Source organism: Pseudoalteromonas sp. NC201 (assembly GCF_002850255.1).
Classification (GTDB): domain Bacteria; phylum Pseudomonadota; class Gammaproteobacteria; order Enterobacterales; family Alteromonadaceae; genus Pseudoalteromonas.
Genome location: NZ_CP022523.1, coordinates 461,371 through 519,041 on the forward strand (window position 1 = coordinate 461,371; position 57,671 = coordinate 519,041).

Below are 57,671 nucleotides of genomic sequence, written 5' to 3' on the forward strand. Positions count from 1 at the left end.
TGGGCCAGCATAAATAAATAATAATCACAAAGCGTGAGATGTTCACCAACTAAGTAGGTGTTTGTTGCTAACTGCTTGTCGATAAGTGCAAACATGTCGCTGACTCGTTGCTCAGCGGCTTGAGACATGGTCTTGCTGCTCTCTGGTGACAGCTGATATTTTTCAGGATAGAAATACAACATGAGTTCTGGCTGAACCGTCGTGGTTAAATAAAAAAGCCACTGATAAAACGTGGCTCTCTGTGGGGTTGCTGGCGCTGGGATAAGTTTTCCTTCAGGGTGCTTTTCGCATAAATGCAAACAAATTGCTGCACTCTCGAAGATGATTTGGTCACCGTCGACCAATGTCGGGATCCGTCCTGTAGGATTGAGTTCTAAATAGGTCGCAGACTTTTGTTGTTGCGTTTTTCTATCGACCAAGAGCAGTTCTTTTTCTAGTTGTAGGTGCTCAAGTACGAGATGTGGTGCCCAACTGGCATTACGAGGGTAGTAAAACAACTGATACATCTTTTGCTATTCCTTGACGATACTTTTTGTTAGCGTGCAGTTGGTATTAGATGGTTGCAACTTTTATGGAGGCTGTAAACCGTTATTTTGCTTTTAGCTGGGAGAATCAAAAATGTATATTGGCAAGCTGTCGAAGCAAACTGGGCTGTCAGTCAAGGCCATTCGCTTTTATGAAGAGAAAGGGCTTATTCCTACCCCGGAGCGTGTTGGTAAATATCGCGTCTATTCGCAGGTGGATGTCGATCTGCTGTTATTAATAAAAGAAGCAAAATCGCTCGGTGTGTCGATTAAGCAATTACAGCAAGTGATTGAAATTAAAGGGCGGCAAGTCAACTGGGTCGAAATCAACACATTTTTAGTCGAACTCAAAGCATCCTGCATAGAGCAAGTTGCGCAGCTTCAGCAAAAAATACAACGTATTGAACATTGCATCGCATCACTTGATGAATGTCCACAGATAAAACTATCCTAACCTGAGGTTTGGATAAGGAATGTTCCAACTCATTGTTGCTAAAGCACAACTTAGTTTTTTCCTTGTCTAGCCAGCAAGATTTAGGGAAAACAAGGCGAATTTACGCACCAATAGCTGGCTATTGGAAGTGAATTCAACGCAGTTAGCGCTAAAACTGGCTGCTAGAAAGGCATTAATTATCCGCAGCTCAGGTTATCCTAGTCTTAGGTAGAGTAACTTGACTCTCCCGTTAAGGGGAGACAGTACACTCGTTTCTCAGTCATGTGATAAGGAAACGACGATGAAAAAAATACTGCTACTAAACGGTAACCCCAAAACCAAAGGCCTGTGCCACGCTATCACCACAAGTTATGAGCAAGCTGCAAGCACCCAACATCAAGTACGCAGAATGGATCTTAGTGAGATGCACTTTGAAATCAATTTGATGTATGGTTATGAAGCGAGCCAACCATTAGAGCCATGCCTTAAGCAATTCCAAGAGAACTTACTGTGGGCGCAGCACATTGTGATAGTAAGCCCAATTTGGTGGTTGGCGTTACCAGCCAAGCTCAAAGGGCTGATAGATAGAGCATTACTTCCAGGCTTTGCTTTTAAATACAGTGAGGCCGGCACTGAAATTGAAAAGCTTCTACCGCATAAAACCGCAAGAGTCATTCTCACCTCAGACACGCCGCAAACTTATTTGCAAGAAGTTGCCGCTGGGCTTATGGCTCAGCTAGAACATGGGACACTAGGATTTTGTGGTATAGAGCCAACTCAACATACGCTATTTGGCCCTGTGCACTTAGCAACGCCTGAGGTAATTGATAACTGGCTGAGTGAAGTGACAAGTCTAGCCGTGCGGGGTGAGTGAATAAAAACACATAACTTCTATTGCTAAGCTTATTTTAAATCAAAATTTGCAATGCCGAATGTTGCTATCTTTTACACCAAGATGGCAACTTGGGCGGAGTGTATGCGAATTTGGAGTTTATTACTTTTTGCGTTTCCATTATTGGGAGCTGCAAATGAGCCAATTCTGCCACTTGAGCCTGCAATAGGGCTTGATGCCGATAAAGTCAGCTTGGGCAGATCACTTTTTTTTGATAAGCGGCTTTCCCGAGGAAACCAAGTCAGCTGTGCGTCATGTCACCAATTACCCAGTCATGGCGCGGATGTAAAGCCCCTTTCCAGTGGCGTTAATGGCGCACTCGGTGAGCTAAAAACTCCAACTGTTTACAATGCGGCTTTAAATATTCGTCAAGCGTGGGATGGCCGTGCGCAATCGCTTTATGATCAAATCGACTCACCCATCTTAAACCCAAAAGAGCATGATATGACTTGGCCAGAAGTCGTTGCCAAGTTAAATCAAGATAAAACGCTGGTCGCGCAATTTACTAAAGTGTACTCGCAGGGCGTAACGAAACACACGGTAAAAGACGCAATAGCGACTTTTGAAGGGTCGTTAATCACGCTTAATGCACCGTTTGATTTATGGCTTAAGGATAACAGCATAGGATTACCTAAGTCGGCTATTGCCGGTTATGAGTTATTTAAACGGTATGGTTGCATTAGCTGTCATCAAGGGCGCAATGTTGGTGGCAATATGTTTGCCAAAATGGGCACCTTTGGTGATTATTTTGGCGATAGAAATACACCAATTCAAAAAGCGGATTATGGCCGTTTGAACGTCACTGGCAATGAGCAAGATCGCTTTGTGTTCAAAGTACCGAGCTTGCGACTTGCTAGCAAACAAGCATACTTTTTTCACGATGCTAGTCATAGCAGCCTAGAAGCCGCCGTTGCGACCATGGCCAAATACCAACTTGGTCGTAATATCTCAGACTCAGATATAAACAAGCTAGTTGCCTTTATTGACAGCCTAGCAGGACATCACCACGAAATGGATTTGGAAAACCACGAATGAAGAATAAGGCCTTCATTGGTGTGCAAGCGTTACTGCTGTGCGCGCCAATTGCGCTGTTTGCGTATTTTTACTCGCAACAAGAGCTCAGCAGTCAAACACACCAAGCACGAGTTACCCTGCTCTTTGAAGCCAAGAGTATTGATGCCAAACTGGATGCCGCGGTGTTACAAATGCTTAGTGCACAGCTCAATCAATATGATGAGTTAGCGCGATTAGCACATGCAATCGACGCTTTGAATACACCACAGCGAGATGCATTATTTGCAGAAGCCACGCCCGATATTCGACAGCAATTTGATGCCTATCGTCAGCTACTCAGCAATAAAGTATTGCAAGTCGAATCCATTAAAACAGCGGCAGCAAATATTAAAAACAGCCTGCTTTATCTCCCCGAGTTGCTAATCGAGCTGGAGCAGAGTGAGCCCGAACTGGCAACCCACGCCAATAGAATGCTTGCTAATTTAATGTTGGGTCAGCTCTATGAATTTGTCGCAGAGCCTTTAATGACCATCAACTCTGAAAGTGGCTTAGAGCAGCTTATCTATCAGCATTTTAACGTCGCGCTTGCTAACAGTGCAGAATTAAAAAAGGCAAAACAACGCTTTTTGTCTTTGCCGAGTGATCAAGCTTTTTCAGCCCTTTACGCGGCATATAGCCAGCATCACAGTGAAACCATAGAAAAAACCAAGCATCAAAGTGAATTGCTTTTACTGCTGACCATTGTGCTATTTTTGCTCTTGATTGTGTTTGCAAATCGGCTTTATGTGGCCAAAAATAAAATTCTGAGCACCAGCCAAACTTTGTCTGATGCTGTTGCGCGTTTAACCGAAGGCTTTGCTCTTTTTAGTCGCAGTGGCAATTTGCTGCTCTGTAACAGTGCTTGGCGTAATCATTTTGCAATTGCCGATAGCGAAAAAATGCCACGCAAGTTAGAAGAGTGGCAGCAGCAGTTTGGAGAAATTTTTAACTCCGACGCCAATTTGCATCAAACCGAATCTGGCGCTTGGTTACAGGTAAAACAAACGAATACACACAACAATGGCCAAGTGTTTGTGAGTGTTAATGTTTCCCTTTTTAAACAAGCGGAAGAAGAGCTTCGCAAGTGGGGCCATGCCATTGAGCAAAGCCCCTCTTCTATTGTGATCACCGATCCTCGTGCTCGCATTGAATACGTTAACCCTAAGTTTGAACAAGTTACTGGGTATTCACTTGAGGATGTGAAAGGACAAACACCCAAAGTACTAGGCTCCAAACAAGGATTTACCGACTACAAAACGCTGTGGCAAACCATCAAACAAGGCAAAGTCTGGCGTGGTGAGTTTTACAATCGCCGTAAGTCTGGAGATTACTATTGGGAGTACGCGTCTATTTCCCCGATTAAAAACCAGCAAGGGGAAATCATTAACTTTATTGCGATCAAAGAAGATATCACTGCACAAAAAAGCGCAAGTGCACAGCTTAAAACCGCAGCGGCGGTATTTAATGCAACGCAAGAAGGGATCATGACCACCAACGCAAAACTTGAGATCACCGCGGTCAATCCAGCTTTCACCAAAATTACTGGATACGAAGAACATGAAGTGCTTGGTCAACGACCTAATATTTTAAGTTCAGGTAAGCATGACAAACATTTTTATGAGCAGATGTGGAGCACCCTCAACTCGCACGGACAGTGGGCAAGTGAGATCTGGAACAAGCGTAAAGACGGTACTTTATATCCAGAGTGGCTAGCAATCAGTGTCGTGCATGATGACAAAGGGCTTGTGCAGCAATACGTTGCCATATTGTCTGATATGACCGAGCGCAAAGCGCAAGAAGAGCAGATTGAATATCAAGCCTATTACGATGTGTTGACCGGACTGCCGAATAGAACGTTATTACTTGAGCGCATTGAGCAAGATATTAAACGCATGAGCCGTACTCACCATCAAAGTGCAGTGTTATTTATTGATTTAGATAGGTTTAAGCGTGTCAATGACACCATGGGTCACGAGGCCGGAGATGCCTTACTTATCTCCGTAGCTAAGCGCTTAAACGGCCTGCTGCGTAAAAGCGATACCTTGAGCCGCTTTGGGGGAGATGAATTTGTATTGTTATTGAGCCAAATTGCGCATCCGGATCATGCTGCTCAAGTAGCCGATAAAATTGTCAAAGCACTGAGTGAACCATTTGTGATCAACGGCTTTGAGGTATTTACCGGGGCAAGCATCGGGATCGCGATTTTACCAAGTGATGCAAAAGATCAAAAAGAGTTATTACGACTTGCCGATTTAGCCATGTATAAAGCAAAAGAAGCGGGGCGCAATCAGTATCACTTTTTTGCGCAAGAAATGCAGCAACAGGTGAATCGGCGAGTTGAGCTGGAGCAGCTGCTCCGAGCTGCGCTTGAACATCAGCGCTTAACCGTACATTACCAACCTATTGTCGATACGGTGTCGGGTAAATTATATGGTGTCGAGGCGCTCATGCGTTGGCCAACTGATTTCGGCCAGTATATTTCCCCTGCTGAATTTATTCCAGTCGCTGAAGAAAGCGGCCTAATTGCTCCTCTAGGTGAGTGGTTACTTGCTAAGGCATGTAATGATATTCGCAGATTAAATAAAGCGCTTGGTATGAATTGTTATTTGACGGTAAATGTCTCGAGTCAGCAATATCGACTTGGCTTTAACGCCACTACCATTAAACAAATCATACAGCAATCAGGCTTTCTTCCAGAAAATCTAACGCTTGAAATCACAGAAAGCATCTTACTTGAAGATGATAAAGCCGTAACTGCTTGGCTGCAAAGCCTACGGGCAACGGGGGTCAACTTAGCAATTGACGATTTTGGTACTGGCTACTCTTCGCTTAGCTATCTTAAACGCTTCCCCATCAATATATTAAAGATCGACCGAGGTTTTATTCAAGATATAGATCAAAACCAAGATGCGGCCGTTTTGGTCAACGCGATTTTGTCGATGGCGGAGAGTTTATCGCTCAAAGTGATAGCCGAAGGCGTGGAGCAACAAGGACAACTAGATTGCTTAAAAGACCTTGGTTGTCAGTATGTACAAGGGTACTTTTATGCCAAACCAATGGCGATTGAGGGATTAATTGATTGGGTTGAGCAATTTGCCATTGTATCGGAGCGAGCATCTCCTAAGTTGTGGTTGGATTGAAGTGTGTGGCTTGGGTTGTATTTGGTGAGGGTTCGTGGTGTCTGATCTTAAATGCTAGCTTTTGCTCAGTTATTACAGACACATCATTCAGGACTTTTCTCCTTATATCGGAAGTCTAGCAATAAATAATCTACCTCTGTTTTATTTATCCACTTCTCGTCCATTCTTTTGAACCTACATAGAGAATGAAGCAAACAACGTCGCCTATGCCTATTTTTAACTCATAGCAATTATGCTCTTTGCTCGCACCATATAAGCTATCAGTACGATATCTCATACATCACTTTGGATTACTTAATACAGTTCGGTGTAATTTATCGTTTGCATATGCAGCTCATTTGAGCCAATATTATTAGGTCATATGAGCCGAAAAAATGAGAGAGGTAGGATGGCTACAGCCCAATTAAAAAGCTTCAAGCCCAAGCGTAGTAGCAAAACAAACTTTTGGATTAGTCTTGGAATTGAAGACGCAAATATAGCGCGGACAGAAGCGGTACATCAGGGGTTCAAGCCAAAGGTGTATCGCAATATTATAGAAATGACAAAGCTTTCTCAAAATGAATTTCACACCGTAACTCATATACCTGTTAGCACAATCAAGCGCCGACTTAAAAATGAAGAACGCTTTAGCACCCAAGAAAGCGACGCGATTTATAGGTTGGCTATGTTAATCAAGTTAGCTACCGAGTTATTCAATGATGAGAAAAGAGCATTAGAATGGATTCGTGAAAATGTCTATGGATTGAGTGGCAAGAGACCGCTCGATATGGTGTCAACTACGGTGGACTTTGAGATTGTAAAGGACCTTATAGGAAGAATTAAACACGGGGTTTTCTCATAATGAAGCTTTACCGTTTAACTCAAAAAAAGTTTGCGGACACGCCTTTTAGTCCCGAAGGTGCGAAGCTATATGGCGGTAGATGGAACTCTAAGGGAACAGAAGCTTTGTATTTCGCTGAATCAGAGTCGCTGTGCTCTCTAGAAGTATTTGTGCATGTAAATAATGATCCAAAGATAGTAGATCAATACGATCTTTACTGTATAGAGGTGCCTGATGAACTTATTGTAAAGCTTGACGAAGAGGATTTACCTAAAACTTGGAGAAGCATTCCTGCAGGTGAAGAAACACAGGAAATTGGTGATGAGTTTCTAAATGCAGTAAAGCCTCAATACGCTGCCCTACAGGTTCCATCAACCATTTCACCAAGAGATAAAAACTATGTTGTTAACCCGAATCACCCTGCAATGAAAGCAAGTTTTAAAAACCATGAGAAACTTGAGTTTGGGTTTGATCCTCGAATTTTTAAATAGTCACGTAAAACTTGCCAAAAGAATAGTTTAGTCAATACAAGTATTAATAAGCTAGCTTTGTGAGGTAATAAGGTAATCTAGCCCTCAGTCGCTGATATCAAAATGTATCCTATATTTCTTATTCACCATTTTTAAACATTTTATCGGTGATTTCTTGGGTAGGCACTCACCCCCCCCCTTTTTTATTGAAAGGCTCTCTCCTTTGCCAACTACTCAACGCAAAATTGCAGTTAGTAAAATTAAGATCTGTAAAAGTAGGCAAAGTACATTGGTAACAATGATTGCCATTCGCTGAAATCTCAGCCCATACATCAGCCAAAAACTAAACACCAACACATACCCGATTAAAAACGTAAAGGACAAGTTGGTTGGGCCTTGGCGCTCAAGTTCGCTGAGTAGCTGGCCGAATAATGCGATAAAACCGATACCGCCGAAGAATACACCGGCGAAATCCCAGTAGGTATCTTTCGTTTGATAAAAGCCTGTCAGCCATGTTTTCATTCGCTTACTTCCTCTGATAAGTAGATATCCTGATAGTGATTGATACGGGCAACAATATGGTCGTGGTGAATTGTGCAAAAACGGTTAACCACGACTACGTCACAGCCTGCGCTAAGTGCGGATCTTACCCCTTGATCTGAGTCTTCAAATGCAAGACATTTAGAGGCTGCCACTCCCAATCGTTTGGCCGCCAATAAAAATGGCTCAGGGTGAGGCTTACCTTGCCCAACATCATCTGCGGTAATTAATATTTTAGGAATAGGTAAACCTGCTGTGGTGAGTAGTGCAATTGCATTGTGGCGATTTGCAGAAGTTGCAATGGCCCATTTGCGTTGCTGTGCTTTTATTTCGCTTAAAAACGATTTAGCTCCAGGAATGGCTGCTACGGTATAGGCAAGGTTGGCTTCAGCTTGTTCCAACAGCTCGACTTCATGCTGGCTATCTAAATGCGGAGTAAATTGTTCTATAAAGTCTTTGAAACGTGTACCTCGGCCCGTTGTTAATACCATTTCCAAATTGACATGATGTTTCTCACACCAAGGCGCGACGGCCTGTCGTACTGCAACTTCAGAATCAACAAGTGTGCCATCCATATCGAATATCAATCCCTGATAATGGTTCAGGTTGAGTGAATTAAGTGCCATTTTTACTCCTTATGATAATGTTTCATGCATAAACAGGCGTTTGTTGATATTAAATCGGCTTTACCGTGCATATGTGTGCAAATAATACGCTTGTATCTCGATCTTTTTCAAGTAAAATTACGCAAAAACATGCAGGAACATGCAATGCTATTGGCAGAACGTCATCAATTCATTCTCGATCAGCTTAATTTACAAGGGCGGATCACCTCAGTGTCCTTGGCGCAAACGCTTGATGTGAGCGAAGACACAATCCGTCGGGATTTAAACAAACTGGCTGAGCTTAAGCTCCTGCGGCGTGTTCATGGTGGCGCTTTAGCGCTGCAGGATAATACTCCTGACTATATCGAGCGTTTAGATAAACCCGATACCAGTAAAATTCGTTATATTGAACCTGCCTTAGCGATGCTCGTGCCTGGACAAACGATAGTGATTGATTCTGGCGAGACGTGCCGTTATTTAGCACAACACTTACCTAAAAATATGCCGTTGACTGTGGTTACGGGTTGTCCACTGATCGCCAAAGAGTTGGCCTATCATTCGCTGGTGGATGTGATTGTATTAGGCGGTCCTATGTTTAAACCAGCAATGCGGGTGGTAGGCATGACGGCGATCGAAATGGTGAAACGGATCCGTTTTGATATTGTTTTTATGGGGATTTGCTCGTTCCATATTCACCACGGTTTTAGCGCGAGCTATATAGAAGAAGCGGAGATCCTTTCTGCTACTATTCGTCAGAGCGACCACACTGTGATTATGGGACCGAGTCATAAACTAGATAAAGTCGCTACTTATCAGATTGTTACAGCCAACGAAATTGACACAATTATTACCGATGAAGAAATCAATCCAAGCTTAAAAAAGCAGATTGAGTCGCTAGAGATAGCGCTTACTTTGGTCTAGGTTAGTTGCATTAGGTTAACAAGTTTATATCGGCTACTTAGCAGCTAGGGTAGCCGACTTACGGTCGAGCTAAACAGCTACATATCTAAGGTTTTAATAAGGTAAAAATATGATTGTTATAGAAACGTTCATTTTTGAATATGGCGCGTTTTAACACCGCTTCTTGCTCAAAACCTGACTTCTCTAGTAGCTTCATTGATGCATGATTGTCGTCAAATACAGCGGCAAAGATCCGTTCAATATTGGTCTCGTTAAATACCTCTGACGTAATGTGTAAAATGGCTTTATGAGTAATTCCTTTACGCCAATGGCTTTTTGCGAGCCAATAGCCTATTTCACCAGAACGCTCATATTCAAACCCGCCAGGGTTAACACCTATACAGCCGATAAGCTGCTGACCATCGCAAATCGCCCGAACATAGCCTTGTTTACTGCCTTCATTTACCCACCACATGGCATCTTGCTCGGTGTAAGGTTGCGGAATTTTTGTTGATAAATACCGAACGACATCGGGATCGTTCAAAATCACGACCATATTGTCAACATCATTGGCTTGGAACGGTCTTAGTTTGAACATTGAGCTCTCTTTCAATAAATTTAAACGTAAATTCATCAATAAGTTACCATTCCCTTTCGAGGTATACAATGCGTGCTTTGTGTAGAGAAAAGTAAGCTGAGGTTGATTGTCGTCATCGGACTTTATTTTGCGTATTTTGATTGCATTAAATAACGTTAATTATTTTATAGACGAGGAATGCACAATACTAACTTCAAGCCTTGCACCGCAAATTCTTCAACTGAGATTACCTAACCTGAACTCGGGATAAGAAGTTAGTTAACCTGAGCTGCGGATAATTAATGCCTTTCTAGCAGCCAGTTTTAGCGCTAACTGCGTTGAATTCACTTCCAATAGCCAGCTATTGGTGCGTAAATTCGCCTTGTTTTCCCTAAAACTCTCTGGCTAGATAAGGAGAAAACTAAGTTGTGCTTTAGCAACAATGAGTTGGAACATTCCTTATCCAAACCTCAGGTTAGTTAAGTTACTAAAATATCTAAGTTCAGCTTACCTATATTGTTTTTATTTTGTTTGCCCTAATAAAGAGAGTGAGATTACAAATTAATTGCAAAGGATTAGGAAGAAAAAACGATGGATAAAAATACCTTAATTGAATTGGTGACTGAGTACTTTAAAAAGATTGATGTTGGAGATTCAAGCTATTTAGACCTATTTCATGATGAAGTGACTTTCTTTTTTCCAAAGTTTGGTGACGCTGTTGGTAAGCAAGCATTACTTGAGTTTGGCGATAAAATTGGCAGCTCACTCAACAGCATTTGGCACGATATTGCGCATTTTAATTTCATTGTGTCTGGAAAAACAGTTGTTGTTGAAGGGCGCGAAGGCGGTGTGATGCGTGATGGTACGCACTGGCCTGATAATCAAATTTCATCTGGCCGTTTTTGTAGTGTGTTCGAATTCTCTGATAACTTGATCACAAGAATGCATATTTACGTTGATCCAGACTTCTCAAGCCAAGATAGTGATAGGATTTCAATATTATCGCGCTAATGTTGACTGTTTTGATAAAGAAAAGGATAGCTGATCTATGGTTTTCTCTGAAAGTGAAAAGAACACCTTACTGGCCCTCAAAGGAGTCGGCCCTACGGTAATAAAGCGTTTTGAAGAAATCGGTATTTGCAGTTTGAGTGAACTTGCGACTTATGAAGTTGAAGAAATAGCTGAGCGGGTCGCTTCTATGTTGCAAACAACTTGTTGGAAAAACAGCCCGCAGGCAAAAGCTGCCATTCAAGCTGCAATCACGAAAGCACGTAAGATGAACTAGCGTGTAAAGCCCCTTTACGGGGCTTATTCAAAGTAGTCTGGAAAACATATTATCTAGGCTTACTAAGCAACAGCTTCTACAAAGTTGAGGTCGAAACGTCCGTCCGGATCTTCTACTTTGATAAGCTCGTTAAGCGGTTTGTTTTTTAATGCCTTATTTTCAGCAAAGATGTCTAACAATAGTGGTTTTACTGCGTTTCCGCATAGCGCCTTGGCGAGTGCTTCATGAGAAAGCTTGAACAACAGGTCCATATTCTCGTCCTCGTCTTCAACGAGTTCTATATCTTCCCAGCTCTCGAAAATGTCTCTCAGTTTACTGACTTCTGCGCAGTCATCTTCAAAGTCAGATAAGATGATAAACTCGTCTGAGGCAACGTTTTTATGTTGTTCAAAACGGCTTTCTGGCAGGCTATAGATATTCCAATTTACATCGTAATGCCAAAACTCAACAGATAACGACATATGAGAATAAGCGCTTTGATTTACATAAAATTTTAGTTCGTTGATGCGCCTTTTAATAAGTGTAATTAAAACGTTTTCGTAAGCTTCAATAAGCGTATTTTTATCAAACATAATGTATCCTAACTGCGGTCTTAAATGCTAAGACCACGTGCTCCTATATTTGTTCTCAGTATTAATTCCACTCTACTATGTAAATGTGAACTTTTGTTACTGGCGTTTGCTAAAAGGTAATTTATCCAAAACAGGTTAATTTAACCACCAGTGTAGAAAAAATGCCAGTCTCTGCCGAGCCAATATGGCTTTAAATTGACAGTGTACGTTTAGTCAAAATAAGCTTGCTGTTTCGTTGTATAGCCATCGCACGATAGGCCCTTTGCTTTGATCTCTGCGTTGCACGATACCCATTTCGACGACCAGCGGGTTAGGAATATGTTCGGTTGATAGCTCGACCAGTTCGTTCATGTACCATGGCGTGTTGACAACATGTTCAGGTACTAATGCCCAACCAACCCCTCTAATGGCTAAACCCATGATGTAATAGTAACTGTCAATGTGCCAGTGGCTTGTAGATATGGCTTGTGACTGAGTATTACCAATGCGGTCACGTATAACGAGCTGCCGATGTTGGTTTAGCTCCTCAATGCTTGGAGCAGAATGTTGTGCAAGCGGGTGGTGAGGGGAGCAGATCAAGATTTGTTTAAAGCTGCTAATTGAGGTGAAATCCAGCGATTCTGGCAATGGTTTTTGGTGAAATAAAATGCCTATTTCTGCCCTTTTTGCGCTCACCCATTGTGCAATGTCGTCTTGGGAACCATTAATAATGGCTAATTTTAATAGCGGAAATTGCTGAGCTAATCGTTCAAACAATGATTCAAATGCGATGATGGGCACTGCTTCATCCATGGCAACAGTGAGAGACACCTCTTCGCCACTATTAAGAGAATTGGCTCTTGATTGCAGGCGCTGACACTGCATGAGCACCGCTTCAGCTTCTTTAAACAGATCGAGACCAGCTTGATTTAACACTGGCAGTCTGGCGGAGCGGTCAAAAAGTGCAAAACCTAGATCGGCTTCCAAATTGGCAATTGCGGTGCTGACTCGAGATTGTGCCTTCCCCAAGTGTCTTGCTGCAGCTGAAAATGACCCCAACCTGACGGCGGTAACAAAGGCTTCAAGTTGATCGAGTGTCCAATGCATAATGATTAACCTATCCGAATTTCGGATGGATACTAACTTTGACCAATCTCAATTACAAGGATAATAACGGTTTTTCATGCTTAAGGATTTCATCATGCTGTTAGATTCAGCGAGCAAAACCCCCACAAAAGACGCTAACGTTACCCGCACTTTTTGGCGTTATACTATCCCTGCCGTTGTCGCAATGGTGGTCAACGGATTGTACCAAATAGTTGATGGTATTTTTATTGGTCACTATCTTGGTGCTCAGGGGTTGGCCGCTGTAAACCTTGCTTGGCCCATTATAGGGATCATTATTGGTTTTGGCGTTTTAGTCGGGATGGGATCTGGCAGTTTGCTGTCGATATATCGTGGCGCTGGCGACAATACCGATGTGCAGCAGCTGATGGGCACTAGCTTTTGGCTCATCGCTATCTTGACTGTGGTTGCAATGACTGTCCTTGTATTATTCGGACCTACTTTGCTTGAGCTTCAAGGTGCATCGGGTGAGCTTTTACATTCCAGTTTGGCCTATTTGCAGGTATTGAATTGGGGAGCTGGGGTTACCATTGCGGCAGGTGCGTTGCCGTTACTACTAAGAAACAATGGTAAACCAGAAATGGCAACGGCTTTGCTGATTGTAGGGGCGCTCGGCAACATAGTGCTCGATTATTTTATGATTGTGGAAATGCAATGGCAACTTCCCGGTGCTGCACTTGCTACGCTGATTTCACAAGGGATAGTCGCACTTGCAGCGCTCTACTTTTTACTCACTTCTGGTGAAGAAAATAAACCCAAAGGTGCGTTTAATCAGCCCCTAGCCCTAGAAATACTAAAGCAAGGCGCAGCAGGATTGGTGATGTTTTTGTATTTTGGCTTTATCGTTGCGTTACATAACAAGCAGTTGCTGATATTTGCCAGTGAAGTTGAGGTGGCGGCCTTCGCTGTGGTTGGTTACCTTGGCGTTATTTACTATTTTATCGCAGAAGGCGTAGCGAATGGTGTCCAGCCGCCTATCAGTTATTATTATGGAGCAGGCCTTTACCAGCGCATTCACACTATGTTTAAGCTGGCGCTCAAAGTGAGCTTGGGTTTTGGTGTGATGATGGTAACTATGTTTTATCTGTTTCCGAAGGATGTACTTGGGCTCTTCAGTGAGGATTTGGCTTTGCTCAACGCGGCCGAGCGTGGTTTGCAGCTGCATCTATCCACGTTATTCTTGGATGGTTTTATATTTCTAACCTCGATGTACTTTGTTGCGGTAGGTAAAGGCGGTAAAGCGTTGGTTATTTCACTTGGAAACATGTTGGTGCAATTGCCGTTTTTATATTTATTGCCCTTCTGGTTTGGTGTCGATGGGGTGTGGCTTGCGGTGCCTATCTCAAACATCACGTTAACCGTTATTATCATCCCTCTGCTTTGGCGTGATTTATATCAGTTAAAGCATGCAGATATGGAAGCTACGTCAGGTGATAAGCTGTGCGCTTAGTTGCATACTGCAGGCGCTTATTTTAAGCGCCTTCTTAGGGTTATCTTTGGCGTACGTAGTAATTTTTTACCACGCAATCTAAATATCTCACAGCATTCACATGTCTAAATTTAAGCGGTTCGTTTAATTTTCCGAATAAAGGTATTCCGCCACCTAAAATAGTTGGAATGGTCGTGATAATTAGCTCATCAATGAGATCTTGTTGAAGAAAGCTTTGTATGGTTTTTCCGCCATCAATGTAAAGGTTTTTAAAGCCCTGCTGAGCCAGTTGTTCGGCGATATCTGTCAGTTCACCCCGTACAAGCGATACCTTATCTGAAAAAACTTTTGGCACTTCTTTAAGCGTATTACTTAATACAAAAACAGGTTTATTGTATGGCCAGTCGCAATCAAATCCTTGGATTGTCTCAAAGGTATTACGTCCCATGATGATGGCATCTACGCGGGCCATAAAATCGGCGAACCCCAAGTCTGAACCTTCAGGGTTGGGTAAATCATGTAGCCAATCTAAGTGGTTGTTTTTATCCGCGATAAAGCCGTCTAGGCTTGCCCCAATATAGACGATGTTTGCCATTTTATACTCCAATTGAACCCTAAACTATTTCAAGATAAAATAAATTCTACACTGTAGAATTTATTTTATCTTAGCGAGAGTAAACAATGAGTGTCAAGGATAAGAAGCGTGGCCGACCGTTAGCGGAAGGTAAAGCACTAAGTCAGGAGCTGATCATACAAGCAGCCAAATTGCAGATGAAGGAAAGTAGAAAAGTGCCTAGTATTCGAGCGTTGGCGAGCAGCCTAAATGTCGATGCGATGGCAATTTATCACTACTTTAAAAACAAACAGGCTTTGCTCGAAGCTTTGACCTGCTCTTTAGTCGATGAAATATATGAACCTAGCTGCGATGAACAGTGGCAAACAGAGCTACAAAAGCTCAGTGTAAGTTATTTACAGCTACTCGACGACTATCCAGGGCTGTTAACTGTGCTGCTATCAATGGACTCAGTAGGTCCAGCTGAAGTGTTTCAAACCCGATTTGAGGTGATCACTCAAACGCTTGAATTACAGGGGCAGGCACAACAAGATGCGATTTGCTTACTGGTTGATTATTTACATGGTTTTGCACTTGCAATGGAGTGTCACCCAGATAGAGAAGCGTTAAATGTCTCGATGACAAACGGTACAATTGCACTAATTTGTAAAGCGATTGAGGCTTAATGTCATTGCGTTGTGGCGTTGTAAAGGGGCATTACAACACATAGAGGCGAAGTACCTGTTAGGGACGCTTGAGATAACGATTGGGAGTGGTACCGATTATTTCTTTAAAATCTCTAATAAGATGTGACTGATCGGTATAGTTCAACTGAGCAACAATGTCTGCCATTGTAGTCGCTTTGGATTCAAGCAGTGCAAGTGCTTGGTGCAAGCGGTACTTTCGAATTAGCCATTTAGGACTAAAACCGATGTAGTGTTGGCAAAGCCTTTGTATTTGTCGTATTGGCATGTCGCATTGTTTGGCAAGTTGCTCAACCGTAAAAATATCGCTGTGATCTTGCAAGGTGTTGAGAATACCTTCGGCCATAGCAGCACCTGTGCTTTGAGGGAGTGTAAACGACATTAAAAATTGTGATAGCACTTTTACCCGCTCTGCATCATCACTTGCCATGGTTAATGAAGAAACAAGCGAACTCGATGGCATATCGCAAAGATGCTGCAAAGAAAAGGTTTTATCGACACATGCCAAAGGAGTGATATCAAATTGTTCTACTAGGGCACCGACCCTAAATTTAACCCCCAAGAGCTGCCCTTTTCCATGCATTGTGTAATCGTATACTTTGCTTACAGGGCCAATAATTTTTATCTCATCGGTACTTAGCAGTAAATGAAAGTTGGGATCTGGTAAGTTTCGTTGTGTATGGGTTTTATTATCCGGCAAACACCAGTCGACAAACCAAAATTGCTCGACAAGACCTTTTAACTCTGTGCATGGGAAATACCGTCTAAGCTGGTAGTTTGGAGCGCTTTGTTGTTGGTGGAGTACACCGGTGACTGGACTAAGGTTAGATTTCATCGCTGCCTTGTTATGGATAGAGCTCATTGTTTGTTGTCGCGTTTTTACAATACCAATTTTAAATTGCGTGCTAGATTTAAAACAAGCTGCATGAAACTGCAGAGCAAGATCAAACTCTTTTACTATAAAATTAAGGGAAATGCGATGCAACTAACAGGTGTGTACGAAATTATCAATTGGCAAGAAACCACAGAAAAACAATTTGATGATGGTGCCAAACTCTCCAAAGCCGTGGTGAGCCTCAGTTACGAAGGCGAAATTGAAGGCAGTAGCGAAGTTTATTATCAGCTTCACTATGCCGAAGAAGGAGATGTTGAGTTTAATGGCTTTGAAGCAGTAATCGGGTGCTTTTCTGGGCAACAAGGCAAGGTTGTATTGATGCACGATGGTCGTTTTAAGCACGGTAAAGCACATAGTAATTTTACAGTGGTACAAAGCGATGTTGATGCTATTGCCGTGGGTGATAAAGGGTCGTTTGAGTCGACTGAGGGAAAAAGGGCAAACTACCAAATAACACATAACTGATAGCTTCAATGTTATTGCGCTAGGCTAAGTAGCGGTGTCTTCTTATGTCTAGCGTGTACAGCGCATCCACTAACTCCGCAAAGTGACTAATGACAACATCTGCTTGCTCTGCGTAGTGAGGTTTGTCATTAGGGGCAAACAAGCATGACGGCATGTTGGCGTTATGTGCCGCCTCTATATCGTAGAGGTAATCGCCAACATAAACACATTGATAAGGTGGCACTTGCCAGGTCTGAGCAACTTGCAGCAGCGCGGCTGGGTCTGGCTTGGCTGGCGCATCGTCCCTCGTTAAAATCAATGGAATTGGCAATCCCGCTGTTTTAAGCTTCAATCGCGCCGCTTTTGCAAAGTTTCTGGTCACAACGGCAAGCGGGACCCCCATTCTCGAAAGGTGCGCAACAGACTCCTTAACCCCAGGAATAACTTCACAGTGCTGTGCGTCACATAATTCATGTTGGTGGACGATGTTCATAGCCTCTTCGCGCATGTAAGGTGAAGGCAATGTACTGATAAAACTGAGTAAGTCTTGCCCTACCGGACAGCCAATTTGCGCCCGAATAAGTGAGAAGTCGAGTTCAGATGTCACTAGTGTGCCATCTAGGTCAAAAATAATGCCTTTAACCGGTATCCTATCCATTTTTAATATCCTTTGGTTTCGCATGTGTACTGCGTAGCCCTACTTAAAGGTAGGTACGTAATTGAAGTTTGTAAAGATCAAGACGATGGAGTTTTGCTTTTGCGAGATGAGTGGCTCACTGATGGTAACGGTGAGCCACTTTTTAGTCTTTTCGAAGTTTTATGCGAGTTTGCGTAGTAGCCCTTGCGTGTTTTGTTTCATGGTGTTCGCCACCATAAAGTAACCAATCACAGCGACGAATGTTGCGCCAGTTGCAGGCCCTAATAGCCAAATATAGGGGTGCAAACGGCCATCCACATCGAATGTTTGAACTTGGATCACCAACAGTGCAATGTCACTGACCACGGCAGCTACCAGTCCTGCTAATCCGCCAAGTAATAAAAATTCATAAAGCGTGGCGAGTTTTATCAAACGACCTTTGGCACCGAGTGTGCGCAAGATAACGATTTCCTGCATACGTTCGGCAAGGCTTGCCTGAACCTGAGAAATGAGCACCAAAGAACCGCTGATAAGCACGATACTAAGTACAAAGCTAATCGCCAGTGAGACTTGAGAAATCATCGATTGTGCCTGTTTGAGCTGGCTCTGAATGTCGATCATACTAATTGTTGGATATGCTTTCAAAAACTGACTAATAACCTTAGTGTCTGCTATTTCAAGCTTGGCGGCAGTAAAGTAAGTCACAGGGAATTGGCCGGCGATTTTATCGTTGAATATCATCACAAAGTTAGGTTTCAGCGAGCCCCAATTGACACTACGTAAACTCGTCACTTTGGCTTCAATTGTTTGACTATTGATTAGGAAGCTAAGCGTGTCCCCCACTTTTATCCCTACCCGCTCGGCAAGCCCTTGAGCGACGGAAACTTGAAGCGCATCAGAGTCATCAAACCACTCGCCATCGACTACTTCATTACCCGCTGGCAATTCATCTAACCAAGTAAGATTGAGCTCGCGCCCTACCCCATCACGTGCATCTTCGTCTTTTTCTTCACCCTCTTGCAGTGAGACCCTGCGTGCAAACTCTTCGCCATTTAGCGCATTTACACGACCCAAAAAGACGGGATAAAAATGTTCATGCTTGATGCCACTTTCATCAAGTTTGCTTTGCATTGGCTGAATTTCTTGTTCCATTATATTGATAAAAAATGCATTGGGTGCGTCTTCAGGCACTTGCATCTGCCAATCTGAGATCATGTCATTTTTCAGCACCACTAAAAACAACATTAATTTGATAGCAAGAGCAAAGCTAATAAGCTGTACCGCATTTGCATTGGCACGTTTTTGCAGTGTGGCAATGGCAAGAGACCAACTTGAGCCCGGACTCAACCCTAGTTTTCTGCCCGCTGAAAATAATAGTCGTGAGATCACGTATAGCACGGCCATGAGTAGCAAGGTTGCGCCGAATAAAATCGCGGTGATCTTAATATCGCGACTAAATAGCCACATTAACCCGAAAATTGTTAATACTGAAAGCGCCATATGAATTCGACTAATCGCGATGGTGTCTCCAAGGTTGCGTCTTAGGACGCGCAGCGGCGGGATATCAAATAAATCTAATAGTGGTTTTAATGAAAACATCATTGCGCATACCACACCCACGGCAATGCTCAACAGCCAAGGCCTAAACCCTGCTTCAGGCAGGGCCGTATCCATAAAGTTAATCAGGTAAGCGGCCCCAACACTTTGCAGCCCGTAACCGATAGCAAGACCGACTACAACGGAAAAAAAGGTCACTAAAGAAAGGTGTAAAAGATAAATACGGCGGATGGTTTTGCGACTACCTCCGAGCGTTTTCATCATGGCGACGGGATCATATTGGCGCTCACAGTAGCGCTTTGCAGAAACCGCCATCGCTACGGCAGCGAGCATGATCCCAAATAGTCCAGCAAGGAGCAAAAAGCTCTCTGAGCGAGCTAAGTTTTCACCTAAAGGTGATTGCCTATCTTTTATTCCCTGCCAAGATTGGTTGCTTTTGAGTTGTGGCTTGAGCCAAGTGTAGTACTCTCCCAGCTGCTGCTCTGAGCCCGAAAATAATAGTCGGTAGAATACTCGGCTCCCGGGTTGAATGGCTTTAGTCACCGCAATATCATCATGATTAATAAGGACGCGTTTGTTCCCCGCCAGCGAGAAGAAAGGGGCATCAGGCTCGCTAATAAGCACCTTACTCACGGTAAACTGCCCTGCCCCTATTTCTACCACATCGCCAATTTTAAGGCCAAGGGAATAAAACAAGCCTTCGCTGAGCCATACATTGCCCTTTTTCGGAGCGGCTTGAACTTGGTAATTCTCGCCATTAAGGCTATCTCTTAAAGTAAGTTTACCTCTAAGTGGATATGTATCTGTCACCGCTTTTAGCGCGCCAAGTATTAACTCATCGTTGGCAAATAACATCGAGTCAAAATACACTTGCTTGGCGGTATTTAAGCCAAACTCTCGTGCTGTGGTCAGTACTCGGTCGTCGAAATCATGGTTGCTCGAAAGCCGCCTGTCAGCAGCGATAAAGTCTGCGGATTTTTGTTCTAGATTCAAACGGATCCGCTCGGTAATGGAAGACAAGCTAAACACAGTCAATACTGCAAGCGCAATTGCAGCTAGGATGATGGTGAGCTCGCCTCGTCTAAATTCCCTAGAGAATAAAGTAAGTGCTAACTTAAACCACATTGACGGCCGCTCCTTGTTTTATTACTTCTAGTTTTCCAGCTTCAATATGAATAATGCGATCACACTGTTGAGCGAGTTGCTCATCATGGGTAACAAGCACCAAAGTGGTGCCATTCTCTTTGTTTAGGTCAAACAGTAAACGCTCGATAAGATGGCCGTTTTTACTGTCTAAATTGGCCGATGGCTCGTCGGCGAATAAGATCTTGGGCTTGCCAACAAAGGCTCTGGCGATGGCTACTCGTTGCTGTTCGCCACCCGAAAGTTGTGAAGGATAGTGCGTTAGACGATGGGACAAGCCGACCTTTTCTAATAACTCTGTCGCTTGATTTTTTGCACCTTTGTCCCCAGCTAATTCAGCAGGAAGCATCACATTTTCAAGCGCCGTTAGGCTTTGCACTAGCATAAATGACTGAAATACGAAGCCGACTTTTTCTGCTCGCAGTTGAGCTCGAGCTTCTTCATCCATTTTTTGTAATGATTCGCCATCTAAATGAACTTCTCCTTTGGATGCGATATCTAAGCCGGCAAGCAAACTAAGTAAGGTTGACTTACCAGAGCCAGAAGCGCCAACGATTGCCACGGACTCACCTGACTTGACAGTGAAATCGATATCACTAAGGATAGTGAGATTACCTTCGACGGTAGAGACCTGTTTAGTAAGGCCTTTTACTTGGATCATATTTAACTGAGAAAGCACTGACATGAAGTACTATTTCCTAAAGTTGTTGTTCATACTTGTTATTGTAATGACGCCGTTAAGCGCAAATGCCAAGCAAAAACTCATGATAGTTGGTGATAGCTTAAGCGCCGCTTATGGCCTGAAACAAGATGATGGTTGGGTTAAATTGTTACAAAATAAATACGAAACAGAACAAAATCCGATCGAAATTATCAATGTTAGCGTTAGCGGTCAAACAACAGGTAATGCTGTGGCAAAAATAAATCAGCAATTGAAAACGATTTCGCCTACTCATGTATTAATCGAATTGGGTGGTAATGATGGCCTACGCGGATTTCCTGTAAAAAGGTTAAAGGCAAATCTCACACTGCTGGTGCAATCTAGCCAACAAGCAGGCGCCAACGTTGCCGTAATGGAAATCCAAATCCCCCCTAATTTAGGTCCTCGCTATACCAGTATGTTTACCGAGAGCTACCAACAAGTGACAGAGCAAACCGGTAGCTACCTAATGCCCTACTTTATGCTAGAAGTGGCGGCCAAACCGGAATTAATGCAAAGCGATAACTTACACCCCAACAAAGAAGCGCAACCTCTAATCCGCGACTTTATGTATCAAGAAATCAATCAATGGCTGGAAAAATAAGCATACAAAGCACAAAAAAACCCGCTAAGAGCGCGGGTTTGGGTGTGTTTTAGTTTGAAACTTTAACTTATTGCAGTAGTGCTTAATTAACTACATTGCGATTACTTGAAGTTTGCGATACTCGTTTTAGTCGCATCTACCGTTTTCCAAGCATATGATTGACCAACTACACCATAAGGCACGCCGCCAAGAGACCAGTTCGGGTTAGCAAAGTAGTCGTATTGTGTTGCATTACCAAATACATGTGGATAAGCCATGATACTAGCGAAGTTGTCTTGTACACCGTGGCCCATGCCATCAACGTATACACCACCGCTGGTGTCACCTTGTTTGCGTGAATGCGCTAGACCTTGGTTGTGACCAAGCTCATGTACAAAGGTTGTTGCACCACAATCGATACCTGTAATGCTGAACATACGGTTGCTCATGCTTGAATATAGGTTGCCATTGCTACCTTGACCTACCCAAGCTAGACCACATGTGATGTAGTTACCATTGCGCTCACCTGTACCAAGTACCGCAACCATATCTGCACGCCAAGTATTACGAAGGTTAGCTACATAGCTACTGTTAGTCACAGAATCTAACCAAGCACTCGTTGGTGTGATGTTGTAGTTACCTAAGTTTTGTGTACCTGCAAGACGTAGTTGCAGATCGATGCCATTTTGGCTGTAAACTTGGTTTGTAAACGCAATCAGCTGATTGATTTTAGTATTAATGTTTGACGTAGCAGCCGCAGATTGATCGGTATAAAGAATGCCGATATCGACGGTTACTGCTGATGCGCTTGCAGATAGAGCGAGTGCCGTTGCCAGCGATGCTGCCTTTACTGTTGTTTTCATTGTTTTTCCTTTCTTTTTAGTTAACGTTACTTTTGGGTTGAAAAATATCTTTCTTCACAGAAACTGAGTTATGGTCTGTTTCGTCATGGCTATCATGCGGATGTAGTTCTTCTTCTTTGTGGGAGCGGTATAAGTCTCGCTTGGCAGCAATCCAGCCAAATTGATCTTTTGATTCAAATACATAGTTGCCACTTGGGGCGGTAAGTTGACCATATACGGCGTCTTTGCCTACGGTTAAAACGGTGGTATGGAAACGACCATCAGCACCGGTTACCTTACCAAAAACACTTTTATCGCCGTTTTCCGCTAAAGATATGCCTGTCACTTCTGCTACAAATGACTCTTGTGTTTGCGGAATTAACAATTCAAAGTTATCACCGCCTTCTAATTCTCTTAGTGTAGGTAAGTCAAACTCAATATACGCTTCGTTGCTTAAATCTTGTGGTAAAACCTTTGCGGCTGAAAGCACTGCTTTTGCTTTATTTGATACCTTATTCACAGCGTAAAAGTCGTTGCCCTTTTGTATTGGCGTCGCTGTAGGGGTGACCTGCTCAGGGCTCGATTCAAGCGTCTCATGCTTTGGAGTTGCCTGGTTATCAGTTTCTAAGTTGTGTGAAGCTTGAATTAAATTTACCTGTGAAGGTTGAGCTTCTGGCATCATTTTCCAAAAGGCAATTCCAATAAAACCAATAAGTAATGCAACAATGAGCACTCGCATAATTCACCACGATGACGTTAATAAGTAGTGAAATACTATTCATGATGCGGTCTTCTTATCAACTTTTAATTTACTGAATGTTTTCATTGTTGATGGTTAAAATTAAATATCTTCATGATATATATGTATAAATGTCATTAACAAATCTTTACAATGTGAGCGTGTTAAGTGTGTTATGGCTTGTAATTGTCAAGCTAATGTAATCAAAGTGTGCTGTTTCAAAGTGTTTGATTGGATTAGCTTTATTTTTTGAAATAGCTGATAGTTTTATTATTTTTTGTCTGAAATAATGGTATTTCAATTTAATCTTTTTGATCTTCATCGATATTTTTATTCATAGTCCTGATGCGTGTGCAGGGTATTTTGCCATTTGTTTTGAAAATTGTAGTTTGACTTGATTAAGTAACTGATCTTGCGTGAGCTCTGTTGTATTGTCGATCGCAGGCATAATAACAAAAGTTTTACTGCGGTAGTCTATTGCCATAGGCACAATGGGGACTTCGGCGGATTGCGCAATGTAGATGAAGCCTTTTTTCCATTCTGGAGTGTATTTACGAGTTCCTTCTGGAGCTAAGCCCAAAATCAATTTGTCGCTGGCATTAAAAATATCGCGAACCTGCGTGACCATACCATGCGGTGTATCTCGCCTAACCGGAATTCCACCCCATTTGCGTAATAACCAGCCAAATGGTGGGGTAAAAATGGTGTGCTTGCCTAAAAAGCGAATTTCAACATCAAGTGCAAGCTTGACAGCAATGCCAATAAAAAAGTCCCAGTTTGACGTATGCGGCGCGACGGCTGCTACAAACTTTTCTTCACTTGGGAAGGTGCCAGCTATCTTCCATCCCATCATCTTAAGCATCAAGCTACCAAGCTTTCGACCAATCGGGCTGTTTGAGCGTGGGATATTGGGTGGAATATTGATCAAGGTAATGGCCTTCTTTATTTGTGTTATTTGTTGGTGGTGAATTCATTCTAGCTGAAAGTTCTAGGGCCTGTTGACCGTTGCTGCAAAAACAAACTTGAAAGATAAACAGGGCTTAGGCACTAAGCGCTGGTGTGCGATGTTATCGTATAAAACGAATTACTGATTAGGCTGATAAATCTACAAAAAACTAGTAGATCCCTTACTTACACATACCAATCCCAAATTAATTAACCAAAGCCGATAATTCAAGTGTCAGTAGCTTATCACGCTGGACTGGGCCTAGTTGGGCGATATGCACTGGTGGATAGGTTGCCAAGTATATTTGGCGTTAAACAGGGTATCCCTTGTGTGACCACTCAAGTTTGGGTTTTGAAGTTTTAAAGCTTTCCTATCCCCAAATTTGGCTTTTGCAATGGCTTCACGAGTAATTGGATGATTGAAAAATAGTCTATCAAACGAGCCGTCTTCTATTGCTTTGTTGAGGCCATAGCTAAGGCGTTCTTTGAGTCGACTATTATTTTTATTGACGAAAAAGTACATAGCAGTGGGATAACAAAACGCGAACCTAGACTCTACTACTGTGCTATCCATGCTTTGTAACTCTGTCCATGGTTCGTGAAGTGCGCGAGGGAAGAGCTCAAAGCGTTTTTCTTCTAACATCTTTGGTAGCAAAGAAGCCATGCTAGTGACTACAACAAAGCCATTTTTTTCGTAGATTGAAGTATCGGGCCAGTCGATACCACTACCAAGCGTGAAACTCATTAATTGGGCGGGAGAGTGAAGCAAAGAGAGTCTTTCTTCGGTATCTTTGTGGATGAGAAATAAACGCGCGCCCATCATTCCTTTTAGTAGCGGCACATATACCGTCGCTAAACTCTTTTCTCTTTTGATGGATGTCATACTCCAGTGAACATCTAAAAGCTTCCCTTGCTCCAAAATTTCTAAGGTGCGTCCTTGAGGGGTATGATCGAAAGAGTTTTCACTGAGTTGGTAAGCGCCATATTTATCGCGGCTCTTATTTAGAGCCAGCCTTAATAACGCGATGTAGTAGTCTTGTTTTGGATCTGCAAATTCTTTAGAGATGTTATAGCGCACTAAATCGTTTGCACAGACGCTAAATGACGTCAGTAATATGCAGGTCAACACCAGCTTTATTGAGGCTATCATTCCTTTTCCTCATCGTGCATTAAAAAGTATTCTTTAACTTTAGCGCAGAACTTGAGTTGATAAAGTAAAAAAGGCACCGGAGTGCCTTTTAACTTTAGCGAGTTAGATAACCTAAAACGTGACGCTTAGCCAATCATCATTACCATCAAAGTGCAACGACCTGACTTTTCCTTTGCCTTCAAAGTTTACTAAATTGACTTGTTCTGACCACACATCTCTGAGTGCATTATGGCGCATTTTAAGTTCATTTATTGGTGAGAACAGCGGTGTTTCTTGATATACCCAAAAAAATTGGCCATCAATTTCCGCACCAACCAAATTTAAGGGCAGCACTTTACCTGCGCCTGTTTTTAATTCAACGCGCTTACTGACATAATTCGCAAAGCTTACTCTATCAGCAACATTGTTAAATATATCGGCATTGTGACTAAATAGGCTCTCTACCGCATGCTCAGTATCATGGAGATAGAATCTGTGCATGATTTCGATATTACCACTGCGTTCGTTAAATAACACCGTGGTGACCGCTGCTTTTAATTGGTGCGCTTGACAAAGCGGTGAAATCAGCACAAATAAACAGGCTAAGCGCCAGGTTTTCATTAGTTATCCTTTTTCTCTTCAAGTGGTTTTAGCTCGGCTTTAACGTCTTGCATGATATCGCGATACACTTTACCTTCACGTTCTTTCTTTTTATAGAGCTCTAGGCGAGATTCTATAATGCGTCTTGGGTAATGGTTATTCTCAATATCAACGTCAGCAGTTTCCCACCGGGGGTCAACGGTCACGGACGCAAGCGGTTTATCTTTATCTGTAATAATTAGCTTGCTGACGTTACGGGCATTGCGACGCCAAATCTCGGCAGGGATAGTCCGCTCTTCTTTGCTACCATCTTGGTACGTGAGCTCAAGTAAGATTGGCATCACGAGTCCACCGACATTACTAAACTTAAGTACGTAATAGTTTTTGTCTTCTTTTACCGCGCGCTCAAGAGTACGTTTTTCCCAAGGTTTAAGCTCAGATAAAAACTCACGATACTCATTTCGTTCTTCATTGGTTACCGTAAACTGGTCATTACTATCGTAAAAGTCTGTTATGTCTTGGTTTTTATCAATCCAAAGTGCGCGCCCTTGTTCTTGATTGCGTTTGACGAATAACGACATTGGTTTGTTCTTTTCAAACTCTCGTAGGCGGCCAAAATCGATGTCTGGGTTTTTGGTGTCCAACCGCAATTGATAGATTTTATCTAATGAGATATCGACATGATCTGTGCTGTAAAACCAGCCACGCCAGAACCAATCTAAATCGACCCCAGAAGCTTCCTCCATCGTTCTAAAGAAATCTGCTGGCGTTGGGCGTTTATATTTCCAGCGTAGGGCATATTCTTTAAATGCAAAATCGAATAGCTCACGGCCTAAAATCACCTCGCGCAGAATATTAAGCGCTGCAGCAGGTTTCGTGTAGGCATTTGGGCCTAAGTGCAATACGCTGTCTGATTGCGTCATGATTGGAGACTGATCTTCAGATTTCATGTAGGCAGCAACATCTCTTGGCTCAACGCCCCAAGGAATGGTGGGATCCCATTCGCGGCCAGCAACGCCATCTAAAAAGCTATTGAGGCCCTCATCCATCCATGTCCATTGGCGCTCGTCTGAGTTGACTATCATAGGGAAGTAGATGTGCCCTACTTCGTGAATGACAACGCCGATTAAAAAACGTTTCTCGGCCAGTGAATAGGTGCGAGAGCCATCATCTTGCAATTTCGTACGCGGACCATTGAAAGTGATCATCGGATATTCCATCCCACCGACAGGACCATTTACTGATTGCGCGGTTGGATAGGGGTAATCAAACGAGAAGCGTGAATAGACTTCCATGGTATGAATAACGGCTTCGGTGGAGTACTTTTTCCACAAGTCACCCCCCTCTTTGGGGAAAAATGACATGGCCATCACGAGAGGCTGCTCGTCACCACCTTGCTGATAGCCTTTAGCATCCCACATAAATTTACGTGATGAAGCCCAAGCAAAATCTCGCACATTCTTGGCCTTAAAGCGCCACGTTTTGGTGTCGTCTGTACCCGCTTTTTCGTTCTCTAGCGCTTCTTCTTCAGTAACGACGAATACCGGGCGTTTTGCTGTTTTTGCTTGCGCTAGTCTGTCACGCTGGGTTTTGCTCAGAACTTGCTTTGGGTTATCTAACTCACCGGTTGCAGAAACGATATGATCGGCCGGCACCGTGATTTCAACGTCGTAGTCACCAAACTCGAGCGTGAATTCACCACTGCCAAGAAACGCCTTGTTGGTCCAAGCTTCATAATCTGTATACGCCGTTAGGCGAGGGAACCATTGCGCGAGCAAAAAGATGTCATTACCGTCTTTTTCAAAGTGCTCATAACCCGAACGTGCGCCAACGGCATCTTCTTCAACAATATTAAAGGCGAAGTCCATACTAAATTGTAGATCTTTACCTGATTTGAGTGGTTCGTTTAGGTCAACACGCATCATGGTATCAACAATCGTGACCTTGAGCGGTTTACCGCGACCGTCCTTGACATTATTGATGATAAAACCAAGCTCAGTGTCATCCATAAACTGCTGGCGTCTGAGTTGATTTAGTGAAATTTTTGCATGTTTTGTAACCGGATTACTCTGTAATTCGTTCCCAAAAGTTGCAGTGCGTTCAGCAATTGAATCATTTTTGAAGATATTTTGGTCTAATTGTAGCCATAAATATTTGAGGGTGTGAGGAGAGTTATTTTTGTAATGTATGGTCTGCGTAGCGGTTAACCTTTTGGCTTTCTCGTCCAAGTTTACATCAATATCATAATCCACCTTTTGTTGCCAATAACGCTCTCCGGGCTCACCGGCTGCGCTGCGGTAGATATTTGGGGTCGGTAAAGTCTCATCTAATTGGCGAAACTTATCTTCAAAATGCCCTTTGGTTTGCGAAATGGCGCTGGCGTGTGCGACACCGGATAGCGCTAGTGCAACCAATAAAGGCATGGCTGGTGTTGATTTTTTCATTGTTATTTCCCATTTTATCGTGCCAAAGCATTGACCAATAAACATTTTTATTTCAGTTTTTGCTCGGAGTGAGTAGAGGGGATTTGCATGGTGACAAAGGAAGACAAATAAAACCTTCTACGTGTCAATAAACTGACAAATAAAAACACATAAATCAAAGTTTTGAGATAAAGTAACAAGATTTAGGCACGACTGAAATTACGCTGTTTTGAGTGTTTTTTAATCTGTTGTTTTTGATAGAAAAAATACAATGCTCAAAAAAATTAATTTGTATGCCAAAAAGGTATTTTGCTGGGTTATTGTCTACATTTTATAAATAAATAAAGAAAACAAAATTAGTTGTTGATATTGACCCAAGTTTGTCTTTAAAATCGCGCACTTTACAATCTATGGGTAAAACTGGCGTTAGTTTTGCTCTGTACTAAATACCCGTTTAGCGAATCAAATGTGGTGGGCAGTATGGATTTCTACATACTAAAAAAACAAGAGAAGTTTGTTGCAATTCCTGCAGACGAACAAAACTGTAAAGATTATTTAGATGACGGCTATTTTTATGTTGATAAAGTAGCTGCCTGTAACGAGAAATCGGCGATTAAACGCGTGCAAGATAAGCATAGTCGTGTTTTCAAGTTACCTGCTAAATTCTTTTTACTGGCATTACCTATAATCATTTTTGCTTGGTGGCAGTTGACTCACTAAGCTGTTAAAGCGTCAATATTCACAAGACGAATATTGCTCGACGATGCTATATTAGCGTTTCTATAGGAAAAGGAACGCTAAATGAAGGTTTTACACACGTCTGACTGGCACTTAGGGCAATCGTTTTACGAGCATGATCGCAGTGAAGAGCATCAGCTGTTTTTAGACTGGCTATGCGATGCGCTGGTTGAACAGCAAATTGATGTACTGTTGATCAGCGGTGATATTTTTCATACCGCAACACCGCCCGCGAGTGCTGAAAAGCAACTGTATACCTTTATCCAAAAAGCATCTCAACTGTGTCCTCAGCTGCACATTATTCTGATTGCAGGCAACCACGATTCCGCTAATCGCATTGAAACCGCAAAACCACTCTTAACCTTATTCAACACCCATGTTATTGGACGCTTTAACAAGCAAGCGCCTGAACAAGTTGTTATCGATTTACCCATCGCCGCGCAGCATATGCATGTTGTGGCAATGCCATTTTTGCGCAGTGCTGATTTACCAAAACCGCTAGATGACGAGTTTGACTATCAAACCGGGGTACAATTAGCTTATCAGCAAGCGCTAAGCACGATAGAAGAAGTGAAAGGTCCTATTGTGCTAATGGGGCATCTGCACGCCAAGGGTGGAACGATTTCTGAAGATTCTGAGCGTAACCTCAACATTGGCGGCTTTGATGCGGTGTCTGCCGGCGTGTTTGGCGAGCAGTTTGACTATGTTGCGCTAGGCCATTTACATAAAGCGCAAACCGTCGCTAAGCAAAGTGCTATCAGATACTGCGGCACACCTTTGCCAATGTCATTTTCCGAACGCAATTATAAGCATCAAGTATTGCTCGCTGAATTTAATGAGCAAGGTCTGGTCGATGTAAACCCCCTTTACGTTCCCCGTTTTAAAGATGTGTTATATATCCCTGAAGATGGTGCAAAGCGCTTGGCTGAATTATGCGAAGCTATCGCGGCGCAGGATTTTAGCAAGTTCGATAGCGCTCCCTATGTTCGCTTAAAATTATCTGCAGCTGAAACCAATAGCCGCTTTCGAGCCGAGATTGATGAAGCGCTAAAAGGGAAGGATATTAAGTTTTGTGGTATTGAGCGGGTGTCTAAAGGCGCAGCCGCCAGTGAGTGGTTGTTTGAAGATTTGGGCAAAGTTGAATCGTTATCGCCCAATACCTTGTTGGATATTGCCTATCGCGAAATTGAACCTGAGCAGGAAAAAGCACCCGCGACATTACATGAAAAGTTAGCAGAAGTGATCGCGAGCATGGAGGAGTAGGACGATGAAACTTGAAAAAATATTAATCACCAACCTTGCCTCTATAGAAAGTGCAGAAGTCGACTTTACTGCGGCACCACTCAAAGACACCGGTCTTTATGCCATTACCGGTGATACAGGGGCGGGAAAAAGCACTTTACTGGATGCGGTTTGCCTTGCATTTTATGGCAAAACCGCACGGTTAAAATCGGACGACAAAGAGAAAGTTGCCTTTAATGGCGATAACATTAAGTTAAACGACCCGCGAAACCTATTGCGTCGGGGCTGTGTTGCGGCATCTGCTAGCGTGGTTTTTATTGCTCAAGATAGCAAACGTTATCAAGCTATTTGGTCGGTAGAGCGCGCTAGAAAAAGCCCTAAAGGTAATTTAAAAACTGCCACTATTGAGTTGTTTAGCCTACCAGATATGACCCTAGTCTGTGAGAAGAAAAAAGAAACAGAACAAAAAATCGAACAGCTAGTCGGGCTTAACTTTGAACAGTTTACTCGAGCTGTGTTGCTTGCTCAGCATGAATTCTCCGCGTTTTTGAAGGCAGGGGGAGATGAACGGGCTCAGTTACTAGAATGTCTTACGGGTACCGAAAAGTTCAGCAATATCGGTAAAGCGGTTTTTGAAGCGCACAAGCAAAAGAAAACTGAGCTGCAATCTCAGCAAGATAGGCTAGGTCAAATTGTGCTCTTGTCACCAGAGCAGCATGCCGAACTTGAAGCACAGAAGTTGGGATTGCTTGATACAAGAAATCGACAACAAGAAACAAGTACAAAGCTGCAAGCTCAGCTGCAATGGCTCGCGGATGTCGAGCTAAGAAAGCAAAAAATAGCTGAGGTGGAACACTCGCTACAAACGCTTGAGCAGCAAATAGAAGAGGGAAAGCCACAGCAGGAATATGCGCAGCAAGTCTTAAAAGCCAATGAGATGCGTGATAACCGTGAGCAGCATGAGCTGGCGGATAAACGCGTTGCGCAGCTATCTCAAGAGCGGCTAGCACTGCAGCAACAAGATTTTGCATCCGCCATTACAACGCTCAAAGCAAAACAGCAGCAACTGGAACAGCAGCTTATTACGCAGCAAGCCAATTTTGTAAAGTTAGAACCAAGCTTTAACAGCATTCGTATATTGGATGAAAAGCTGAGCCTACATAAAGCGCAAGAACTAGAAACTAAGCCCTATCTAGATAAACACGCCAATCTTATTGCGCAACATGAGGCTGCAATGCAGAAGTATCAAGTGCAACAAGGCGAAATCGATACTGAATTACAGCAGTTAGAGCATGAGCAAGCGAATTTGCACTCAGTTAGCAATATTGCCGGGCAATGGAACGTGGTTCAACCTCAATTCGATGATCTGCAAAAGTACCAACAACAACGTAATGATTATGAAGTCCAGTTGCAAAAATTACCGAACGAACAGCAAGCGCTAGGTACACAATTGAGCAAACATGAGGCTGAGGTACAGCACCTACAAAAGGTTTACGACACCGAAGCCAGCGCGCTTTCCGCATTAAAAGAAGCACTCGCACCTTTGACTCAACAAGACCTAAATCTGGCATTGCAGAATTGGTCTCTATGCGTGCAGGCTTATCGTAGTATCGAAGAAGGAGATGCCTTGCTGCATCAGCTACGATCGCAACAAACTCAACATCATATTGGCTTGGAAAGGCTTGAGATACTGATCCGAGATACCAAGCAGCAAGATGAGTTGTCTAAGCAGCGCCTAGCCCTAACTCGTGATAACTTGGAGCAAGTGCAGTTACGCGCAAGTGAGCGGATCAGCGATTTACGCGCTCAATTGCGAGCAGGGCAAGAATGCATGGTATGTGGCTCAAAAGAACATCCTTATGGTGTAGAGCACATCGATGCCCATTGGGAGCAGTTACTATCGGATTTTCGGTCTCAGTATCAAGCTGCTGAGCAAGCTCGTGAGCAAGTGTTGCAGCGTTATAATCAACAAGTCGGTGAAAAAGAGCGTGAAAATGCGCTATGGCAGTCAGTCACTCAGGAAATTGCTCACTGCACTAAGCAAATAAATGAGAATCGCGCTCGACTAGATGCGTTGAGTGATGAGTATAAAGTTGGCAGCGCTGAGCAAGCTGAATTGCAACTTGTGAGTATTCAGTCACGGCTAAATGAACTATCCAAGTTACGCAATAATATCGACCGCCAGTGGCAATTGGTTCAGCAGGCACAACAACACCTCGAGCAGGCTAAACATAAAGGGCAGGCACTTCAGCAGCAGCACCATGATTTAGGTAATCATATTGCCTTTTTGCGAACCGAATATGATCAGCTATCACAAACAGTGGCTGCCTTACGCAATCGGCTTGAAGCGTTAATTTCCGATAAGTCGTGGTGGCAAGACTTTGATTCATCTCCTCAAGCTGCCATTAGGCAACTTAAAACGGGGGTGCAAACTTGGTTAAAAACCACCGAGCGCACCGATGCGTTAACGGCGGAAAAAGTTCAGCTTGAGCATCAATTACATCTTGTCAGTCAACAAAAACAAGATGAAGCGCAGCGACTTGAAGAATTAGAACATACGCTTTTACAACATCAGCAGAATATTGAACGCCTCAATCGCGAACGTGCTGAATACTTACCACAGCAGCACACCAGATTGGATGATTGGATTGCAGAGCTTAAGCTGCAAGAACAGCAAAGCCGAGAGCAGATCACACAAACCCAGCTAGCGCTGAGCCAAACCGAAGCACAGCGTGAAAAGACCCAACACAGTCTGACGCAACTAGAAAAGCAAATTGCCGAGCAAACATCCCGGTTGCAGCAACTTGATGCGCGTTTTGAACAATGGTTGCTCGACCAGCAAGGGCAGCTAGACAAAGTAAAAGTATTAGCGTTACTTGAGGTTTCTTTGGATGAAGCTCGAGCGAATTTAGAAAAGTGTGCGCAAGTTCAGCAAGCCTTTCAAAACACTAAGCTGCAGCTTAGTCATCAGCGTGAAGAACTCAGCCAACTTGAAAGTAAGTACCCTGATGGGGTTGATAGTGAACAAGTTAAGCAAAGTCATGCCGAGACGACGCAAGCACTTGAACAAACTCAAAATCAGTTACTACAAGTGCAAAGTGCATTAGAGGTTGATGCTCAGAATAAACAACAATTCTCTTTGCAAGCCGCAAATCTCGCTCAGTTGCAACAAGACTACGAGCAGTGGCATTTGCTAGATAAGTTATTAGGCGACGCAACAGGCAAAAAGTTGCGTAATTGGGCGCAAACGCAAACGCTAAAAATCTTATTGCAGTATGCTAACCAGCAATTGCATACGCTTTCTAGACGTTATCTGCTTACCAACATTGAGCAATCTTTAGAAATTGCGGTCATAGATAAAGATATGGCTGACGAGCAACGTAGCGTCAACACCTTATCTGGAGGAGAGTCCTTCTTGGTATCTTTATCTTTAGCACTTGGACTTGCTGCACTTTCATCAAATAAAGTGCAAATACATTCATTATTCATTGATGAAGGGTTTGGTACGTTAGACCCCGAGACGCTAGGTGTCGCAATTGATGCACTAGACGCGTTGCAATCACAAGGCCGCAAGGTTGGAGTGATCTCGCATGTTGCTCAGATGAGCGAGCGGATCGCCACCCGTATCCATGTGAATAAACAGCCGGGAGGCTACTCATCTTTAAATTTAGTACCACAAACATAAGGAAATTTGGATGCCGACTTTTACGGGCGAAGAAGCCCAAAACTACGACTCTAGGATCACAAAACTGGTGCCAGGTTATGCGTTAATTCACCAACTTACCGGGGCGCAACTTTTAGCACTTTACCCAGATAGCGCAACCATTTTGGTTGTGGGTGCAGGGACAGGCAAAGAAATTGTAGAGCTTGCTCAGCTAAACCCGAGTTGGCGGTTTATAGCGCAAGATGTATCTGCTGATATGTTGGCAATTGCAGATCAGCATTTTACTAAGTTGGGCCTACAGGAGCGTGTGCAGATCCATCATGGCGCGATTTCACCACAGGCCTACCAAGCGGATGCAGTACTGTGCTTGCTGGTGATGCACTTTGTAAAAGATAACGGCGATAAAGCAAGCTTGTTTAAACAAATGAGTGAGCAGCTAAAGTCGAATGGGCGTCTTTTTATTGCCGACTTAGAAAAACCTGCGACAAGCTTTGAACGTGAAGCGCAATTAATTGTTTGCAAACAACTTGGGCTGACTGATGTTGGCGAGCAGCGTATGAGGGTGAATTTAGAACATGAGTTTTACCCCGTGGATAAAATGCGCCTTGCAGAGTTGCTAGACACCGCAGGTTTTGGCATTGCCAAACCTTTCTTTAAAGCCCTTGGCTTTGCGGGCTTTGTGGTAGATAAGCAGTAGTTTTTATCTAAATAACCTGAGCTTCGGATAAATAAGCCAGACCATATTCGGGTTTGGCTTTCCATTCTTACTCTTTCAAAGTAGCTTACATTAAGTTAGTAAAATAGTGATCTATACCAAGCCAATTGCTGCTCTGCCACTGGCGTCACCGCGCTTTATCTAAACCTCAGGTCATTTACTTCTAAAAAGTTAGTAAAACTCTGATCTCAATGACCATGATGCGGAAGGGAGATCAGTATTTTACTTAGTAAAAGTTTGATCTATGCACGAATTGGCATGCTGTTTAGTTGCCGCCTAATATCTAACTTTGTCTTATTATATCCACTAACTTATTGATTTTTATATTACTAAGTTGGCGGTAATCCAAAAATGGTGAAATGATAAGGCGCAAGTTATAGTCAACGGCGAACTCATCATCTAGCCAAATTAGATTGTTAGTAAAAATCTGATCTTCAAGCAATGATTTCGCGTAGGTGCGTCCTGCAATTATATGCCAATCGTATGTTTTTGCTGAAAAATCAGGCGTTGAGAAGAGCAGGGCTTCTTGACTTGAAGCTTGAAGTAACGCGCTATCTCGATATGACTGCCAAGTTGAATAGTTAGTAATATCGTGATCTGGCAGCTTTGCAGCAAATAAAAACTTGGCAAAAACATTGAAGATTTTCCGCCAACCATTGCCGCAATGCGCATTAATATGTTCGATCTCCCTATTGGCTAACGCACTGACTTGCATCAAATTATTATAAGGTTCTATGCGTGGCGGATGTTCAATATAAAACGCAACCTTACCCGTTGCTACACCCAAACCATGAGTTAGTATTTTTTTGCTCTGTGCTGTATTCATCATACTTTGCTGCGATCTATTCATTTACACGTAAGTTTAAAATAAATAAAGTGAAATTGGCATGGTAAGGGTTTGAATTAAATTTTGCTTTTACTAGGGCCTGTTGACCTTTGCTGTTTGATTTTTGTTTCCCTGAGTGGGTTTTGGTCGCGGCGCTCGACTTGCCGCCTAGTAATCTAAGCAAAAGTTGAGCAACAATGAACAAAGCGCACTCAGGGGAACCCAAAGGGCAGCGCCTGATTGGCATTTCTAATGCGTTATCGCCTGACTCACATAGAATAACTATGCTACACAGGCTCTTCCTTGTATAAATGGCAATCAAACTGCTGCAAAAACAAACTTGAAAGATCAACAGACCCTAGGTAAAAAATCGAACCTATCGTTAATCTTAGTGCTTGGTTACTACGTATGACATCAAGATGGAATATGGAGAACTTATATGAAAGTACGACAGTTATTTTTCACAGCGATTTTAGTGCTCGCAGTTTCAGCATGCACAGGGCTGCCTGAGGGCATCAAACCAGTTAAAGACTTTAATGTTGAGCGATATACAGGCACTTGGTATGAAATCGCGCGATTAGACCATTCATTTGAAAGAGGAATGCAGAACGTCACGGCAACTTATAGCCAAAATCCCGACGGTTCAATTAAAGTCGTAAATAAGGGATATGTAACAGAGGAAGGAGAGTGGAAAGAAGCGGTTGGCAAAGCTAAGTTTGTTGCAAATGATGAAATAGCGCATCTGAAAGTGTCATTTTTTGGTCCGTTTTATGGCAGTTATGTGGTATTCGAGTTAGATGAAGACTACCAGTATGCATTTGTTACCAGCTACAATCGTGATTACCTTTGGTTGCTTTCTAGAGCACCTAAAGTGTCGGATACCGTAATGAACAAGTTTAAAACCATGTCAGAACAATATGGTTTTAACACCAATGAACTTATCTATATGAGACACGAAACCGTTCGAAAAGAATAGTGTAAACCCCCTTTACACTAAAGTTCCTTTTATGGGTATTTTAACTTGCTAACAGAAGGGAGGCTGTATGTGAGTTGAGTATAAGTGTCTTATTCCTGTAGGAAATGGTTAATAAATCATTCAGTCAACTGTAACAGGAACACTTCACACTGTTGCACGCTTTACAAAAAATAATACTTAGGAACTGGAGTAACTCATGAAGCGTGTAGCATATTCTCTTATTGCAGCAGCGGTTGCAATGGCACTTACAGCCTGTGATGGTGACGATGGAGCACAAGGTCCTGCGGGTCCTCAAGGTGAGCAGGGCACTGCTGGCCAAGACGGTGCAAACGGCACTAATGGATCGAATGGTACTAATGGTTCAAACGGCACAAATGGACAAAATGGTACTGACGGACAGGATGGTCAAAATGGACAAGACGGCCAAAATGGTCGTGATGGTAGTTACAGCGTACCAGGCCTTGTTCGCATCGCAACCGTCCCAGCTGGTGCTGAAGTAACTGGTCTATTTCTTTCTGAAGGGGGGGACTTGTTCTTCAACGTTCAGCACCCAAATGACACCAACACAGCTACTGATAAGTTCAATAGCAAGCCATTCAATACAGGTACTGTCGGTGTACTAACCGGTGTGAACTTTAATAACCTACCTGCAAATATCCCAAGCGCGCCAGTTCCAGCTTCGACCATGGAACAACAAACCGTGATTTCTGCAATTGGTCAATATCAAATTCTAGGCCAAACAGGTGACACATTCGCAAACCTTGGCACTAAAGGGTTAGCGGGTGGTTTGGGTGTACATTACAGCATCTCAACTGGTGAAGAAATCATTAAAAATGATAACCCTGATTTCAATGGTTATATTCCAGTCGATGCAAACACAGGTTATCTATTCACAAACTGGGAAGCGTACCCAGGTGGTGTCAGTCGTTTGAAAATGAGTAAAGCGACAACGGGTAAATGGTCAATCGAAGAAGCCATGATGGTAGACTTCGACGGTGTTAAAGGCACAGCAGCCAACTGCTTTGGTTCAGTATCACCTTGGGGCACACCGCTGACTTCGGAAGAATGGATTGTCTGGTCTGAAGTTGATTCAACACAAGATCCACAGTGGAATAATCCTGCTGAAACAGGCAATGACACAATGGAAGCGTTAATGGCACCTGATTTCCCTAACCCTTATCGCTACGGTTACATTGCGGAAATCAAAAATCCTACAACCGAAACGCCTGATGTTGTAAAACACTTCACAATCGGTCGTTATGAGCATGAAAACTCGGTTGTAATGCCTGACCGTCGTACTGTTTATTCATCACAAGATGATACCGGTGGCGTACTATTTAAATTTGTTGCAGATCAACCAGAAGACTTAAGTGCAGGTACCCTATACGCAGCAAAGCTAACTCAAGATGCGGGCCTTACCGATCCGGCTGTAACTGGCTTTGACATTAGCTGGGTTGAGCTGGGTAGCGGCAGTAATGCACAGATTGAAACTTGGGTGGCTGAGTACGACGGCATCAATGAGACTGACTATGTTGAAGGTCAAACAAGCTATTTGTCTGTTGCTGATGTAAAAGCGTGGGCGGAAGGCGCTGCTACTTATCCAACAGTTGCAAACGGTGGCGGTAAAGTAACGGCAGGTAAAGCGATGGACAACCGCGCTATCTTCCTAGAGTCTCGTCAGGCTGCACGCCAAAAAGGCGCTACGGCTGAATGGCGTAAACTTGAAGGCTTAAGCATCAACCATAACCGCGTACTTGAGGCGGTAACTGGTCAAGATGTTGTTGCCGGTGAAGTGGTAGATAAAGCCTATATGTATATCGGTATCTCTGATATCGACAACACCATGATTGATGGCGAAGGTGACATGCAGCTTTCTGCGCGTGTTAAAGATTGTGGCGGTGTATACCGTGCACATATCGATAACAACTATAACCTAACTCGCATTGAGCCGGTTGTTATGGGTGCAACTTACCGCTCGTCACTAACTGGCGCTGAGCGTTGTGACGTCAATCAGCTTTCGCAGCCTGATAACGTAATCGTTATGGAAGATGGTCGCATCATTATTGGTGAAGATGGCTTCCAAGAAAACAACACGCTTTGGCTTTATGACCCTAAAGCAAAATAATTAAGCAAGTAGCAGTGCACTGAATGGTGCGCTGCTTTTTTTTAGCAAAATTTTGGAGTCATAAAAATGAAATACGTTAGCCTAACTCTAGTGGCATTGACGAGCGTAGCCTTGTTTGGTTGTAATGATGAACAGACTCAAGGGCTAACCAATACCGCACTTATGTCGGCGCAAACTACAGCACCTTATAAACAGGGTGATGATATTCCTGCGGCCGCATTTATGCAGCACAATGAAGTCTATAACCCTGAATCAGTGATCCCACCTCAGTGTTACACCAAAACGGATGGCGTGAATAACCCTTGCTATGCCTGCCATCAATCATATGATGAAAAAAACCGACCAAACATGATGCGTGATGCCAATTTACAAGGCGCCTATGAGTTTTCCGATCTTGGATTTAAAAACCACTGGAAAAATTTGTTTAAAGATCGTTCTGAGCTTATCAAAGGTATCTCAGATCAAGATATTACTAACTGGGTCAACCAAGATAATTACAGCCCTTTCATCGAAAAACTAAAAAATAGCCCTGACTGGAAAGGTGAGATCACTCCACTTAACAACTTGGCATATCCAGAAAAAGCGTTCGATGAGCTTGGTATAGCAAAGGACGGCAGTGGCTGGGTGGCATTCAATTATAAGCCTTTTCCTAGTACTTTCTGGCCAACCAATGGCTCGACGGGGGATGTCATGATCCGCCTTGCTGACGCCTTCAGAGAAAAAGGCGAAACGTATAATCAGGACGTTTACCTTGCCAACTTAAGCCTAGTTGAAATGGCTGTAAAGGGACTTGACGAAATATCAACGCCAGTGATTTCTGAATCGCGAGTTGGCGTAGATTTAAATGGTGATGGCAAACTCACGAAGATCACTAGCATGCTGCGCAGTGAACGTTACCTTGGTGATGCCAATACTATCGAGCTTGCTCATCAGTTATACCCACAAGACACCGAGTTTTTACATACCGTTCGGTATATTGGGGTGGATGATAATGGCCAAGTATTTAATGCGCCAAGAATGAAAGAAGTGCGCTACATGAAGAAGCACAACTTTAAATCCAAACAGTCACTCGGTGCTGCTTACTACAGAGAAGCGAAAGAAAAGTCATTCGAAAATTACCCACAAACGCTTTATTTGGGCGACCAAGGGATCAATAACAACTTTGGTTGGACGATTAACGGTTATATAGAGGATAAAAATGGCGCACTTCGTCCGCAACATGAGCAAGAGCTTGCATTTTGTAATGGCTGTCACAAAACCATTGGCTCAACCTATGACCAAACCTTCTCGTTTGCGCGTAAAGTTGAAGGCAAACTGGGTTGGGGTTATATCAATTTAAAAGAGATGCAAGACGTACCTAACAAAGGCGAAGAGCAGGGCGAATTCTTGACCTATATGATGCGTGTTGGCGGCGGTGATGAGTTTAGGCAAAACCAAGAGATGCTAATGCGCTGGTTTAACGAAGATGGCACGGTAAACAGCAAAAAAGTGCAGTCTGCGAAGAACCTTTATGAATTGATCACACCATCAAAACCACGTGCGCTGGCGCTGAATAAAGCCTACTTAACCATTGTCAAAGAGCAAAGCTACCTGTTCGGTCGTGACGCCACTATAGTAAAAGCGCGTAATGTGCTTGAACAAGTCGATGATTCTCAACAGCCTCTAGAGCCAGAGCACCGATATGTGTGGGATATGCAGCTGGATTGGAATAAAGCCGAGTAAATCGTGTTCAGGGTAGGGGCGCTTCCTACCCTGAGTTGATAAAGGCTCAAAGATAAAGGGACTGGCACTGATAAACTGCCATCATCCTAAGAGGTAGTTTCAAATTGAAATTGCACGCTAATCTTCTTATCACATAGACCTTGAAGGTAAGATAAAGCTTAAGCTCGGATCTGAGCAGAATTACTCTTCTCGTTTTCTGGATCAGAATTTAACTAACCAACAGATTTCCTTTGGCACTTAGATCAGAATTTTACTAAGTTAGTCCGAGAACAAGACTACCAGATCATATTTTTACCAACTGATTAAGCTAATTGAGCTCATGAGATCATGATTTTACTAACCTAACTTAGTTTGAGTTAGTAAATTTGCGGTGTATAGCGTCATTATTGCTGATATTTTATGCTAAATGATGTGGTTTCAAAGAGTTAACAAAGGAATGTTAGTAAAATTGTGATCTAAAAAAGGCGCCATTAGTGGCGCCTTAGTTAAAATATGATCCAATACAGCGTACTGAGCAGCATAGTGATAATGACTAGGTAAAATAGTGATCTGAAGTAACTAGGTTTGGTCGCAAAGATAGCGATAAGTAGTAATACAGCCAAGGTCATATAACCAATAAACTCTAAGCTACCGTAGGTCCCCTGAGTTTTAAGAGCAAGTGCTAAGCTGCCGCCGAGGCAGAGCCAGCTGGCAATGGTTAATTGGTTTGTTACGTTACCTTTTGGACGTGTACCAAATACTTCTTTATAGTGATTGGGCTTTGCTACTGCAAAACCCATAAATGCTAGCAGGCAAAGTAAAAACGTTAGCCATTCCATTAGGCGCTTACCTCGCGTTTTGCTTGGCGACGCGGGGTCGCTGGTGCTGCTTTGGTACTGCCGAGCTTTTTGGCTTGAACCAAGAAACCGAATGCGATACCAAGAGCCATCACATCAAAACCAAATAATACCCACTGACCATTAATGAAATAGCTCACGAGGCTGCCATCAGTCGTTAGCATGTTTACGACAGGCAGTAAGCCCCATATGATTGCATTTACTTTCGCAGATAGCATCCACGCGAGCCTATCCGACTTAAATAGAGCGGCCAGAGTGAATATTCCCCACGTAACAAAGAACGCTAGAACTTCTTTGTCTGCACGTCCAGTTAATTCTATTGGAAGCAAACGGTTTGCATAAAAGAACATCGCTGTTGCGGCTGGCAGCCCCATGATGGTGCCTAAATTGAGCGACTCCACAAGCCTAAGGCCTACACCCGGCTTGTCATCACCCTTGAGCTTTTGGCGTAGTCTTTTTGCCCACATAACAGCACCCGTTGCAATCATGGCACAACCTGCTAATCCGGCAACAAAGTATAGCCAACGTAACAGTGGCTCCGCTAAACGCCCGGTGTGCAGTGCTATCATTCCGCCGTAGAGATTTTCAGCGCCAGACAGTGTCACATTGTGTGTTTTTAACAACTCACCAGATGCCGCGCTATACATCCAACTGGGTGGATCATCCTGCACTGCGCGTTGAGCATTGGCATAAAGCTTAATCGTTGCACTTGCATCCCCTGGCGATGAGATCACAATGCGGCGAAGCGGTGCATCACCAGAGTTAGTAAAATAATGATCTAACGCTGTATTTAATGCGAGCCCCTTCAGTGGTTGTCCCGTCTCTTGGGTAGGGGCCAGAAATGGATAGCGTTCGGCTCTAAGCGTTTTTGTATCTTCAAAGCGCTGTTCGGCGGGCTGTGGCAGTAACATAAAAATGAGCGTCACTAGGCCGGTGTAAGTGATCATAATATGAAACGGTAATGCCACCACGGAAGAAACATTATGAGCGTCAAGCCAACTTCTCAGCCCTTTCCCATTTCTAAATTGGAATAGGTCTTTGAAAATGCGTTTATGGATCACCACGCCAGAAATAAGCGCAATCAACATAAACAGAGTTGCAAAACAGACTATCCAACGCGCGGTGATCGCGTTCATGTAATGCAAGTCAAAATGCAGACGGTAAAAAAAGTTACCGCCTCTAGTCTCCCTAAACTCAGGAAGTGCCTCCAGCGTTACTGGGTCAAGATACTCAGAGTGACGTTTTCCGCGCCTTTCTCCTTCGGCTGGCTTTTCGGAGTACATTAATAGCAGGCTTGGGCGACGCTCCGTCGGCATTTCAATACGCCAAGACTCGGCGTTTGGCGCTATATCTTGAAATCGTTCGATACTCTTTTTGACCGTTTCATTTTGTTGGGCACTATCATAATGAGGTAGATGGTGCGTTGCAGGTTGCGCCCACAGACTGATCTCATGTCTGAAAAAACTCGCAGTACCAGCAAAAAAGATTAAAAACAGCAACCAACAAACGAGTAAACCAACCCAAGTGTGTAGCCAAGTCATACTGCGGAAAAATGACTCTCTCACAGGGAGCCTCCAAAATGCGTCAAAGTACCGTAAAGAATACAAAGTAGTCCGATCATGCCAAGAAATACCTTTTTAAAAGAGCGGCATCCAAACACCCAAATAAAGACAATGGCGTAAAAGACGATGCCAGTTGTTAATGCATATAACAGCGCATCTAGGCGCGGAGTAGGTAAAGTTAAAGCCAATAAAGATGAAGCTAAAACAGTCACGTAATAGCCGCCGAAAATAGCGATGAAAAAGCGTGCAAGCACTTCAGCTCTGTACAAAATAGCCTTATTATTTGTGTTATCCCGACTAGGCATAGCACCCCTTTAAAAGACAGCAAACGTAATAGAATATTATCCAATAATTTGCATCTAAATGATAGTGATTCGCACTTGTTTTAAATTGAGTGGAGTCGTTTTAACGACTAAGCACTTTAAGTTTTGTTGGTTAAATGGGGTTTTGAATATGGCTATGCCATAATGACCCTTGGTGTCATTGGGTAAAATAAGTAAGGAAAGATGGATATTTTTGAACGTGTTAGGCAGTGCAAGCTTTGTGATAGAGCGCTTCCCATGGGGGCAAAACCTATCATCCAAGGCAGTTATAAGGCCAAAGTCTTAATTATAGGCCAAGCGCCGGGTTTGAAAGCACATCAAACCTGCCAGCCGTTTAATGACCCAAGTGGAGATAGATTGCGAGACTGGCTGGGTGTAAGTCGAATACAGTTTTATAACCCTGAACTCTTTGCCATTATGCCAATGGCATTTTGTTACCCTGGTAAAGGGAAATCTGGAGATTTACCACCACCTAAAATCTGCGCGCCAACGTGGCATTCTCAGGTGCTAGCTACACTCAGCCACGTATCGCTGACACTACTTATTGGGCAATATGCGCAAAAATGCTACTTAACGCAATATTCATCAGTAACTGAGATGGTAAAAAATGCTGACTTTTCCAGCCAAAGTCATTTGCCATTACCTCACCCCAGCCCTCGTAATCAGATCTGGTTAAAAAAGCACGACTGGTTTGAAAAAGACAGTGTACCGCAGTTAAAGACAAGAGTTTCAACTGCGCTATCATCTTGATAATGCGTTAATTAAGTTTTCACTTAATGCTTTAGGGTTAGGTTTAAAATCAAAGGCAATCTGATAGGTTTAAAACTAAGGAATAAAGGTCATATCAGCTAATATTTATCACCATTTAGTTGCGTAATTACGAGTATTACCTCATACTCCAGCCTGTTTACATAACAAACACTTTTTAACATTTTCAAAGGACTTGATAATGATATACAAAACTACCGGTTGGGCTGCTGTACTCCTTTCTCTCGTCGCATTTTATCCAAGTATGCAACCTGGTGCGTTTTCCGTTATAGGCTTCTACTTATGCCTGTTCTCCCTCATTATCGCAGCATTTGCGAGCCATATGGATAAACCGATTTATTTTCGCAGCGTGATCACACTGTCTCTTGTTAACATCTTGTTAGTGAATGATGGTACTCGTGCAAGCCTTTGGTTTGGCCAAAGCGACTGGGTTTATATCGGCTCTATGTACGGTATCTTTTTAGTCGTGGTGAGCATTTGTGGCTTTTTAGTGAGTCGAGACTTATTGATATCAACCCTAGAAGGTAAGGTTGAGTAAAAAATAAGTGCACAAGCAAAGCCCGTGCACAAGATCAGCGGTAAAATATGCTTAATTTTTTGCGAGCGACTGGGCCACCGTTGTGGTCGGGCGACCAATCAACTGGCTGAGCGCATTACTCTGGGTTGCCAAATATCCTTGTTGCGCTTGTGCCTCAGCGTCAACCAATAACGCAGCAAACGCCGCTGGCACGCCGAGAGTAACCAAGTGGGCCAAATATTCTTCGTCAGATACAAACTTTGCTTTTACTTCAACTTGAGTATGCTTTGACACCGCTTGTGCCAAACCTGCAATTGTAAATGCGTTATCGCCAGCCAGCTCATAGACTGAATTGTCGTGGCCAGCGCTACTTAATATGGTGGCAGCAGCCAATGCGTAGTCTGCACGAGCAGCACTGTTGATCTGAGCTTGCGGCGCGATTGAGGTAATCGCATGATTTGCTGTAAATACAGGTACTAAATCAGTGTAGTTCTCGTTATACCATCCATTTCTCAGCATGCTATAAGCCACGCCGCTTGCTCTCAAATACGCCTCTGTTTCTTTGTGCTCTTTAGCCAGCTCTAGTGGTGAATTGTCCACATTCAAAATACTGGTATAGGCAATTAAGCGCACTTGGTTTTTCACTGCGGCATCAATAACTGCTTTGTGTTGAGCTGTTCGGCTTCCGATCTGATTGCCTGAGATCAGTAGCAGTTTTTCAACACCTGTAAGTGCTGCGTCAAGTGTGTGCGGTTTGTCGTAATCAGCTTGCCTTACGGTGACCCCTAAATTGGCGAGTGCCTTTCCTTTATCGAGATCTCTGACTAGAGCCACAATGTGTTTGGTTGGTATCTTTTGTGCCAAAAACTCGATAACTAATTGACCTAATTTGCCTGTTGCGCCTGTGATTGCGATCATGATGTATACCTCTTTTGAAAATGAGAATGTATTGGATGTGGCTATTATGCGTGGTAATTTTTGTTATCATAAGTGGGTTAATTCGATATGGTGAGTTCTGAAATTGAGTACAATAGACTTAAATGCATTAAAACTATTAGCAATATTTGCAACGGTTGTGGATGCGGGAAGCTTTGCTCAAGCTGCGCGAAAGCTCGCGACTAGCCGTTCTAGAGTGAGTGAACAAGTGTCCCAGTTAGAGACCATGCTGGGTGTTCGACTACTGCAGCGTAGCACGAGGCAACTCACGCTAACGCGAGAGGGGCGTGACATTTTGGCTCAAGCGGATTCATTGCACGCTATTTTGGATGATGTTGAGGTATTGCTCGATAACAAAGAGCCTCATGGTATGGTCTCAATAACCATGACCCACGACACCGCACATAAGTTTCTGTTACCAAAACTTTCTGAGCTCACGGCGCGATATCCGAAGATCCAATTAAATATCATCGTTGATGATGACAAGCGCGATATTATTAACGACCATATAGATCTCGCCATCAGGGTTGGCTTTCCTAAAGACAGCGCACTGATTGCAAGGCAATTACATCAAGAATGTTTTAAGCTCTATGCAAGTCCTAAACTGATAGCATTGCATGGGTTACCAAGCAAAGACACACAGCTAAACCAGCTACCTTGGTTACTGTTAGAGCAGGCTAAATCAACGGGGATGACGCAGTTTTATCGCAGTGGTGAAGCCGTAAACTTTACACCAACTCAAGTGCATTGGTGCAATTCCCCTATGCTGTTACAACAAATGACAGTATCAGGGTTAGGAGTTGCGCAGTTATTGCCTTCTACTGTGAAGCAAGAAGTTGAACGCGGGGAGTTACAAATGATCTGTCCTGAGTTAAGTAGCGAGCAACTGGTGTTTTCTCTCGTTTATCCATCACGTAAACAAATTCCGCCTAGAACACGGGCGGTGATTGACTACCTATTGGAAGCGAATCTGTTTGGATAGTTTTGGTTCTCATATTGACAATTTTAAGTCGATGGAGAACGCATACCTTTACCAAACATAAATAAACACGCGCTGTGTAAAGGCTGTGCACTTATTTTTGTTTGCTGTTCTCCTTTGCACAAAAAATCATGCGAAGGTTAACAAATTGAAACAAAATGGTCTTTTTTACGTCACTAAAGCTTGAAAAATAAAATTGATACGATAGACTCGCGTTTACAGTTTAGATACAAAAACGCAACTTGGTTTTGTGCGCTATCAGTCAATAATAGGTACTAAATACACTTGTCTACTGTTTAATCGGTGGCTGAAAGCGCGAGCACAACTAAAGAAAAAGGAATGTGTTGGTGGGTGAATATGACAAACGTTTTACAGGAGATGATTTGCGCCGCATGCGTAAAGTGGCAGGTAAAACCACAAGTGAAATGGCGAGGCTCGCAGGAGTTGAGCGAGGCACCTACGAAAATTATGAAAAGGGTGTGAGTAAGTTTCCTTACGAATACTTTGAAATTTGGTGTGACGCGTGTGGAGTAAACCTTACACCACTGCGGGACCAGATTAAGGCCCTACGAGAAAAAATAGACGACACTAAGCTTTGGCGTAAATCTCCAACTCCCCGCAGTGACAAACAAACCAAAACAGGTAAGGGAGACAGTGAGGTATGAGCAAAGTCTATTGGCAGGGGCAAGTAGCGTATCATTTTTTACAAGTGTTACCTTGTGTTTTGGATTGCAACAAGGTGTTTGCATTTGTATTGGCAGCAGGTAAAGTAAGGTGGAGTCTATACACCGCAAAACTTAACCTAGAAAGGACGTCATCATGCGCTTTTTAAAAAATAATACAACACGCCAGTTTAATAACCTAATGCAATTTATTTCCATCATTATCGAGGTTGTAGTTCCAAAACCTTGCACAAATATTAATAAATTGAATAGTGTGCCTTTGGCCAACGAAGATATTGACCTTGTTATAGGTGGAGTTGGTGGCAGTAAAATAAAAGACCCAAAACTAGAACCGGAAAGTCGCTCTCCCGGTATCAATCACTTCAAGGAAACACAATGAAGTTATCCTCTATTTTCTTAATATTTGGAGTGGTCATTGCCACTCTATTTTCAGCGGCATATTTTAATATTGAACTTTATACGTATAGTGCGATACTTTTGAGCATTCTAGTATTGTGCTATTTAGGAAAGAAGCTGGAGAATATAAAGCATATAGCTGTAATACTCTTCTCGTTGGTAGTAATTGAGTATGTAGTAGTTTCATTCCTATTTAAGCTTAATTCACAAGGCTTGCCTGCCTTTCAAACGAATGCACTAATTTTTGGTACGCACTTTCTTGTTGATCTGGTTATGTTGCTGTTCTTGAAATACAGAGTGCGTTTTTCATTACGCTATATACGCCGGACAAACCCCGATAATTGGCGCGCCATCTATATGACTCATGCTGATCCACTGCTTTATGGTATCTTTTTTGCGTTTGTTTTAGTGGATTTAGCTGCCTTTGGTGAAAATATTATCCGTAATTTAGAGTATTTAGGCGTTGATGAAGCGTTTGCTAAACAATTTTGGAGCTGGGGTTTAATTTACTACAACTACGAGATCCTTAAGTCGATTTTGTTATCTTGTGTTATTACCACGTTATTGGCAACAATCTTTGTTGAGCGGCAGCGACCCGCCGAAGCTGAGCCTGAATTTGAGGCTAAGCCTTAATATTTAAGTTAAATTATTTTCTTACTATTGATCCTTATTGGGGCCTGCATCTGCAGGCCTTTTTATTGCCACATTAAGTATATTGTAGGTTAAGCCTTTCTAAATTTAATTTGCGCGACAAAGAATAATGCAAGCGTTTGTGTAATTAGGACGGCCACATGGAGATAAACTGGAAAACCCAAGGTGGCATCAATGGTCGAAAGCGCCAACTGAGAAATATGGAAAGTTGGCAACAGCCAAGCAAACCATTGCATTGCTTCAGGAAATAGCGTGATAGGTAGCCACAGGCCAGAAAGCAACGAGAGTGGTAGGTAAATTAAGTTAACCACCGCAGGTGCCGCTTTTGCTGACACTGACAGCCCAACTAACAGCCCTAACATACACAAAGGCAAGGTGCCGAGCAGGGCAATGGCAATCACGAGTAACCATTGAGCTAAACTTAAAGACACGCCAGAAAATAATGCCAGCAAGCTCATTAAGCAGGCTACGAGCAATGAAAAAGCCGTCGCACTCACACATTTTGCGAGCAGATACTGATAGGGAGAAACGGGAGAGAGCTGCTTGAGTATCAGCCAACCATTTTGCTTTTCAAGGGCGACGTTAACGCCAAAGGAAAATAGCGCAGGTCCTATCATGCCAAATATCAGATAATTGATATACATATAGTTATGGGAGTCATGATGACTGAACACCACGCCGAAGAAAAGATAAAACAAGCAAGGAAATAGTGTGGCTGGGATCACAAAACCCTTACTTCTAAATGTGCTCAAAAGTTCAGTTTTGCTTTCAAGTATAAAGGATGCTGTGTTTATCATGGTTAAGCGCTCCTAGCATTCATTAGGGATAAATAAGCTTCTTCGAGGCTCATTGGGGCTACATACAAATTGCGAATAGAAAATTTTTCTAATACCTGCTGCACAATATGGTTTGGCTCATCCGTCAATATAGTGAACTGATCGCCTTTAACATGCAGATCTATCATAGGAAATGCGTTAACCAGTGCAGCAGCAGGCAGGTCGCTGGTGAACTTGATTTGTGAGCGACGATAGGTGTTGGCAAGCTCAGGTATGTCGTTAATTTTGGTACATTTTCCTTCTTTTAAAACTAATAATTCATCCGCTAATGCTTCTGCCTCGTGAAGATAGTGTGTGGTAAGAAGTACCATTTTATTTTGCTGTTTTAATGTGCGTATGGCCTGCCACAGTTGCTGTCTTGACTCTACATCCATACCAACACTAGGTTCATCCAAAAAAACAATGTCGGGATTGCCTGCTAGTGCAATTGCCATAAACAGTCGTTGCTTTTGACCTCCAGATAACGTATCGAAAGTTTGTTCTAAAAATGGTGCTAATTGGCAGAGTGAAATTAACCGCTCCAATGGAATTGGGGTTTGATGGTAACTTGCAAATAACGCCAGAAACTCCCTCACCTTGGTTTGCAGAGGTAGCCCGCCTAACTGCATCATGGCACCTACGCGCTGGCGACAAAAGTCAGACTCTGGCTGATGACCAAGAACAGAGACTCGTCCTGATGTGGGTCTTAGTCTGCCAAGCATTATATTGATCAGGGTGGTTTTTCCTGCGCCATTTGGACCAAGAATGGAATAAACCTTACCCTGTTCAAGCGTAAGGTTTAGGTCTGCTAATATTGGCTTAGTATTGTTGTATGCAAAACTGATATTTGATAACTCAATGGCGTTGCTCACCGTCTTCGCTCCTACTGAACTGTACGATTTGCAGTATGCGTTGCTATAAGATGAAGCGTGAGTGAGGGTTGTCAGAAAATAAAATGACAAATGTCAGAACTTAAAAGGTAGCTCACAGGCATTGCAGCACCTGTGAGTATTTAAGCATTACAGCCCCGTCATTTTTGATAAATGCGTAGAGAGGGCAAGTTGGATCTTAGTGTCAGGGGCCTTTACAGTAAACAAAGCCTCTTCAAAATCGCCTTTTGAAAAGCTATCGTGAATGTTATTCGACAGTGCATAAGGCTCACTTGGCATGCCGGTAAATGGGAAGATCATCCGATCCATGCCGCCATCACCATCTTCGTCATGGATCACGTGGATCGCATACTGGCCTGCAGGCACGCCTTCAAAAGTGACCGTCGTGGTAGGAGTTTGCGGTGTGACAATTAGCTTGCGAAAAAAGTGAGCGTCTGGATCATTCACATTTTTATCGCTGTGATAGTCAGCGCTGTTGTCAAATAGCAGTACTAGCATTTGACCATCGGTATTGGTCACATCAGTGATCTCAACCGTAAGATTCGTTGGGGGACCTGCAACCGTATTTACGCTTACCGGACTTGTTGAACTACACGCCGCAAGTAGTGCCAGCGCAAACAATAAACTTAGGGACCTCATCCTTTGCTCCTATTAAGGGTTAAATTGTAGCTTCACAAGCTTGTCAGATAATTGTGTAAATACTGTTAAAAATTGTTAGGTGAGAGCAATGTTAAAGACTGTTCTGACCAGTGTGACCACGCGTTGTAATAGATTGGAACAATCATTCGATGCAATAGAACGAAATAGCCAAATTTGACTAATTTTATTCTCGCGCAGGTTTGGTAGGCTAACTATTAAATAATTGCGCTGAACTGATTATTCCAAGTTCAGGTTAACCCGAGAGCTATTATGAACATTATCCGAACGAACAAAGCACAGGCAACACAAGATGGTGCTGGCGTAAATATTAACCGCATCGCTGGATTTGAAAACCATGGGGAGCAAACGTTGCTTGAGCTTGACCCAAGTCAAAACCTCGCTCTCTTAGCGACGGATGATGTTGGCTTTTTGATCCTTGCAGGGCAGCCGATTAATGAAAAAATAGCGCATATGGGACCATTTGTGATGAATACCCAAGAGGAGCTTCATCAAGCGGTAAAAGATTATCAACAAGGACGCTTCGGCGATATTGTATAGGAGGTTTACATGGGATTATTAATTGACGGTCAATGGCACGATAAGTGGTATGACACAAAAAGTAGCCAAGGCAAGTTTGAGCGTGAGTCTGCAAAACTAAGAAATTGGGTAACAGAAGACGGCAGTGCGGGACCAACGGGTAAAGCGGGTTTTAAAGCCGAATCCAGACGCTACCATTTGTATGTTTCCCTTGCGTGTCCTTGGGCTCATAGAACGCTTATTTTCAGACAGCTTAAACAATTAGAGGCGCATATTGATGTATCGATTGTAGACCCTGATATGTTAGATCAAGGTTGGTGTTTTACCAGTCAGCGTCCAGAAGTCGGTGATAGCCTGTATCAGCTCAGTTTTATGCATCAGCTGTATACGAAAAACGACCCAAATTATTCGGGTCGAGTCACAGTGCCTGTCCTTTGGGATAAACAAACTGAGCAAATCGTGAGCAACGAATCGAGTGAAATCATTCGTATGTTTAATCGTGCCTTTAACCTGATAACGGGAAACGACACCGATTATTACCCAGAGGCGCTACAGCATGAAATCGATGAAATAAACGACTTTGTTTATCACAACATCAACAATGGCGTATATAAAGCCGGATTTGCGACAACCCAAGATGCTTATCACAGTGCGGTAAGTGCGTTATTTAACGCGCTAGATAAGCTCGAAGCAAGACTCGCTGCGCAACGTTATCTTGTGAAAGGACAATTAACGGAAGCCGACTGGCGATTATTTACGACTCTCATCCGTTTCGACAGCGTGTACCATGGTCACTTCAAGTGCAACATTAAGCAAATCGAAGATTACCCCAATATTTCTGCGTATGTGCGTGACTTATATCAACATCAAGGTATTGCAGATACGGTTGATTTTTACCACATTAAAAGGCACTACTACTTTAGCCATACGATGATCAATCCAACCCAAGTGGTACCAGAAGGGCCAAGCATTGATTATCACCGTTTTCATAACCGTAAAGGCATCACGTTGTAAATAACCTCCGTGTGCAGGGTAAGTAATCTTTGTCTTTGTTTCTATTTGGACTAGATTTAATAATGCGTTTGCTTGTAGCTGCCTTTTGTGCTTAAGTGCAAACGCATTTTAGGTCTTTATGCCTAACAGTTAGGCCACTGTCCAAGGAGAAAATGTGTCTTCTTCCAATATTGCTAAGGGCGCTATTGTACTGCTGCTCGCCGTGATGGTGAGTGCCATCTTATATTTTGAAAATAGTATCCATCGCGACCTGAACGAGGGCTTCTATCAGCGCTTAGAGCAGGTACATTCGGCACAAAACAATATTTACTTGGGAGAGATCGACGATAACCGCCGGTTTCTTTATTTTCTGCTAGACACCCCGCCAATTCAGGGTATTGCAAGAGCGGAAAAAAACGATGGTATCGACCCTCAAGAAAACACGCCGCTTGATGTGTGGCGAGCGCGACTAAGCACGATTTTTAGGTCAATGTTATATTCGTATGAAGGCATTAATCAGATCCGCCTACTTGATGCTCATTCTGGGATGGAAATGGTTAGGGTTGAGCGGCAACTAGGCCAAGTGATCACGGTCCCTGATAGCAAATTACAAGATAAAAGTAAGCACGACTATTACGTTCAAGCATTGCAACTGCCAGAACGTACTATCTATTCCACAACAATCAACTTAAATCGCGAGCACGGACAAGTTGTCACGCCTTTTCAACCAACCAAACGTTTTACTCTACCGACTTACGATATAGATAACGACTTATTTGGTATATTGGTAATTAATACCAATGCTGAAAAGATGATAGACAGAATTGTCTCTCAAGCGCCAAGTATGCAAAAAGTGATGCTCTTAGGTGCAGATGACTCATTTATTTATCACCCAGAGTTTTCGCTACGATACAGTAAAGATGTAAACCCCGAAGTCAACTTTCAAACATTGTATCGCGTGACGCCATGGTCCAACAAAATCCAACTGGTGGAAGAAAAATCAACGGGAGAGCAGTTTCTTGCGCTCATTAGCAAGGTTGAAGGGGCTAACTTTAATAACCTAGAAATTAAGCTCGTTAATCTTATCCCTTTTGCTGTTTATCAGCAAAGCCTCAATGAAAAACGATTAACCACCTATGTTTTACTCGCTATTGCCTGCGGTGTATTCGCTCTAGTCTTTTTTGCATTTTGGCAATATACGAGCAGTTTACGTGCGCTCGATTCAACGCGCGCAGAGTTTAAGGCGATTTTAGATGGTGCATCAGATGGTGTGCTTGGCTTTGATAGCAACTTAAAGCTCACCAGCTTTAACGAGTCAGCACAGCGCTTCTTTAAGCAGCTGAATGACAGTCGTTTAGGTAACAACCCACAGTTTTTGCCAGAGGCTGTGCATCAGTTTTTATTTCACTATGCCAATATGGTTTTACAGGGCGAAGTGGTGGAGTCTAAGTCATTACAACTAGACTTGAACGCCCATGAAAACATCTGGCTTTCACTTAGTTTGTCTCCAATCTACGCAGGAAATGGACGCATTCAGGGGGTCGCACTATTCGTTGAAGACATCACTGCAAAAAAAGAAGCGGAAGCACAGTTAGTTGGTGCAAATGAACGACTGGAGCAAGAGGTGAAGGAGCGTACCAAAGAGCTGGTGGACGCTCGGGATAAAGCAGCGAAAGCGTCGGAAGTGAAAAGTGCATTTATTTCCACTATCAGTCATGAAATGAGGACGCCCCTCAATGGGATTTTAGGATCACTAAACTTGGTGAGAAAAGAGCCCGTTACTAAGCACCAACATAAGTACCTAGAAATGATGGAAACGAGCTCGACTACGCTTTTGTCGTTAATTAATGATGTACTGGACTTGTCGAAGATAGAAGCGGGTAAGCTGGATATCGATAATGAACCATTCAACCCGCTCTCTGTCATTGAACATGTCGCGCTGTCTATGTCGGCGAAAGCCAAAGAACAGGGTATCACTTATATTTTGGACCAAACTGGTTTAGCGCATATTGAACTGTGCGGGGATGCGGCGCGCGTTAAACAAATAATTTATAACCTCCTTAGTAACGCAATTAAATTCACTAAAAAAGGTCATGTGAAATTGACCGTTACCACCGAACAGTTAGACGACACGGTATGGCTGAAAGTCACAGTGGAAGACACTGGGGTTGGAATTGAAAAAGCTAATCAAAACAAGCTATTTCAATCGTTTAGTCAAGAATCTGCTAATACCTCGAACGAGTTTGGTGGAACAGGCCTTGGACTTTCTATTTGTAAGCAGTTAGTTGAAAAAATGCTCGGTCATATTCACTTTGAGAGTGAAAAGTTTAAAGGTAGCAAGTTTTGGTTTGAATTACCGTTTTCTAGTGCGCAAACTAAGCCCATCAACGTGCCTGAAGTATTGGCTTGCAAAACAGTCTCTGTGCTCAGTAAAACCAAATTGGAGTCAGACTCTATCGCTAAGCTTATCGCTAAATGCGGTGGCGAGTACGTTGATAGAGAGACGCAGAGTGATATATGCATCATTACGAATGAGCAAGATTATATTCAAATGAAATCAGCTCAAAATCACTTTGAAAAACTTATTTTAGTGGGGGATGAGCTTCAGTGTATTAACGATGCTGATAACATAGTGCATATATCCGATCCACTTCGGATTGGAGAATTTGTCGCGCTATTTGACTTAAATAAAGCAATTCGATTACAGCCTAGCTTGAAGAAGTCAGGTGAGACAGTCGCATTAAGTGGTAACTTGGTCGCGGGCTGTCACTTTTTGGTGGTAGACGATAATCAAATCAACCGGATTGTGGCAAAAGGTATTTTGGAAGGACAAGGAGCTAAGGTGAGTTTTGCCGTTGATGGTCAAGATGCTGTGAACAAGCTACTGTTATTTGAGCATCAAGAGGTTGATTTTGATGCTATCTTTATGGACTGTAATATGCCAGGAATGGATGGTTATCAGGCCACAAGAGCGATCCGTCAAGGTCAAGGTGGCGATAAGTATAAAGATGCGATCATTATTGCGATGACTGCCAGCGCCCTTGCGGGTGAAAAAGAACGTTGTCTCAATGCAGGAATGGATGAGTTTGTGACTAAGCCTGTGGTCGTCGAACAGTTATTTGACGTGCTAGATGTGCTAGGTGTGCATGCTAAGGATGATGACTCTGTGCTTATTCACCCGTTTGAAAGCGTGGCAGAAGAGCAAACGGGCATGCCGATAAACGAAGCTGACGTGCTCGAGCGCCTCTCTGGAGATGAAGAATTACTTAAAAAGGTGTACACCTTATTCTTGAATGACTCTGAAAATCAAATGCAACAGCTTAGATTGAGTATCAAAAATAGTAATTGCGACGCTTCGGCAAGGTACAGCCATGCACTTAAAGGTCAAGCTGGTGATTTAGCTGCAGAAACACTTTTTGATCTGCTCGATAAAATAGAGACTTATGCGCGTGAGCACCAAGCAGGGCAGTGTAAATCACACTTGGAACAGGCGCAAAGTGAATACGATAAAGTCGTCGTATTTGCGAAAAAGCGCGTGAGTGAGTTAGAGTTCGCAGATATCAACAATGGCTAGAGTGAGCGAGGCCTTCGTTTAATAATGGTGGGTTTACTCATCATTATTAACTTCTAGGCCAGTCATAATCCATTTGGGTTGCGGTCTTTCTTGCTACCGATTGCCCAAAGCGCTTTTTCACTAGTTCTAGACTCATATCGATACCTGCCGAAATACCCGCTGAGCTAGTAAAATTCTGATCCATTACAAACCTTACGTCCTCAACGACTTCTAAAGAGGGATATTGTTCTCTCAAATCGTCGATGTCCTGCCAGTGGGTGGTGACTCGCTTGCCATCAATAAGGCCTGCTTCGGCATATAAAAACACACCTGTACAAACAGATGCGCACTGAGAGGTATGATTCGCTGTTTCTGCAAGCCAATTAAGTACGTTGTGATCTCCGCAAATTTGGTGATGAAGTCCGCCGACTACGATGAGCAAATCAAACTTTGGATGCGAATAGATACTGTAATGGGGGTTTACACTCATGCCGCCACGTGAGGTAACAGGAACATGACTTGGTGCGACAAGGCTGACGTTAATCGGCGTTTCGATAAATCGCTTTGCGGTGTTGAATACCTCAAACGGGCCGCAAAAATCTAAACACTCCGCACCGTCATAGATAAAAATACCAACTTCCATTATTTCTTCCCACAGATCAGTTTTTTACTAACTTGGCTGATTTTAGTTAAATTTTCAAGGTAAATTGTAACAACCCATGAAAAAACTCTACTCACTGTAGTTTTAGTATCTTTAAGCTACTATGAACTCTAACATTTCTGCTCCATCGCAGAGAACCTTGTTTCTCCCGCAAAGCGATTGCACTTTTAGAGACGATCCGTAATATCTTACCCACGATAACAACAAGCGATGAAACAAAATGTTCAAACCTTCCATCACATTATTAAGTGCAGCCGTATGTTTAGCCCTTGCGGGTTGTGCGGGCACTGCAGAGCAAAGCCAAGAACCAGTAAAATCACTGCAAAGTAAGCAATATGATAACGTGCTTTTACAGGAGTTTTCAGGTCCTTATCAAGGCGTTCCTCATTTTGACAAAATGAAGCTTGAAGATTTAGAAGCTGCGCTTGAAATTGGTATGGCTGATAATTTGAAAGAAATTGAAGCAATAGCCAATAATCCAGCTAAGCCAACTTTTGAGAACACCATTGTTGCACTAGAAAGAGCGGGTGCTCCTTTAGATCGCGTTTTTACCTACTACGGCCTTTGGAGTGCAAATATTTCAAGCCCAGAGTTTAGAGAAATCCAATCGCGAGTTGTGCCTAAGTTTTCAGAGTTCAGCTCTAAAATCACCCAAAACCAAGCGCTTTTTGAACGGGTAAAAGCGGTATACGAAGGCGCTGAATATAAAAAGCTAACGGCAGAAGAGCAGCGTATTACTTGGATGCGTTATAACGGCTTTGCCCGCAATGGAGCGACGCTAAAAGGTGAAGACGCTAAGCGTTACGCGGACATTAATCTGGAGCTATCAAAGCTACATACTAAATTTGCAAACAACGTCCTTGCAGATGAAGAAAACTATGTAGTCTATCTCACTAAAGACCAGTTGTCAGGTTTGCCTGAGTCGTTTGTTGCGTCGGCAGCGGCTGCTGCAAAAGCGCGCGGTAAGGCGGACATGTACGCGATCACCAACTCTCGTTCATCAATGGATCCATTTTTAACCTACTCAACAGAGCGTGAGTTACGCGAGAAAGTATGGAACAACTACTATAACCGTGGCAACAACGGTGGCGAGTACGACAATAAAGCGATTATCTCTGACATCCTAAAGCTTAGACATGAACGCGTTAACTTACTCGGCTACGATAATTACGCGCAGTGGCGTCTTGAAGACCGCATGGCGAAAAAGCCTGAAAACGCGATGGCGCTGATGAAAAAAGTATGGCCTGCTGCAATTGCGCGCGTGAAAGAAGAAGTAACAGACATGACATCTATTGCTAAGCTTGAAGGCAATGATATAAAAATCATGCCATGGGATTACCGTTTCTACGCTGAGAAGGTTCGCCAAGCTAAGTATCAATTGGATTCAAACGAAGTTAAAGCCTATTTACAGCTAGATAATTTGCGTGAAGCGATGTTTTATGTAGCAGGCCGTCTGTTTAACTTTGAATTCACCGAAGTGCCAAAGGGCTCGGTGCCTGTATTCCACCCTGACGTTCGTGTTTGGGAAGTAACAGACAAAACCACTGGTGATAATATCGGCCTTTGGTATTTAGACCCGTTCGCACGTAAAGGTAAACGCTCTGGTGCGTGGGCCATATCATATCGTAGCCATACAACATTTGATGGTAAAACAAATGTGCTTAGCTCAAACAACTCCAACTTTGT

At 43.1% G+C, this 57,671-nt stretch carries 56 protein-coding genes (2 of these 56 only partly in view); 30 read left to right on the forward strand and 26 right to left on the reverse strand.

Features of this window, described 5'->3' with window-relative positions:
- Positions 1-506, reverse strand: partial view of a glutathione S-transferase family protein gene (locus PNC201_RS19915; RefSeq protein ID WP_102058165.1) — the 5' portion only. It extends 130 nt beyond the left edge of the window; 506 of the gene's 636 nt are visible here — the first part of the coding sequence; its start codon is at positions 504-506; its stop codon lies off the left edge, out of view.
- Positions 507-618: 112 nt separating this feature from the next.
- On the opposite strand from PNC201_RS19915, the gene PNC201_RS19920 reads away from it, so the two are divergent.
- The 6 genes from PNC201_RS19920 (at position 619) to PNC201_RS19945 (ending at position 7,353) form a co-directional block, all read left to right on the forward strand.
- Positions 619-978: a MerR family transcriptional regulator gene (locus PNC201_RS19920; RefSeq protein WP_102058166.1), complete on the forward strand. Its 360-nt coding sequence runs from the start codon at positions 619-621 to the stop codon at positions 976-978.
- Positions 979-1,258: 280 nt separating this feature from the next.
- Entirely contained in the window at positions 1,259-1,831 is a 573-nt protein-coding gene (locus tag PNC201_RS19925) for an NAD(P)H-dependent oxidoreductase (protein ID WP_102058167.1), read from the forward strand.
- A gap of 102 nt (positions 1,832-1,933) precedes the next feature.
- Entirely contained in the window at positions 1,934-2,884 is a 951-nt protein-coding gene (locus PNC201_RS19930) for a cytochrome-c peroxidase (RefSeq protein WP_102058168.1), read from the forward strand.
- Positions 2,881-6,042, forward strand: coding sequence for an EAL domain-containing protein (locus PNC201_RS19935; RefSeq protein ID WP_102058169.1), 3,162 nt, complete (start codon positions 2,881-2,883; stop codon positions 6,040-6,042). Before PNC201_RS19930 ends, PNC201_RS19935 begins: the two co-directional genes overlap by 4 nt.
- Positions 6,043-6,430: 388 nt before the next feature.
- On the forward strand, positions 6,431-6,883 hold the full coding sequence (gene parS, locus PNC201_RS19940; RefSeq protein ID WP_010376128.1) for a type II RES/Xre toxin-antitoxin system antitoxin: 453 nt from the start codon (positions 6,431-6,433) through the stop codon (positions 6,881-6,883).
- The gene (locus tag PNC201_RS19945) at positions 6,883-7,353 is read left to right on the forward strand and encodes an RES family NAD+ phosphorylase (protein ID WP_069021034.1); all 471 of its coding nucleotides are present in this window, start codon (positions 6,883-6,885) and stop codon (positions 7,351-7,353) included. The genes parS and PNC201_RS19945 overlap by 1 nt, the downstream gene beginning before the upstream one ends.
- 213 nt (positions 7,354-7,566) lie before the next feature.
- Here PNC201_RS19945 and PNC201_RS19950 read toward each other — a convergent pair whose 3' ends face one another.
- The gene (locus tag PNC201_RS19950) at positions 7,567-7,854 is read right to left on the reverse strand and encodes a hypothetical protein (protein ID WP_019647463.1); all 288 of its coding nucleotides are present in this window, start codon (positions 7,852-7,854) and stop codon (positions 7,567-7,569) included.
- Positions 7,851-8,498: an HAD-IA family hydrolase gene (locus PNC201_RS19955; RefSeq protein ID WP_102058170.1), complete on the reverse strand. Its 648-nt coding sequence runs from the start codon at positions 8,496-8,498 to the stop codon at positions 7,851-7,853. The genes PNC201_RS19950 and PNC201_RS19955 overlap by 4 nt, the downstream gene beginning before the upstream one ends.
- A 144-nt stretch (positions 8,499-8,642) precedes the next feature.
- On the opposite strand from PNC201_RS19955, the gene PNC201_RS19960 reads away from it, so the two are divergent.
- Positions 8,643-9,398 carry a DeoR/GlpR family DNA-binding transcription regulator gene (locus PNC201_RS19960; protein WP_010605574.1) on the forward strand — a complete coding sequence of 252 codons (756 nt, stop codon included), beginning with the start codon at positions 8,643-8,645 and terminating at the stop codon, positions 9,396-9,398.
- Between the two features lie 85 nt (positions 9,399-9,483).
- Here PNC201_RS19960 and PNC201_RS19965 read toward each other — a convergent pair whose 3' ends face one another.
- On the reverse strand, positions 9,484-9,975 hold the full coding sequence (locus tag PNC201_RS19965) for a GNAT family N-acetyltransferase (protein WP_029215811.1): 492 nt from the start codon (positions 9,973-9,975) through the stop codon (positions 9,484-9,486).
- A gap of 570 nt (positions 9,976-10,545) precedes the next feature.
- Here PNC201_RS19965 and PNC201_RS19970 point away from each other — a divergent pair.
- On the forward strand, positions 10,546-10,965 hold the full coding sequence (locus tag PNC201_RS19970; protein WP_010605576.1) for a nuclear transport factor 2 family protein: 420 nt from the start codon (positions 10,546-10,548) through the stop codon (positions 10,963-10,965).
- Positions 10,966-11,002: 37 nt separating this feature from the next.
- A complete protein-coding gene (locus PNC201_RS19975; protein WP_010605577.1) occupies positions 11,003-11,239 on the forward strand; it encodes a helix-hairpin-helix domain-containing protein in 237 nt (78 codons plus the stop codon).
- A 62-nt stretch (positions 11,240-11,301) separates the two neighbouring features.
- Here PNC201_RS19975 and PNC201_RS19980 read toward each other — a convergent pair whose 3' ends face one another.
- Positions 11,302-11,811: a hypothetical protein gene (locus PNC201_RS19980; RefSeq protein ID WP_102058171.1), complete on the reverse strand. Its 510-nt coding sequence runs from the start codon at positions 11,809-11,811 to the stop codon at positions 11,302-11,304.
- A 213-nt stretch (positions 11,812-12,024) separates the two neighbouring features.
- Positions 12,025-12,897, reverse strand: a complete 873-nt coding sequence (locus PNC201_RS19985; RefSeq protein ID WP_102058172.1) for a LysR family transcriptional regulator — start codon at positions 12,895-12,897, stop codon at positions 12,025-12,027.
- A 94-nt stretch (positions 12,898-12,991) separates the two neighbouring features.
- Here PNC201_RS19985 and PNC201_RS19990 point away from each other — a divergent pair, with 94 nt between their 5' ends.
- Positions 12,992-14,365, forward strand: a complete 1,374-nt coding sequence (locus PNC201_RS19990; RefSeq protein ID WP_102058173.1) for an MATE family efflux transporter — start codon at positions 12,992-12,994, stop codon at positions 14,363-14,365.
- Positions 14,366-14,405: 40 nt separating this feature from the next.
- Here the strand turns inward: PNC201_RS19990 and PNC201_RS19995 are convergent, their stop codons facing one another.
- On the reverse strand, positions 14,406-14,939 hold the full coding sequence (locus tag PNC201_RS19995; protein WP_102058174.1) for a dihydrofolate reductase family protein: 534 nt from the start codon (positions 14,937-14,939) through the stop codon (positions 14,406-14,408).
- Between the two features lie 86 nt (positions 14,940-15,025).
- On the opposite strand from PNC201_RS19995, the gene PNC201_RS20000 reads away from it, so the two are divergent.
- Positions 15,026-15,583 carry a TetR/AcrR family transcriptional regulator gene (locus PNC201_RS20000; RefSeq protein WP_102058175.1) on the forward strand — a complete coding sequence of 186 codons (558 nt, stop codon included), beginning with the start codon at positions 15,026-15,028 and terminating at the stop codon, positions 15,581-15,583.
- Positions 15,584-15,641: 58 nt separating this feature from the next.
- Here the strand turns inward: PNC201_RS20000 and PNC201_RS20005 are convergent, their stop codons facing one another.
- A complete protein-coding gene (locus PNC201_RS20005; RefSeq protein ID WP_233525295.1) occupies positions 15,642-16,436 on the reverse strand; it encodes a helix-turn-helix domain-containing protein in 795 nt (264 codons plus the stop codon).
- Positions 16,437-16,580: 144 nt separating this feature from the next.
- Here PNC201_RS20005 and PNC201_RS20010 point away from each other — a divergent pair, with 144 nt between their 5' ends.
- Positions 16,581-16,961, forward strand: a complete 381-nt coding sequence (locus PNC201_RS20010; RefSeq protein ID WP_102058177.1) for a DUF3224 domain-containing protein — start codon at positions 16,581-16,583, stop codon at positions 16,959-16,961.
- A 19-nt stretch (positions 16,962-16,980) separates the two neighbouring features.
- Here the strand turns inward: PNC201_RS20010 and PNC201_RS20015 are convergent, their stop codons facing one another.
- The 3 genes from PNC201_RS20015 to PNC201_RS20025 form a co-directional block, all read right to left on the reverse strand.
- A complete protein-coding gene (locus PNC201_RS20015) occupies positions 16,981-17,598 on the reverse strand; it encodes an HAD family hydrolase (RefSeq protein WP_010605585.1) in 618 nt (205 codons plus the stop codon).
- A 159-nt stretch (positions 17,599-17,757) separates the two neighbouring features.
- Complete coding sequence (locus tag PNC201_RS20020; protein ID WP_102058178.1) at positions 17,758-20,259, reverse strand: ABC transporter permease; 2,502 nt, start codon at positions 20,257-20,259, stop codon at positions 17,758-17,760.
- Positions 20,249-20,962: an ABC transporter ATP-binding protein gene (locus PNC201_RS20025; protein ID WP_010376092.1), complete on the reverse strand. Its 714-nt coding sequence runs from the start codon at positions 20,960-20,962 to the stop codon at positions 20,249-20,251. Before PNC201_RS20025 ends, PNC201_RS20020 begins: the two co-directional genes overlap by 11 nt.
- Between PNC201_RS20025 and PNC201_RS20030 the strand changes: the two genes are divergently transcribed.
- Positions 20,961-21,581, forward strand: coding sequence for an arylesterase (locus tag PNC201_RS20030; protein WP_010605587.1), 621 nt, complete (start codon positions 20,961-20,963; stop codon positions 21,579-21,581). The two genes, PNC201_RS20025 and PNC201_RS20030, sit on opposite strands and share 2 nt — an antisense overlap.
- A 101-nt stretch (positions 21,582-21,682) precedes the next feature.
- Here PNC201_RS20030 and PNC201_RS20035 read toward each other — a convergent pair whose 3' ends face one another.
- The 6 genes from PNC201_RS20035 to PNC201_RS20060 all read right to left on the reverse strand — a co-directional run bounded on the left by PNC201_RS20035 (position 21,683) and on the right by PNC201_RS20060 (position 28,259).
- Positions 21,683-22,423: a reprolysin-like metallopeptidase gene (locus tag PNC201_RS20035; protein WP_010605588.1), complete on the reverse strand. Its 741-nt coding sequence runs from the start codon at positions 22,421-22,423 to the stop codon at positions 21,683-21,685.
- A 16-nt stretch (positions 22,424-22,439) separates the two neighbouring features.
- Positions 22,440-23,141 carry a hypothetical protein gene (locus PNC201_RS20040; RefSeq protein ID WP_102058179.1) on the reverse strand — a complete coding sequence of 234 codons (702 nt, stop codon included), beginning with the start codon at positions 23,139-23,141 and terminating at the stop codon, positions 22,440-22,442.
- Between the two features lie 334 nt (positions 23,142-23,475).
- The gene (locus tag PNC201_RS20045; RefSeq protein WP_102058180.1) at positions 23,476-24,069 is read right to left on the reverse strand and encodes a 1-acyl-sn-glycerol-3-phosphate acyltransferase; all 594 of its coding nucleotides are present in this window, start codon (positions 24,067-24,069) and stop codon (positions 23,476-23,478) included.
- 279 nt (positions 24,070-24,348) lie between these two features.
- Positions 24,349-25,236 (reverse strand): hypothetical protein, encoded by an 888-nt coding sequence (locus PNC201_RS20050; protein ID WP_102058181.1) that lies wholly within the window; start codon positions 25,234-25,236, stop codon positions 24,349-24,351.
- A 111-nt stretch (positions 25,237-25,347) separates the two neighbouring features.
- Positions 25,348-25,836 (reverse strand): DUF6702 family protein, encoded by a 489-nt coding sequence (locus PNC201_RS20055; RefSeq protein ID WP_010605592.1) that lies wholly within the window; start codon positions 25,834-25,836, stop codon positions 25,348-25,350.
- Positions 25,836-28,259 (reverse strand): M1 family metallopeptidase, encoded by a 2,424-nt coding sequence (locus PNC201_RS20060; protein WP_102058182.1) that lies wholly within the window; start codon positions 28,257-28,259, stop codon positions 25,836-25,838. The genes PNC201_RS20055 and PNC201_RS20060 overlap by 1 nt, the downstream gene beginning before the upstream one ends.
- A 459-nt stretch (positions 28,260-28,718) precedes the next feature.
- Between PNC201_RS20060 and PNC201_RS20065 the strand changes: the two genes are divergently transcribed.
- From PNC201_RS20065 to PNC201_RS20080, 4 genes are all read left to right on the forward strand, one after another.
- Positions 28,719-28,958 (forward strand): hypothetical protein, encoded by a 240-nt coding sequence (locus PNC201_RS20065; protein WP_010376069.1) that lies wholly within the window; start codon positions 28,719-28,721, stop codon positions 28,956-28,958.
- 81 nt (positions 28,959-29,039) lie between these two features.
- Positions 29,040-30,239, forward strand: coding sequence for an exonuclease SbcCD subunit D (locus tag PNC201_RS20070; RefSeq protein WP_102058183.1), 1,200 nt, complete (start codon positions 29,040-29,042; stop codon positions 30,237-30,239).
- Positions 30,240-30,243: 4 nt separating this feature from the next.
- Positions 30,244-33,903: an SbcC/MukB-like Walker B domain-containing protein gene (locus tag PNC201_RS20075; RefSeq protein ID WP_102058184.1), complete on the forward strand. Its 3,660-nt coding sequence runs from the start codon at positions 30,244-30,246 to the stop codon at positions 33,901-33,903.
- 10 nt (positions 33,904-33,913) lie between these two features.
- Positions 33,914-34,579 (forward strand): class I SAM-dependent methyltransferase, encoded by a 666-nt coding sequence (locus PNC201_RS20080; RefSeq protein ID WP_010605596.1) that lies wholly within the window; start codon positions 33,914-33,916, stop codon positions 34,577-34,579.
- Positions 34,580-34,880: 301 nt separating this feature from the next.
- On the opposite strand, the gene PNC201_RS20085 is transcribed toward PNC201_RS20080, so the two are convergent.
- Complete coding sequence (locus PNC201_RS20085) at positions 34,881-35,423, reverse strand: DUF6942 family protein (RefSeq protein ID WP_102058185.1); 543 nt, start codon at positions 35,421-35,423, stop codon at positions 34,881-34,883.
- Between the two features lie 439 nt (positions 35,424-35,862).
- On the opposite strand from PNC201_RS20085, the gene PNC201_RS20095 reads away from it, so the two are divergent.
- The 3 genes from PNC201_RS20095 to PNC201_RS20105 all read left to right on the forward strand — a co-directional run bounded on the left by PNC201_RS20095 (position 35,863) and on the right by PNC201_RS20105 (position 40,246).
- Complete coding sequence (locus PNC201_RS20095; RefSeq protein ID WP_102058187.1) at positions 35,863-36,399, forward strand: lipocalin family protein; 537 nt, start codon at positions 35,863-35,865, stop codon at positions 36,397-36,399.
- A gap of 196 nt (positions 36,400-36,595) precedes the next feature.
- Positions 36,596-38,524, forward strand: a complete 1,929-nt coding sequence (locus tag PNC201_RS20100; RefSeq protein WP_010376054.1) for an alkaline phosphatase PhoX — start codon at positions 36,596-36,598, stop codon at positions 38,522-38,524.
- A gap of 66 nt (positions 38,525-38,590) precedes the next feature.
- Positions 38,591-40,246 (forward strand): hypothetical protein, encoded by a 1,656-nt coding sequence (locus PNC201_RS20105; RefSeq protein ID WP_102058188.1) that lies wholly within the window; start codon positions 38,591-38,593, stop codon positions 40,244-40,246.
- A gap of 485 nt (positions 40,247-40,731) precedes the next feature.
- Here the strand turns inward: PNC201_RS20105 and PNC201_RS20110 are convergent, their stop codons facing one another.
- From PNC201_RS20110 to PNC201_RS20120, 3 genes are read right to left on the reverse strand one after another with little or no spacing between them, the layout of a single operon-like run.
- A complete protein-coding gene (locus PNC201_RS20110; protein ID WP_102058189.1) occupies positions 40,732-41,064 on the reverse strand; it encodes a DUF3325 domain-containing protein in 333 nt (110 codons plus the stop codon).
- Positions 41,064-42,647, reverse strand: a complete 1,584-nt coding sequence (locus PNC201_RS20115; RefSeq protein WP_102058190.1) for a PepSY-associated TM helix domain-containing protein — start codon at positions 42,645-42,647, stop codon at positions 41,064-41,066. Before PNC201_RS20115 ends, PNC201_RS20110 begins: the two co-directional genes overlap by 1 nt.
- Entirely contained in the window at positions 42,644-42,949 is a 306-nt protein-coding gene (locus PNC201_RS20120; protein WP_010605602.1) for a hypothetical protein, read from the reverse strand. The genes PNC201_RS20115 and PNC201_RS20120 overlap by 4 nt, the downstream gene beginning before the upstream one ends.
- 201 nt (positions 42,950-43,150) lie before the next feature.
- Between PNC201_RS20120 and PNC201_RS20125 the strand changes: the two genes are divergently transcribed.
- Together PNC201_RS20125 and PNC201_RS20130 are read left to right on the forward strand one after the other, a co-directional pair.
- Positions 43,151-43,717, forward strand: a complete 567-nt coding sequence (locus PNC201_RS20125) for a uracil-DNA glycosylase family protein (protein ID WP_045965102.1) — start codon at positions 43,151-43,153, stop codon at positions 43,715-43,717.
- A gap of 199 nt (positions 43,718-43,916) precedes the next feature.
- Positions 43,917-44,273, forward strand: coding sequence for a hypothetical protein (locus PNC201_RS20130; protein WP_010605604.1), 357 nt, complete (start codon positions 43,917-43,919; stop codon positions 44,271-44,273).
- 51 nt (positions 44,274-44,324) lie between these two features.
- Here PNC201_RS20130 and PNC201_RS20135 read toward each other — a convergent pair whose 3' ends face one another.
- A complete protein-coding gene (locus PNC201_RS20135) occupies positions 44,325-45,170 on the reverse strand; it encodes an SDR family oxidoreductase (protein ID WP_102058191.1) in 846 nt (281 codons plus the stop codon).
- Positions 45,171-45,273: 103 nt separating this feature from the next.
- On the opposite strand from PNC201_RS20135, the gene PNC201_RS20140 reads away from it, so the two are divergent.
- From PNC201_RS20140 to PNC201_RS20155, 4 genes are all read left to right on the forward strand, one after another.
- Positions 45,274-46,170, forward strand: a complete 897-nt coding sequence (locus PNC201_RS20140) for a LysR family transcriptional regulator (protein ID WP_102058192.1) — start codon at positions 45,274-45,276, stop codon at positions 46,168-46,170.
- A gap of 344 nt (positions 46,171-46,514) precedes the next feature.
- The gene (locus PNC201_RS20145) at positions 46,515-46,832 is read left to right on the forward strand and encodes a helix-turn-helix domain-containing protein (RefSeq protein ID WP_102058193.1); all 318 of its coding nucleotides are present in this window, start codon (positions 46,515-46,517) and stop codon (positions 46,830-46,832) included.
- A 154-nt stretch (positions 46,833-46,986) separates the two neighbouring features.
- Positions 46,987-47,229 carry a hypothetical protein gene (locus PNC201_RS20150; protein WP_102058194.1) on the forward strand — a complete coding sequence of 81 codons (243 nt, stop codon included), beginning with the start codon at positions 46,987-46,989 and terminating at the stop codon, positions 47,227-47,229.
- Positions 47,226-47,879: a hypothetical protein gene (locus PNC201_RS20155; protein WP_102058195.1), complete on the forward strand. Its 654-nt coding sequence runs from the start codon at positions 47,226-47,228 to the stop codon at positions 47,877-47,879. The genes PNC201_RS20150 and PNC201_RS20155 overlap by 4 nt, the downstream gene beginning before the upstream one ends.
- Before the next feature lie 89 nt (positions 47,880-47,968).
- Here the strand turns inward: PNC201_RS20155 and PNC201_RS20160 are convergent, their stop codons facing one another.
- The 3 genes from PNC201_RS20160 to PNC201_RS20170 form a co-directional block, all read right to left on the reverse strand.
- Complete coding sequence (locus tag PNC201_RS20160; RefSeq protein WP_102058196.1) at positions 47,969-48,694, reverse strand: ABC transporter permease; 726 nt, start codon at positions 48,692-48,694, stop codon at positions 47,969-47,971.
- 2 nt (positions 48,695-48,696) lie between these two features.
- Positions 48,697-49,584, reverse strand: a complete 888-nt coding sequence (locus PNC201_RS20165; RefSeq protein WP_102058197.1) for an ABC transporter ATP-binding protein — start codon at positions 49,582-49,584, stop codon at positions 48,697-48,699.
- A 147-nt stretch (positions 49,585-49,731) separates the two neighbouring features.
- Positions 49,732-50,241: a DUF2141 domain-containing protein gene (locus tag PNC201_RS20170; protein ID WP_010376030.1), complete on the reverse strand. Its 510-nt coding sequence runs from the start codon at positions 50,239-50,241 to the stop codon at positions 49,732-49,734.
- 270 nt (positions 50,242-50,511) lie between these two features.
- Here PNC201_RS20170 and PNC201_RS20175 point away from each other — a divergent pair, with 270 nt between their 5' ends.
- The 3 genes from PNC201_RS20175 (at position 50,512) to PNC201_RS20185 (ending at position 55,345) form a co-directional block, all read left to right on the forward strand.
- Positions 50,512-50,799 carry a pirin-like C-terminal cupin domain-containing protein gene (locus PNC201_RS20175; protein WP_102058198.1) on the forward strand — a complete coding sequence of 96 codons (288 nt, stop codon included), beginning with the start codon at positions 50,512-50,514 and terminating at the stop codon, positions 50,797-50,799.
- A 9-nt stretch (positions 50,800-50,808) separates the two neighbouring features.
- Positions 50,809-51,792 carry a glutathione S-transferase family protein gene (locus PNC201_RS20180; protein WP_102058199.1) on the forward strand — a complete coding sequence of 328 codons (984 nt, stop codon included), beginning with the start codon at positions 50,809-50,811 and terminating at the stop codon, positions 51,790-51,792.
- A gap of 154 nt (positions 51,793-51,946) precedes the next feature.
- Positions 51,947-55,345, forward strand: a complete 3,399-nt coding sequence (locus tag PNC201_RS20185) for an ATP-binding protein (protein ID WP_102058200.1) — start codon at positions 51,947-51,949, stop codon at positions 55,343-55,345.
- 46 nt (positions 55,346-55,391) lie between these two features.
- Here the strand turns inward: PNC201_RS20185 and PNC201_RS20190 are convergent, their stop codons facing one another.
- Positions 55,392-55,967 (reverse strand): DJ-1/PfpI family protein, encoded by a 576-nt coding sequence (locus PNC201_RS20190; protein WP_102058201.1) that lies wholly within the window; start codon positions 55,965-55,967, stop codon positions 55,392-55,394.
- 238 nt (positions 55,968-56,205) lie between these two features.
- Here PNC201_RS20190 and PNC201_RS20195 point away from each other — a divergent pair, with 238 nt between their 5' ends.
- On the forward strand, positions 56,206-57,671 hold the 5' portion of the coding sequence (locus PNC201_RS20195) for a M3 family metallopeptidase (protein WP_102058202.1). Its footprint extends 700 nt past the window's final position; the window shows 1,466 of its 2,166 coding nt (coding positions 1-1,466); the start codon lies at positions 56,206-56,208; its stop codon lies off the right edge, out of view.

Bases quoted from the DNA above. Each gene is read 5' to 3' on its own strand.
- PNC201_RS20095 (WP_102058187.1), top strand. From the start codon at position 35,863: ATGAAAGTACGACAGTTATTTTTCACAGCGATTTTAGTGCTCGCAGTT.
- PNC201_RS20105 (WP_102058188.1), top strand. From the start codon at position 38,591: ATGAAATACGTTAGCCTAACTCTAGTGGCATTGACGAGCGTAGCCTTG.
- PNC201_RS20010 (WP_102058177.1), top strand. From the start codon at position 16,581: ATGCAACTAACAGGTGTGTACGAAATTATCAATTGGCAAGAAACCACA.
- PNC201_RS19935 (WP_102058169.1), top strand. From the start codon at position 2,881: ATGAAGAATAAGGCCTTCATTGGTGTGCAAGCGTTACTGCTGTGCGCG.
- PNC201_RS20160 (WP_102058196.1), bottom strand. From the start codon at position 48,694: ATGATAAACACAGCATCCTTTATACTTGAAAGCAAAACTGAACTTTTG.
- PNC201_RS19985 (WP_102058172.1), bottom strand. From the start codon at position 12,897: ATGCATTGGACACTCGATCAACTTGAAGCCTTTGTTACCGCCGTCAGG.
- PNC201_RS20020 (WP_102058178.1), bottom strand. From the start codon at position 20,259: ATGTGGTTTAAGTTAGCACTTACTTTATTCTCTAGGGAATTTAGACGA.
- PNC201_RS20170 (WP_010376030.1), bottom strand. From the start codon at position 50,241: ATGAGGTCCCTAAGTTTATTGTTTGCGCTGGCACTACTTGCGGCGTGT.
- PNC201_RS19950 (WP_019647463.1), bottom strand. From the start codon at position 7,854: ATGAAAACATGGCTGACAGGCTTTTATCAAACGAAAGATACCTACTGG.
- PNC201_RS20190 (WP_102058201.1), bottom strand. From the start codon at position 55,967: ATGGAAGTTGGTATTTTTATCTATGACGGTGCGGAGTGTTTAGATTTT.
- PNC201_RS20000 (WP_102058175.1), top strand. From the start codon at position 15,026: ATGAGTGTCAAGGATAAGAAGCGTGGCCGACCGTTAGCGGAAGGTAAA.
- PNC201_RS20070 (WP_102058183.1), top strand. From the start codon at position 29,040: ATGAAGGTTTTACACACGTCTGACTGGCACTTAGGGCAATCGTTTTAC.
- PNC201_RS19995 (WP_102058174.1), bottom strand. From the start codon at position 14,939: ATGGCAAACATCGTCTATATTGGGGCAAGCCTAGACGGCTTTATCGCG.
- PNC201_RS20110 (WP_102058189.1), bottom strand. From the start codon at position 41,064: ATGGAATGGCTAACGTTTTTACTTTGCCTGCTAGCATTTATGGGTTTT.
- PNC201_RS20025 (WP_010376092.1), bottom strand. From the start codon at position 20,962: ATGTCAGTGCTTTCTCAGTTAAATATGATCCAAGTAAAAGGCCTTACT.
- PNC201_RS20155 (WP_102058195.1), top strand. From the start codon at position 47,226: ATGAAGTTATCCTCTATTTTCTTAATATTTGGAGTGGTCATTGCCACT.
- PNC201_RS19980 (WP_102058171.1), bottom strand. From the start codon at position 11,811: ATGTTTGATAAAAATACGCTTATTGAAGCTTACGAAAACGTTTTAATT.
- PNC201_RS19970 (WP_010605576.1), top strand. From the start codon at position 10,546: ATGGATAAAAATACCTTAATTGAATTGGTGACTGAGTACTTTAAAAAG.
- PNC201_RS20050 (WP_102058181.1), bottom strand. From the start codon at position 25,236: ATGATAGCCTCAATAAAGCTGGTGTTGACCTGCATATTACTGACGTCA.
- PNC201_RS20005 (WP_233525295.1), bottom strand. From the start codon at position 16,436: ATGAAATCTAACCTTAGTCCAGTCACCGGTGTACTCCACCAACAACAA.
- PNC201_RS19925 (WP_102058167.1), top strand. From the start codon at position 1,259: ATGAAAAAAATACTGCTACTAAACGGTAACCCCAAAACCAAAGGCCTG.
- PNC201_RS19955 (WP_102058170.1), bottom strand. From the start codon at position 8,498: ATGGCACTTAATTCACTCAACCTGAACCATTATCAGGGATTGATATTC.
- PNC201_RS20130 (WP_010605604.1), top strand. From the start codon at position 43,917: ATGATATACAAAACTACCGGTTGGGCTGCTGTACTCCTTTCTCTCGTC.
- PNC201_RS20125 (WP_045965102.1), top strand. From the start codon at position 43,151: ATGGATATTTTTGAACGTGTTAGGCAGTGCAAGCTTTGTGATAGAGCG.
- PNC201_RS20080 (WP_010605596.1), top strand. From the start codon at position 33,914: ATGCCGACTTTTACGGGCGAAGAAGCCCAAAACTACGACTCTAGGATC.
- PNC201_RS19965 (WP_029215811.1), bottom strand. From the start codon at position 9,975: ATGTTCAAACTAAGACCGTTCCAAGCCAATGATGTTGACAATATGGTC.
- PNC201_RS19975 (WP_010605577.1), top strand. From the start codon at position 11,003: ATGGTTTTCTCTGAAAGTGAAAAGAACACCTTACTGGCCCTCAAAGGA.
- PNC201_RS20035 (WP_010605588.1), bottom strand. From the start codon at position 22,423: ATGAAAACAACAGTAAAGGCAGCATCGCTGGCAACGGCACTCGCTCTA.
- PNC201_RS20065 (WP_010376069.1), top strand. From the start codon at position 28,719: ATGGATTTCTACATACTAAAAAAACAAGAGAAGTTTGTTGCAATTCCT.
- parS (WP_010376128.1), top strand. From the start codon at position 6,431: ATGGCTACAGCCCAATTAAAAAGCTTCAAGCCCAAGCGTAGTAGCAAA.
- PNC201_RS19960 (WP_010605574.1), top strand. From the start codon at position 8,643: ATGCTATTGGCAGAACGTCATCAATTCATTCTCGATCAGCTTAATTTA.
- PNC201_RS19920 (WP_102058166.1), top strand. From the start codon at position 619: ATGTATATTGGCAAGCTGTCGAAGCAAACTGGGCTGTCAGTCAAGGCC.
- PNC201_RS20040 (WP_102058179.1), bottom strand. From the start codon at position 23,141: ATGCGAGTGCTCATTGTTGCATTACTTATTGGTTTTATTGGAATTGCC.
- PNC201_RS19930 (WP_102058168.1), top strand. From the start codon at position 1,934: ATGCGAATTTGGAGTTTATTACTTTTTGCGTTTCCATTATTGGGAGCT.
- PNC201_RS19990 (WP_102058173.1), top strand. From the start codon at position 12,992: ATGCTGTTAGATTCAGCGAGCAAAACCCCCACAAAAGACGCTAACGTT.
- PNC201_RS20030 (WP_010605587.1), top strand. From the start codon at position 20,961: ATGAAGTACTATTTCCTAAAGTTGTTGTTCATACTTGTTATTGTAATG.
- PNC201_RS20135 (WP_102058191.1), bottom strand. From the start codon at position 45,170: ATGATCGCAATCACAGGCGCAACAGGCAAATTAGGTCAATTAGTTATC.
- PNC201_RS20180 (WP_102058199.1), top strand. From the start codon at position 50,809: ATGGGATTATTAATTGACGGTCAATGGCACGATAAGTGGTATGACACA.
- PNC201_RS20015 (WP_010605585.1), bottom strand. From the start codon at position 17,598: ATGGATAGGATACCGGTTAAAGGCATTATTTTTGACCTAGATGGCACA.
- PNC201_RS20060 (WP_102058182.1), bottom strand. From the start codon at position 28,259: ATGAAAAAATCAACACCAGCCATGCCTTTATTGGTTGCACTAGCGCTA.
- PNC201_RS20055 (WP_010605592.1), bottom strand. From the start codon at position 25,836: ATGAAAACCTGGCGCTTAGCCTGTTTATTTGTGCTGATTTCACCGCTT.
- PNC201_RS20150 (WP_102058194.1), top strand. From the start codon at position 46,987: ATGCGCTTTTTAAAAAATAATACAACACGCCAGTTTAATAACCTAATG.
- PNC201_RS20075 (WP_102058184.1), top strand. From the start codon at position 30,244: ATGAAACTTGAAAAAATATTAATCACCAACCTTGCCTCTATAGAAAGT.
- PNC201_RS19945 (WP_069021034.1), top strand. From the start codon at position 6,883: ATGAAGCTTTACCGTTTAACTCAAAAAAAGTTTGCGGACACGCCTTTT.
- PNC201_RS20120 (WP_010605602.1), bottom strand. From the start codon at position 42,949: ATGCCTAGTCGGGATAACACAAATAATAAGGCTATTTTGTACAGAGCT.
- PNC201_RS20085 (WP_102058185.1), bottom strand. From the start codon at position 35,423: ATGAATACAGCACAGAGCAAAAAAATACTAACTCATGGTTTGGGTGTA.
- PNC201_RS20175 (WP_102058198.1), top strand. From the start codon at position 50,512: ATGAACATTATCCGAACGAACAAAGCACAGGCAACACAAGATGGTGCT.
- PNC201_RS20100 (WP_010376054.1), top strand. From the start codon at position 36,596: ATGAAGCGTGTAGCATATTCTCTTATTGCAGCAGCGGTTGCAATGGCA.